The sequence below is a fragment of the Streptomyces sp. NBC_00690 genome, assembly GCF_036226685.1.
Classification (GTDB): domain Bacteria; phylum Actinomycetota; class Actinomycetes; order Streptomycetales; family Streptomycetaceae; genus Streptomyces.
Genome location: NZ_CP109009.1, coordinates 8,324,318 through 8,381,988, shown reverse-complemented (window position 1 = coordinate 8,381,988; position 57,671 = coordinate 8,324,318). Strand labels below are relative to the sequence as shown.

Here is a 57,671-nt window from a genome sequence, read left to right as displayed (position 1 = left end):
TGCGCCCTTCGACGGGGCGGGGCGCCCGGGGGCGGCCGTTCGTGGCGGCGTGCTCGGTAGTGCGGCCTGGTCGCTGTGCAGGAGTGAGTCGACGGTGTGGTGGCCGAATCGGGGTGCGGTGCCCAGCGCGACGAGGGCTTGACGGTACTGCCAACTGGCACGGGAGGGGGCCGCCGTCGTCGGCCCTGCGGTGGCCCGCAGGGTGGCTGCCATGGTGTCGGGTGTGCCCCAGGCGAGGGCGAGCATCCGTTCCTCGGCGCGCAGCCGTGCCGCCCTGGGATCATCAGGAGCACAGGCGCGGGCTGCGGCCGAGCGCCACCGTAGGAGTGCGGGGTTGGCCATCTTTCGCGCCAGGAGGAGTCGACCGCACTCCAGCAGGTCGGTGAGGGCCGATTCGCGCTGCCCGGTTTCCAACTGGACACGTCCTCTGGCGTACAGCAGCAGGGCCCACGCCAGTCCGCCTTCGGCGGTGTTGGGCAGTTCGGACGTGAGGATCCGCTGAGCCGGGCCGTGTTCGCCGCGGCGGAGCAGGATCAACGTACGGAGTGCGAGCACCGCGGGGACGATCAGCGGATGCCAACAGTTGCGGGGCATCGTCTCCTCGCACCGGTCGAGCGTGCGGGATGCGAGAGCGTCCTTGCCGCGTTGCAGTTCGGCGAACGCACTAACGATAAGTGCGAGACCGACCACGGCGCGGGAGTTGCCGTGCTCTGCGCGAGCGATGACCTCGTCGAGTGCGCTGTGTGCTTCCTGTGCCCGCCCGGTGAGCAGGAGGGCGTGTGCGGCTGCCGTGCGGACCGTCAGCGGGACTTCCTCGTGCGCTGTCGGTGCGAGCGCCGCACGGGCCAGACGCCGTGCGAGGGCCGCATCCCGGCCGTGCAGTGCGGTGCGCCAGGCGGCGAGCCCCGCCTCGGCCGGTCGTTCGTGTCGTGGCGGGGGGTCGGGTGGCAGCGGGAGGTCGACGGGAGGCGGACCGAGATACCGACAGATCCCTTGGAGCGCGTACAGGGCGGCGCGTTCCGGCGTGTCAGCTCGCGCGTCCAGCACGGCTCGGTGGATCAGGGGGCCTGCGGTCACGACGTCTCCCCTGGCGATGAGGAGTTCCGCCGCATGCAGTCGCGCAGGACCGCTCTCGGCCGCGGGCACCAGCAGCGCGCGACGCAGGTGCCGACTGGCAACGTGCGGCGCATGGGGTAGTACGGCCTCGCTGAGGTCGGTGAGGAGTTGTACCCGTAGCGCGGGCGGTACGGGTTCGCCCAGTGCGCGTTCCAGCAGCCGGGCCGCTTCGATGGGACGGCCGGTGGCACGGCAGCGCGCGGCCCTTCGGTGGAGCACGTCGACCGCCCAGGCGGCGCCGATGGTGCGGGCGCCGAGCAGCATCCGGGCGACGGCCCGGTCGGGGAAGGCGGCGCGCTGGGCCCACTCTGCGGCTCGCGCGTATAACTCACGGCGGTGTCGGGTGGTGAGGGGGGCGAGCACCGCTTCGGCGGCGGCCTCGCTGCGAAACGCCGGCAGGGGCCCGGGGACCAGCAGGCCCGTGCCCGACAACAGCGCAAGCGCGCGGGCCACTCCGATGGTACGGGTCCCGGAGAGCGCGGCGATCATGTCGGGTGTGCAGTCGGGTCCTGCGACGGCGATGACGGCGAGCACGTCGAGGAGTTCACCGGGGAGTACGGCGAGAGTGCGCGCGGTGTGGTCGCGTACAGCGTCGGCCGTCTCGTCGCTCGGATCACCGCCCGGGACGAGTGCGGGTTGATCACGCAGGGCGTACCGGTTGGCGACCGCACGCAGGAGTGCTGGGTTGCCCTCGGTACACCGTGCGACCTGGGCCGCGAAGGCTTCCGGCGTGCGCCGGTTCTTGGCGACGACCTGTGCCGCGATGTCGTCGGGGAGAGGGGCGAGGAACAGGGTGTGCTGGGCCACGGTGCGTGCGTCGGCCAGTGGGCACGGCTCGATCAGGTCGTACGGGGCACAGGGCACGGCGGTGTTGCGGGAGGTGAGCACCATCAGGGGGGCACCCTGCAACCGTCGTGCCAGTGCCTGGAGGCCGCGCAGTGAGGGGCGATCGGCCCATTGGACGTCGTCGACGACGAGGAGGAGCGGTTGGACACGGGCGGCGGCGAAGAGTGCGTGAGCCAGTGTCGCCGCCCGTATCGACGGGGGGTGTTTGGCCGGGCGGGTCGGGGCGGCCGGGTTTCGATGGGTGGCTGCGAGAGCCGAGTGGAGTTGGGTGGCGATCCCATGGGGCAGGTCGATCTCCTCGCGTGACGCATGGGCGGCGACGACCCGTACGCCGTAGGAGTCGGCGAGTGTGATCACATGGTCGAGCAGCGCACTGCGGCCGATACCTGGAGGTCCGTGCACATCGACGAGGGCCGGGCGTCCGAGTTGGAGTCCGTGCAGGAGTTTTCGCAGCAGCAGGTCTTCCCGCTCTCGGCCCGGTGGGGGTTCGGGGGTGACGTGGGTGGGACGGGCGGTGCCCGAGGGCGGGCGGTGGGCCATGGCGGGCTGGTCCTGTCAGCGGTGGCTGGGTGCGGGCATACCGTCGCCCTGGTGCCGGGCGGGGGTCCGGCCAGTGGTGGTGGTCAAGCCCTGGGGAAGTGCGGCCCGCCCGCGTACGCCGAGCTTTCGGTAGACGTTGGTCAGATGCATTTCGACAGTGCGAGGGGTGATGAAGAGCGTTTCAGCGATCTTCTTGTTGCTGGCGCCTCGCTGGGCCAGGGCTGCCACCCGGCGCTCGCTCTGGGTGAGGGAGTCGAGTGGGGCGGTGGCGAGTTGTGGCATGCGACCACCCGCCGTGACCAGCAGGGTGCGGGCGCGGGCGCCGAGCACGGGGCAGCCGCAGCGGGTGGCGAGTTCGATGGCCCGGCGCAGATGGCGGCGGGCGCCGGGGGCGTCGTCGCGGCCGAGGAGTTCGCGGCCGAGTCGGTACTCGGCGGCGGCGCGCTGGAGACGGGCCGGTGAGGCGTCGAGCAGGTCGAGGGCTTCGGTGAGGAGGTCGATGCGTGCGGTCCCCTCCGCCACGTTCGCGGCGGCGACCTTCGCCAGGCCCAGTGCGCGGGCGGTGCCCCAGCGTTGTGCTCGGTCGTGGGCCTGTTCGGCGATGCCCTTCGCTTCCGATCTTCGCCCGAGGCGGGCCAGGGTGGTCGTGGCCGACAGCCACCAGGTGGTCACCAGGGGGTTGGTGACGTCGATCTCGGCCAGGCTCCGCCCGCAGCGCTGCCACAGTTCGAGGGCGCCTTCGGCGTCGCCGAGGTCCCGAAGGACCCGGCCCTTCGCATGTAAGTAGTGCGACCATTCCCAGACCCGCTGGTCGAGTGTGGGAACGGCGTTCGCCAATTGGTCGAGCACCTTGCCCGCCTGTCGGGTCTCGCCCTGCGAGAGCAGTACGTCGGCGAGGGCGATATGGGCGAGCGGAGGGGCGGTGGCAGTGGTCGCCAGGGCGGCCCGTGCGTCCAGGGCGGCCCCGGGCACATCGCCGATGCCGTGCAGCAGCAAGGACCGGCCGGCAAGCGCGAACAACGAGGGCCAGGGCGTGCGATGCGGTGGGGACGGGGAGAGCATCCGGTCGAGCGCCTCCAGTGCCTCGTCGATCGAGTCCGCGAGCGTCAGGACGGTGGCGGAGCAGGGCACGGTCCAGTCCGCGGAGCCTGGTTCTTCGACCCGTAGGGCGCGTCTGGCCAGTGCTGCGGCCCTGTCGGCGGGGCCCGAGTCGAGCGCCGTGAAAGCGCTCAGTACGGCCAGGAGTTGACGCTCTGCCGGGCTGTGTCCGCTCGGTGGCGTGAGTGTGGCGGCACGCGCACGGGCGCCGGGCAGGGCGGAGCGGTCGTTGACGGCAGTGATCAGCAGGGCGGATTCGACGGTGATGCGCAGTTCACGGTCGGCGGCCCCCCGGGCGCTGCCTCTGGTGCCTGTGGTGTCGGTGATATCTGTGGGTTCGGGCAGAGCGTCGAGGACCTGACCGAGGATCTGTACGGCCTCCGGGGTGCGGTTGGTCCCGAGTGCGGTCCTGCCGTACTGCACGGCGATGGAAGCCTGTTCACGCAGGTCATCGGTGGCCGCGAGGGCTTGCCGTAGGTGCCAGAGCGCGGGTGCTGCCGCGTCCCGGGCCGTGGCGGCTGCGAGCTCGACGTGGACATCCTTGCGCTCGGTGTCGGTGAGCGGGTGGGCCTCGTCGCGCAGGACACGGCCGGTGGCACGGACGGTCGCCTGGTTCGGTTCCTCCGCAACGGCGTCCCGTAGCACTGCCAGCATCCACGGTCGGTCGATGCGCTCCAACAACGCCAACTGGGCCGCCACTTCGGTGGCGGGTCGGCCCGCATCGCTGAGCACACGGGCGGCGCGTGCCCTGAGTTCCTGGAGCCCGGGCTCCGACAGCGGTGCGAGGACGGCTTCCCTCAGGCCGTTGCGCATCTCGGCAGGCGCCCCCGGCAGGACGATCTCACTGCGCCGCAACACATCGAGCGCGCCCTCAACCCGTCGTGAGTCCACACCGGAGAGCGCGACGAGCGGGTCGGTGGCGGCCCGGCCCACCAGTGCGAGGGCGGTGGCCACATGACGCACGGAGGGCGGCCAGACGGCGAGGAAGTCCGGTATCAGCGAGGTGAGAACGCTCTCGTGGAGCGTGCCGAGTCGGTGTGTCCCCTCCGTGTCCGGCCGCACTCCCCTCGCGTTGAGGGCGGCCAGGAGCCGGCCGAGGAGCAGCGGGTTGCCCCCGGAGATCTCCACGCAGTGCCGGACGAACGAACCCTCCACTGGACCGCCGAGGAAGTGGGCGGTCATCAGAGCCGTCTCCGACTCCCCGAGAGGTCCCGGTTCGACCAGGGAGCAGCGGTCCTGAGCGAGGAGTTCGGCGAGCGGGGAGACACCTGGCCCTTCCACGTCGGTGCGCTGGGCGAGCAGGAGGAAGAAGGGGAGCCCCGCCGCTCTGCGGAGGATGAAGTCCAGGCAGCGCAGCGAGGTTTCGTCGCTCCACTGGGCGTCGTCGATGACCAGCGCCAGCGGGCCTTCGGCGAGCAGTTGCAGGGCGCTGATCTGCCGTCTGCGCCAGTCGTCGTGGGTGCCTTGGTGCGTGCCCGGGGTGCGATGGGTCTCGGTTTTGGGCACGGGTGCCGGAGCGAGGAGCGCGTCCACGGCACGGGCTGCGGTCGGGGCGTCGGGTTTGGCGGCAACGGTGCGCACGGTCACGCCGGTGGATCTCAACCGCTGGCACGCGGTGGACAACAGATGGCTACGGCCGATTCCCGCGGGCCCCCGGACGAGGACTGCTCGCGCCCCGCCGGACCGGGCGGCGGCGGCGTGCCGTAGGACGGTGTCGAGTGGTGTGTTGTGGTTGCCCGATCTCCGGACAGGGTCTTCGATCGGTTGTTCGGTGCCCACCACAGTTTTCCTCTTCCGTGAAGCTCACTCCGACTCTTGGCAGTCGCACCCAAAAGCCGCCCCCTGCAAGATCAGAATGATGACGACGGTAACATTCGCCCCCATCGGTCCCGGTCATCTTTCAGTCAGAACGCATCGGATTCACGCAGAAAAAGAAGCCCTTTCGCCATGCCCGGTTGGATACCTTTCGGCCTTTCTGCTTTAAAATTCAAGCCAGCCGAGGACAAGCGAGTGATGTAGCTCACTCACCGCCGAGGGATCCCGTGCACCCGACCTTCACCCCGACCGCACATGGCAACACGAACAGCCCGCGCGACACCCGGCCAGCACATGGAGCAACCCACTGATGGGCAGGTGAGAAGCAGTTGAGGCCATAGCAGTCGGAGTTGCACGAGAGACATGAACCCGCGACACCCGCATGGCGCCTTGACGCGGGCGAGAGCGAGACCCCGACCGACCGCAGAGGGAAATTCGTCCGGAGACCACACCGCCCTCTTGACCAAACCGTGACGATGCGTTATTTCGCGCCCGACCCTCACCGCACACACGCTAAATCGTGTCACCATATACAGATGGCTATGCCATGGATGTGAGTCGGTCAGACAATGGCAGGCAAGTGCAAGGTTGCGTCGGGAATACCCTTCCTGAATTCTCTCCTTCAGCTGGGAGGGGAAAAGGATATCTTCTGTTCCCCTGCCGTTCTCTCCTCTGGACGAACGGGGTAACAGAAGCCGAGCGCGCCCAGTCGGTGTCCGCCCCTCCCCGGCCCGGCGGTTTCGAGGGAGTGATCACCGACAGCCCGATCGACCCACGACCGGCCCGTCATCGCCTGGCAAATCCCAGGGGGTTGGCTCCACCCGGGCATCGCTCACCCGTTCCGGCGAATGGTCGCTCCACGATCGCACTCCGGGGAATTGCCGCCAACGGGAGCGGGCATCGTCGCGAAATTCCCTCCCGCGCCTCCCAACAGCAGCGCTTCGAACCCTCTCGGGGATGCGTTCGACGCCGACTCAGGAAGAACGCATCAGCGGCTGAACACAAGGTGCCAACGCGACGCATGAGAGTCGGCGGCCCCGGGCGCCTTCTCCCGTTCCCGTTCGCGCAAGCGAAGGGCGAGTGGGGACGCCAACGCTGTGTCGAGTGGGCAGCGACCGGAGGGACGGGGGTGGCTCACTGCCAACGGCGCATGTGTAGGGGAGGGCTGCCGTTCGGGTCAGAGCGCGGAACGCACGGTACCGCGGCCCGGAACGGCCGAAAGCCGGATCACGACTGCGGCGTCTCCCGCTGCAAGAGGGGAAGGTGCTCCTGGACGGCCTTCTTCCAGTCGCCTTCTCTGGTCATCTTGTCCAGTGCCGCCTGAACGGCGGATTTACGATGACTGTCCTTCGGCAGACCGATTCCATACTCCTCGTTGCTCAACCGGAACCCACCGAGCCGGTACTTTCCCGGATTCTGCGCGGCGTATCCGGCCAGGATCGCATCGTCGGTCGTGACCCCGTCCACCTCGTTGCTGGTCAGTGCGGTCAGGCATCGCTCGTAGCTGTCGTTCTCGACGATCTGGACCTGGGGAGCGACCTGATTCTGGAGGTACTTTCCGGGTGTGGACCCTCGGGTCGAGCAGATCTTCTTGCCGTTCAGGGAGGTGGCGGAACTGATGGAGGTCTCGTCCACACGCATCAGGACGTCCTGATGGCCCACGAGATAGGGGCCGACGAAGTCGACCTCCTTCTCCCGCTGGTCGCTCATCACGTACATCGCCACGACGAGGTCCACTTCCCTGCTCTTCAGCAGGCTTTCGCGCTCATCGCTGCGCACCGGCTTCCATGTGATGTCCTCGGGTCGGTGACCGAGTTCACCGGCGATATAGGTCGCAACGGCCACATCGAAGCCCTTGAACTCGCCCTCCACGGTTTTGAGACCGAGGCCGGGTTGATCGGACTTGACCCCGATGGTGATCCCACCGATGCCCTTGGGGTCATTGGCCGGCTCACCGCTCCCCTGGGTGAGGGAGCTGGGTGAAGGGGTGGAGCCGTCCTTGGCGGTTTTGGAACCCTCTCCGTCGCCTTGTAGTTGGAGCCAGAGGAGTACCCCACCGAGTGGCACGGCGACGAGGGCCGCCGCGGCGTACGCCCGGGTGCGCCGCTGGTTCCAGGACTGCGATCGTGAGCGGGCAGGCGCTACCGCGGGTATGGGCGGGGTGCCTGCGGGCGGAGCGTCGCCGGACGAGGCCGCGGCAGGTGCGGGCAGGGGGTCGGCAGGCAGAGCGTCAGCGGGCGGGGCCGCGGGAGGTGCAAGGGGGTACGACGTCGGAGCGGTGACCCCATCCGATGCCGACTCCGCTGCCTCCAGCAGTCGATCGAGCGTCTGCGCGTCCGGGCGTCCGGCCGGGTCCCGGACCAGGACAGCCGTAAGCGCCTCGGTCAACGCACCGGCCCGGCGTGGTGGTGGGACATCCTCGCTGAGCACCGCAGCAAGGGTGGCCAGGGTGTTGGCGCGGCGCAGTGGATGGTGCCCCTCTACGGCGACGTACAACATCAGGGCGAGCGACCAGAGGTCGGCGGCCGGGCCGCCGTCCTGCCCACTGACCCTTTCTGGGGCCATGTAGTCAGGCGTGCCGATGAAGGAACCGGTGGCGGTGAGGGCAGTGGACCCCTGGACCGCGGCGATCCCGAAGTCGGTGAGGACGGGGCGCCCGTCCGGTCGCAACAGGACGTTGGCGGGTTTGATGTCCCGGTGTTGGATGCCGACCGCGTGCGCGGCCCGCAGCCCGGCCAACACACCGCGCCCCAATCTCGCCGCCTCCTCGGGCGTGAGGGTGCCCCTGCGACCGAGGTGCTCCTGGAACGAGCCACCGGGGACCAGCTCCATGACGAGCCATGGATAGGTGTCCTCGCCGCCGTCGACGATGTGGTAGATGGTGACGACATTGGGGTGGTCGGTGCGAGCCAGCGCCCTGGCTTCCCGCAGTACGCGGGCGCGCAGTGCCCTGACGCCTGTGGGGTCGTGCTCGGCCAGTCCCGCGTCCGGTGGACGCACTTCTTTGAGTGCGACATCACGGTGGAGCATCAGATCGCGCGCTCGCCACACCAGCCCCATGCCACCGCCGCCGAGTCGTGCCAACAACTCGAAGCGACCGTCGATCACTTGCGCCACTCAGTCCCCCTCAACACCCCGGCCCAAGGCGCCGGTAACGGCCGCCCACGAGTCCCCCCGGACTCCACGGACCGATGTTCCGAGGTGACTCTGCCACACCGGTGAGCGAGACCGACAGTCGGACGGTCCCGGTCGCTCGATGTCGGCCGACGGAGAGGGACGCAGCCGTCGACCGACGGTGCGGGGACGGCTTCGAGCGTCCGGATCACGGGGTGTGGCCGGGCCAGGGAACGTCCGTGGTGACCGGGGCGGTGTAGTCGATGCCCGGCACGGAGAATCCGTACAGGCGTTGGACTTCGGCACGGAACCAGGCGAGGTCGGCGAGACGCGCGATGGTGTCGGTGGTGGCAGTCTCCCACCGTTCGGCGACGGCCTTCTGGACATCGTCAGTGAGTTCCCAGGTGTCCAGGCGGATCCGGTCCTCGTCGTCCAGCACGAGCGGGGCCGCACCGGTGAGCTGGTCCCAGAGGGCGGCGAGTTGGCGCACCGGCGGGACCACATCCTCGCCGAGGACGCCGCGCAGCAGGCCGGTGTACAGGGCGATGCCGGGGATCGCGGTGGAGGACTGGGTGACGGCGGCACCGTTGACACAGGTCACGGCCCGTCCTCCCACCGACTTCCCGAGCCGCTCGCTCAGGGCACGGGCGGTGGCCTCCAGATGGGACTTGGCCACACCGATCGTGCCCTGTCGATAGATCGCCGCTGTCAGGGGCGATCCGATGTACGACAGCGCGGCGGTGGTGAAGCCCTCGGCGAGCAGGCCCCGACCGGTGAGGTGGTCGATCCAGCGTTCCCAGTCCGCGCCGCCCATCACGGCCACGGTCTGCTCGACGTCATCCCCCTCGGCCGGCCCGGTCTCGACCTCGCGGACCTCGGGAACGCCCTGGCCGTCGAAGAGAAGTGTCTTGGTGCGGTTCGCCCGACCGATCGGCTTGAGGACGGAGGCGTACGTCGTGCCCGTGTCGGGGTCGGTACGCCGGGGAGCGGCCACCGAGTAGATCAGATAGTCCAGCCTGCCGCCGAAACGCTGCTCGATGAGATCGGCGACCTGGTCCTTCATCGTGTCGGAGAACGCGTCCCCGTTGAGGAAGACCAGATCCCGCCCGGTGCCGCGGGCGAGATCCGCGGTGGCGGCGGTGCGATACCAACCCGCCGTAGCGGTACGCCGTTCTGTGGGGGCCTTCTCGAAGGAGACCATAACCCCGCGGATACCGGCACGCTTGAGCCCGGCGAGTGTGGCCGCGAGGCCGTATCCGGCCGAGGAGCCGATGATCAGGGCCACGGGTCCGGCGCCCTCGGGCACATCGGCGGGGGCGGGGCACGCCTGCCAGATGTCGGTCACCGTCTGCGCACAGCCCGCCGGATGGGAGTCAAGGAAGAGGAATCCTCGGTTACGGGGGATGAGGACACGTTCGCTCACGATGGGAGTCCTTGGGTCGACGTGGACGTGGACGCGGCGCCTGTCGAGCCGCCGCGTCCTGCAAGTCTGAAACAGGGCGGCCCCGAAAGGTGGCCTCGCCGAGGACAACGATCACGAGCCGGTCTTGGAGTGTTCCGACCACTCCCCGCAGCGGAGGACTCCGTGTCGACCAGGCCACGTATCACCGTGCAGGTCCTGTTCAGCGGCGCCCAGACTGTTCGTACGCCGACCGAACGTGGCGCTGCCGGGCAGGTGTCGCACGGGCTGATGGCATGCGGCTGTCCCTCAGCCGTCCTCTGTGGTCCTCGATGCTTGTTCCTCAGCCGCCCTCTGTGGTGCTAGATCGTTGGTGGACCGTTGCGGTGAGACGTCGAAGTGAGGCGTGGGCGGGTGGGCCCCAGGTGGGCTTGCCTCCGGGGCGACCGTGGACGCCGGCGTCCCCGATGAGAATGCCGCTGAGAGCACGCAGCACTGCCCAGCCACGGGCGCGGCGCAGGGTCGCGGCGTCCGGGCTCGGCCGGTAGGTCTCGTGGAAGAGGTCGGCGACGCCGTCCGGCAGGAGGATCCAGACGGCGGCGAGGTCGCTGGCGGGATCGCCGGCGCAGAGGTCACCGAAGTCGATCACGCCGGAAAAGGTGCCGTTCGTGGTCAGGATGTTGGCTGGATGCAGATCTCCGTGGAGCCAGAGGCTCGGGCCTGCCCAGTCGGGTGCGGCGACGGCGTCCTCCCAGACCGCGCGGACGGCGTCCGGGTCGGGAATGAGCCCCAGTTCGCTAGCCGAGACGAGCGATTGGGTGAAGTGCTCGGCGGTGTCGGCGAGCACGCCGCCGCGTCCTCGTCCGGTGGGTGCCCCGTCGGGGGCGGGCTGGTGCAGCGCGGTGAGGAAGGTGGCCAAAGTGACGGCCGCATCCGCGGCACGCGTCACGGGCGCGCGGTCGGCGGGCTCGCCCGGCACCCAGGTGGTGACGATCCAGGGCCGGGGAAAGCGCTCGGAGGGCTCACCGAGGCGCTGCGGAACGGGGATCTCCAGTGGAAGGTGCGGGGCTAGACCGGGGAGCCAGGTGTGTTCCTTGCGCAGCAGCGCGTCCGCGGACTCCGTCGCCCAGGGCAATCGGACGGCCAGGTCCTCGCCCAGCCGCCACAGCTGGTTGTCCCACCCGCGCGCCCCGAGCTTCACTGGTTGATCCGCCAGGTCGGGGTGCTGCTCGCGCAGCAACTCCCGGATCAGTTCTTCGGTGATGTCCGTCGCGGTGGCTGTCATGTGGACCAACGGTAGTTGAGGTCCGGCCGGCGCAGCTTCAGCCGAGTACACGTCGAGCTCCGGTCGGAAGTGGTCGGCGGAGTCGAAGGGGCGGCGGCCCGTCCGCGCGCCCAGGGGCGTTCGGAGACCTGCGTGCCCATGCCCGGCTCACCCACGGTCGCACCGGAACCGTCCCGGGTCGATCGACAAACGCGGGGAACCGCCCCCACGGCTACCCGCCCGTCATGAGCGACGGCTTGGGCCGGTAGGGCGTTCCGTGCGCGCCACCGATCAGGAGTGCACACCCCTCACCGTCGACCTGGATAGACGGCCGGCCTGGCGCCGACTTCCGTAGCGATGTTCCTCAACTCCCTTGACCTATAAGGGTGTTAGCGATAAGTGATAACCCACCAGCTTTGGTATAGACCAAAGCTGGTCATGTAGGCGCACGGACCGTCCCGATCTCAAGGAGCAGCTCATGCGAAGACGAAGAGCGTCATCGGTCCTCTCCATCGCCACCATCATCGGAGCGCTCGCCCTGTTGTTCGCACCGCCGGCCAGTGCACGGGCACCGATCCCCGCCGTGGCCGACTTCCGGCAGACCACTTCGTGGGAAAGCGGCTATCAGGGCGCCTTCACGATCACCAACATCAGCAGTTTCACACTCACCAGTTGGGCGGTCTCGTTCGTCCTGCCCGCCGACACCACCGTCAGCGCCCATTGGGATGCGACGCTCACCCGCGACGGGAACTGGTACTCCTTCCGCAACCAGGGCTACAACGGCGCCATCGCACCCGGCGCGTCGGTGACCTTCGGCTGGGTGGCGCAGGGCGCAGGACAACCTCGCAGCTGCACCCTGAACCAGGGCATCTGCACCTTGCCCGATACCACCGCACCGACCGTGCCACATCGCCTGAGCATCACCGAGTTCACCGGAACCTCGCTGCTGCTGTCCTGGAGCGCGTCATCGGACGACCGGGACACGCCCCTGACGTACGAGGTCTCCCGGGACGGTCTGCCGGCGGGCAGCACCGTGGGAGTCCACTCACTGCGGGTGACGGGGCTCCAACCATGGACCCCGCATGCGTTCCGGGTCCGCGCCAAGGATCTGGCCGGGAACACCTCGGCGTACAGCGAACCCATCATCGTTACGATCCCAGGGTGACGGTGACATCTGACTGAGGTGCCCGCCCGGTCTCCACACCGTCCGGGCGGGCACGGTGTTCCGCATCCCACCCGGTCATCGCGAGGCCGCGCATAAGCGAGTGTGGCCCCGTGACCATGAGCAGTCACACCGGGCTGTTCACTGCGACACTTGCAACACTGAAGCACATATATGACAGTGCGTCACCAGTAGAGGGTACTCGGCGGCATACCGCCCGAGCAGCCACGGCGCAGCAGGTGTGCGGGATTTGGCCGGTCACCGTGCCCAACGAGGGATCGTCCTCGCCGCGGCGCCGGGACCGGGGGTCCGATCTCCGTTGTGCAGAGTTCATCCCCTGTGTGAGCGGCGCAGTGTGCGCCTGTGCCGTGCCCCGGGTCAGGGTTCGATGCGCGGCAGTGGGTGCCCCTCCCTCGCCTTGGCGTAGAGGGCGATCTTGCGGTGGCGGACCTGGACTTCACCCAGACAGGTGGCGTCGTTGTTCTCGATCATCCTGCGGGAGGCCGCGTTCACCGCGTCGGGCTCGTAGACGACGGCGTTGCACAGCGGGTCGCGCAGGAAGAACTCATCGGTGACCTCTCCGATGATCCTGCTGCCGAGGCCGCGGCCGGTGTCCACGAGGTCGGCGATGGCCAGGTGCATGCTCAGATCGTGCGCGGCGGCCCGGTAGTGGTGCCCAACGACGTCCTGTGCCATGCGGTAGAACTCCATATAGGCGATGGGTCGCCCCTCGCTCTCCACGATGATGGGGCGCGAGTAGTCGGAGGCGAACTGGGCGTCGATGTGCGCCTGCCAACGTGCCAGGGGCCAGTCGTACTCCCAACCCTTCGCGGTGTGGGGCCGGTTCATCCACTCCCAGATCATCGGCACGTCGGAACCGTCCGCTCGTACCTGCCGGTACCGAAGGCCCCCACGGACGAAGTCGGTGGGCGGCGCGGGCACCTCAAGCCAGGCGGCGGGCAGCCCGTCCGTGACATAGCGGGGCAGGACCGGATAGGTCTCGGTTGGGTTCAACGTGACACTCCACGGTTGGTACGGCTGTGTCGGGTGGGGGATGGGACCGGGCGCCGGGCCGAGGCTCTCACAGGTCCGCGTCGGGGTGGGGCCACGACGGCATGACCCGCGCGGTGCGGGCGGGTGCAGCGCCGAACGCGGGGTGAGCTCCGGTCGACGAGGCTCACACTCCCCCGGGATTGTTCCAGGTGGGCGACGGTGTCGACAAGGAGATCACCATCACTCCGCCGACGGCGACCTTACGTCAACTCGTCACAGGGTTGAGCGAGTTGTTAGTGACGCCCGTCACGTCGGGATGTCAATGATGAGTGATCTATGTGTAATATTGGAGATCAACTTAGGTAAGCCTTGCCGAACTTTCAGGACATGGATAGCGTCTGGCCAGTCGGCTTGACGGACTGGAGCCGATGCCGAACAGGACGCCACACTCCGGCGCACCCCAACACCACAACACATCGCGGGCCCCGTGCTGTCTCGGGGTGACCGGACCACGGCGCCCGCCGGCAGCGGGCCTTGGGGTACGCCGTGGAAGAGGCATGTCCGCGGCACTTGACCAGTGCGGGAGCGAGGGCAACCACGCCTGTGCCCGCAACACGATTCGGAAAGGTGATGTCAGTCTTGAGATCACACATCCTGGGACGCATCGACCTGGACGAAACACTCCTGTCCAGGGACCTCGAATACCTCAGCTCTCTGCCCCGCGGTGAAGAGGGCTACGACGAGTTCAGCAACGGCTACTGGAAGAACTTGCCGCTGTGGAACAGCACCGGTGACTCCGGGGACGATCTCTACCGCGACACCGACTCCCCCGCCCAACTGACCGAACACGGCAAGAACTGCTCCTACTTGCGTGACGTGGTGGAAAGCACCTTCAACACCGACCACATCACGATGGTGCGCACCCGCAACCTCGTGGACGCGGTCGTCATTCCGCACCGGGACTTCGTGGAGTTGGACAAGGACGCGGACCAGTACTTCCGCGTACTGATGTTCCTGGAGGAGAACGCAGCCGCCCTGCACTCCAATGACGACACCGTCATCAACATGCGCCCGGGGGAGATCTGGTTCCTCGACGCGGGATCGGTGCACGCGGCGGCCAATTTCTCCCCTGACAGTCGGCAGATGCTGTGCGTGGACTTCGCCTTCGACGGCGAGTACCAGGAGTCGGACGTCTTCCGGGACGCCTCCCGCTACCGGCCGTCGACCGATGCCCAGATCATCGAGCGGCCACCCCTGCCAGCAGCCCGACTCGACGCCATCAAGGGGTTGGGGCAGGTCGTCGACCGCTCGAACTTCAAGGAGTTCCTCTTCCTCCTCTCCAAAGTCCACTTCCGCTACGACGTGCCCGCGGAAGCGACCTACGAATGGCTGGCTGACATCGCTGTCACCTCGGGCGATGAACTCCTCGTCGGAAAGGCAAACGAACTGCGCGAATACGCCATCGGTGCCCGCGCACTGAGCGAGCGCTTCACCGTGAACTCCTGGGGATGAGCTCCGGCCACGAGCACGAACCGCCACGGCACCGAACGATCGCGCAACGGCGCGGGCGGGCCGAGCGGCGGGCTCGTGGCGATCACGGTGAACGAAGGCCCGAGCGGGCCGCGGGGAACGGGCGGCATCCCGAGCGTGCCGGTGCGGTGGGGCGCACCGTGCGGTTCGGTGCCGGCCCGGACATGGACCGAGGACTGTCGGCCACAACGGTCGGTCAGTGACATGGGGAGGGCATGTGGGCATGCGCAACACGGCCAGGAACAAAGCCGATCACGAACGGCGGCTCGCAGCGCTGCGCAAACGCATCGCCGCGAGTGGACTGGTCGACCAGGACAGTGGGAATGAACCCCACACGGTTGTGTCCGCCGTGGAGGGGGCGGCGGACACCGGCGCGCCGTCGGGAACGAGCACGGCTCAGCAGCGTCTGTGGTTGCAGCACGCGAGCGACCCCACCGGTGCCGCACTGAATGTGGGCACCGCCCTGCGCCTCGACGGGCCGCTCGATCTCACCGCCCTGGCCACCGCGCTGCGTACCGTCGTCGCCCACCACGAGGTCCTGCGCACCCGGTACGCGCTCACCGAAGCAGGCGAGCTGCTGGCGATCCCCGATCTGTCCGACGCCTTGGAGCTGACCGAGGTCGACGCCCGCGACGCGGACGTCGACGCCCTGGTCCGTACCGACCTGCGTACACCCTTCGACCTGGAGTCCGGCCACCCCCTGCGGGTCACCGTGTACGTCCAGGGCCCCGACCGACACACCCTGTTGCTGGTGGTGCACCACATCGCCTGGGACGACGCCTGTTGGCAGGTCTTCTTCGAGGATCTGGCCGCCGTCTACCAGGGAGGGCACCCCGCGCCGACGACCCCGTACCACCGGGCGTCCCTCGCCGTGGAAGGGGAGGTCAAGAGCGCACTGCCCGCCCTGCGTCGGCACTGGGCGAAGACCCTGACGCGCGCCTCGGGGTCCGCGGGGCTCGACCGACGGACCGCGGCCGATCAGCAGACTGCTGAGGCCGGGGCTGAGGAAGTGCGTTTGGACGCGGTGCAGTCCGCCTCCCTGGACGCCCTCGCGCGCTCCGCGGGGACCACCGCGTTCACCGTCCTGCTCACCTCCTTCGCCGCCGCGTTGCGCCGGCACACGGGGAGCGAGCGATCCCTGATCAGCACCCCCGTACTTCGGCGGGACAGCGGGCACACCACCCGTACCCTCGGCTACTTCGGCAATGTGCTCCTCCTCGTTCTCGACACCGATCCGCGTGGCAGCTTCCATGACGCGTTGCGTTCGGTGGGCCGGGTCGTCGTGGATGCGCTGGACCATCAGGACCTTGAGTACGACGAGGCGATCCGGTTGCTCGGTGCTTCGGGCAGGGTGCAGCCGGTGGAGGTCAGCTTCGGCATCGAAGGCGCCGAGGTGCCGCTGAGGCTGCCGGGGATCGATGTGCGCCCCCTCCCGGCCCGTACGGGCATCGCCCAGGCACCACTGTCAGTGATGGCCCGCCAGGAGCCCGACGGTCGCTGGGTGATCCGCTTCGAGTACATACCCGAGGCCGTGGGCGAGCAGACCGTGCGGTCGCTGGTCGAGTCGACCCGGCGCACCCTGCTCGCTGGCCTGGGCTCCCCCGACGTCGCCCTCGGTGACCAGAGCCTGGTCACCGAGGAGGAGTACGCGATCGTCCTCGCCCACGGCACGGCTCCGACCCTCGATGCGCCCGCACCCGGTGTGGTGGAGCGCTTCGAGCGGCAGGCGGCGCAGCGGGCCGAATCGGTGGCCCTGCGCGGCGCCGAAGGAACCATGACGTACCGGGAGCTCAACGACCGGGCCAATGCGGTGGCCCGGTGGGTCGCTGCACAGGGCATCGGCCCGGAAGACGTGGTGGCCTGTGCGCTGGAGCGCTCGTTCGCCACGGTGAGCATCGCCCTCGGCGTACTGAAGTCGGGCGCGGTTCTCTTCCCCCTGGACGTCGCCCACCCCGAGGAGCGGTTGACCCGGCTGCTGGCGGACGCCGGTCCGCGTCATCTGTTCACCTCGGCCACGACCGACACGGCGATACCGTCGAGCACGGTGCCGCGCACGGTGGTGACCTCATCCGCCTTCGACGCCCAGGTCTCCGCGCTGGCCGGGGAGGGCGACCTCACCGACCGCGACCGGGTGCGCCCGCTGCGCCGGGACAATCTCGCGTACATCATCTACACCTCGGGTTCCACCGGGCGCCCGAAGGGTGTCGGAACCAGCCATGCGGCCCTCGGGGACCATCTCGAATGGTTGCTGTCCCACTTCGCCGCCACGCACGACCGGCTGGAGGACGTGCGCTGGCTCCAACTCGCCTCGCCCGCGTTCGACGTCTCCATGGGTGAGCTCTTTGGGCCCCTGGCAGCCGGCGGTGAGGTCCTGGTGGCCCGCCCCGACGCCGAACGGGACCTCGACGCCCTCTTCGTCGAGCTGGCCGAACTCGACGCGACCGTGGTCCATGCGGTACCGAGTTTCCTCCACTACCTGGCCGCCGCCGCACCCGATGCGCGACTGCCGCTGCTGCGCTGGCTACCGGTGGGCGGCGAGGCCCTCCCCGGTGAGCTCGCCGACCGGGTGCGGGAGCGCTTCAGCGCCCACAGCGAGGTGACCCTCGCCAACTTCTACGGCCCCACCGAAACCACCCAGTCCGTGACGGGCTACCCCGTCGTCGCCCCGCAGGGCCATCGGATCGTGCCCATCGGCACCCCCAAGTGGGGCAATGTGGCACTCGTTCTCGACGCCGATCTGCGGATCGCTCCCCTCGGCGAGGTGGGCGAGCTCTACATCGAGGGCAGTTCGCTGGCCCGCGGCTATCTGGGGCGTGCCGCCCTGACCGCCGAGCGGTTCGTACCGAGCCCGCTGACCCCCGGTGCACGGCTCTACCGCACGGGAGACCTGGCGCGCTTCACCAACGACGGCGAGTTGGAGTTCATCGGACGCGTCGACGACCAGGTCAAGATCCGCGGATTCCGGGTGGAGCCCGGTGAGATCGAGGCCGTGCTGCGCGCCGATGAACAGGTCGGCCAAGCCGTGGTGGTGGCCCGCGAGGACGCGCACACCGGCAGCCGACTGGTCGCCTATCTCACCGCCGCCGACGACGGTGAACTCGACGCCGAAGGGGTGAAGGCACGGCTGACAGCCGCGCTGCCCGCGCACATGGTGCCCAGCGCCTTCGTCGTCCTCGACGAGTTGCCGCTGACCCCGGCCGGCAAGACCGACCGCCGTGCGCTGCCCGACGCCCCCGCGGCCGAGTCCACCTCGTTCCGGCCGGTGCGTGAGGGCGCCGAGCGGCAGATCGCCCAACTGTTCGCCGAGCTCCTCGGTCGGAGCGCCGACCCGTCCGCACCCGACACCCAGAAGACACCGACCACGGCGCAGGAGCCGCCTTCGATCGGGGCCCGCCGCATCGGCGCGGACACCTCCTTCTTCGAACTGGGTGGCCACTCCCTGCTGCTGACCCGGTTGATCTCGCGCATCCGCCGCGATCTGGGCGTGCACATCGGGGTTCGCGATGCATTCACCCAGGCCACCCCGGCGGCTCTCGCCCGGCTGGTCGGAGCGGGCGAACCCGCCCCTCAACAACGTGCGCTGACCTTCGGCCCGCGTCCCGCCGAACCACCGCTGTCCCCGGCCCAGCAGCGCATCTGGTTCGTCGACCGCATCGAGGAGTCCAGCACCACGTACAACGTTCCCATTGCGCTGGGGATCGACGGGCCGTTGGATTCGCCGCTGCTGCAACGGGCACTGGAGGAGGTCCTGCGGCGGCACGAGGCCCTGCGGACGGTCTTTCCCGACCGGGACGGCGTCAGCCACCAGCGCGTCCTTCCCGACCACCGGGTCGAACTGCCCGTGCTGTCGGTGACCGAGGACGAGGTGGCGGGCGCGCTCGCCCGGGCCGCGGAACACCCCTTCGACCTGGCCAGCGAGCGACCGTTCCGGGCTGCTCTGCTGCGCATCGGCGCCGAGCGGCATGTGCTGTCGCTGCTGGTCCACCACATCATCTGCGACGAGGTGTCCGCGGGTGTGCTGGTGGCGGACGTGACCCGGGCGTACGAGGCGCTGCGAGGCGGCGCCGGAACGGACGGTGCACCGGTACTGACGCCGCTGCCCGTGGGGTACGCGGACTACGCCGTGTGGCAGGGCGGGCGTCTCGCCGGCACCGATCCGGCGAACGCCGGTGGACAGAAGGACCCGGAGGCGCTCCGCACGTTCTGGCGCACCTATCTGGCGGACCTGCCCCAGGACACGTCCGTCCTGCTCGGCAGGGCCCGCCCGGCGCAGCCCGACAGCGCGGGCGGCATCGCCCACTTCACCTTCGACCGACACATACGTGCCGGCGTGGAGCGACTGGCCGAGCGCACCGGCGCCACGCCGTTCATCGTGCTCCAGAGCGCCGTCGCCGTACTCCTCGGCCTCTGGGGAGCGGGAGAGGACGTTCCGCTCGGCACCCCGGTCGCCAATCGACCGGACGAGTCCCTGGACGAGGTGGTGGGGCTCTTCGTCAATCTCCTCGTGGTGCGCAACGACCTCTCGGGCGACCCCACCGTCGAGGAGGTCGTCACCCGGGCCAAGCAGCGTGCGGTGGACGCCTACGAGCACGCGGAGTTGCCGTTCGAACAGGTCGTGGACGCGGTCGGCGTGGAGCGCTCGCTGAGCGTCAATCCGCTCTTCCAGGTGCTGGTCCAGTTGCGCGACGAAGAGGCGGTGCAACACCGCACCGAGGGCCTCGACTGGCGGCTTGTGCAGCAGTACACCGCAACCGCGAAGTATGACCTGTCGGTGAACTTCGAGCCCGATTCGGCCACCGGTGGCTGGGGCGGGGAAATGATCTACCGGCGCGACCTCTACGAGGAGGACGCGGTGGCCCGCTTGGTCGAGGGCCTCCATCTGGTGCTGCGGGCCGTCGTCGACGATCCGGGCATCCGACTGCACGAGTTGGACCTAGTCCCCGCGCGGGAGCGGCAGTCGGTGCTCGACGAGTGGAGCCACGGCCCGCGAGCCGTGCCCGAGCGGGCCGAAACCCTCTCGGAGCTCATCGAGCGAAGCCGGAGCCTGTTCCAGGAGCCGGGCGCCGCCGCACGGACCGCGGTGGACTGCGCGGGCGAGACCATCGACTACGGCCGGTTGCACGAGCGCAGCGACCGGTTGGCCAGGCTGCTCATCGAGCGCGGCGCGGGCCCGGAGCAGTTCGTGGCCATCGCCGTACCGCGGTCGGTGGACATGGTCGTGGCACTGCTGGCGGTGGTGAAGACGGGGGCGGCCTATCTGCCCCTGGACATGCGGCTGCCGTCGGACCGGCTCGACTTCATGATCTCGGACGCGGCCCCGGTGGCGGTGGTGACCCGGTCGGACGCCCCGGTGGAACTGCCGGACTCGGCCGCCTCGCCCCGGCTGGTGCTGGACTCGCCGGAGGTGATCGCGGCGCTCGCGCAGCAGCCCGCCGAGCGGCTGCCGGCGGAGGTGGCGCGGCGGGCCCGCGGGGAGAACATCGCGTACTTCCTGTACACGTCGGGCTCGACGGGAGTGCCCAAGGGCGTCATCGGCACCCATCGCGCGTATGCGGCACGGTTGACCTGGCAGCCGGTGCGCTATCCCATCGCCACGCCCGACGTCCGGCTGTGCCAGGGCTGGCTCAGCTTCCACGACGGCGGGTGCGAGATCCTCGCGGGTCTGATCGCTGGGGCGGAACTCCTCCTCGCCGACGAGCACGAGGCCAGGGACGTGGGCAGTCTGGTGCGGCTGATCGAGGGCAACCCGATCGGCCAGGTCACCGCCGTACCCACGGCGATCAACGCCCTGCTGGGCGTGTCGCCCGATGCGGTGCGCTCGGTACCGCGCTGGGTGACCAGCGGCGAGCCCATCACGGGCGTGTTGTTGGAACGACTGCGCGCCGCCGCACCGAACAGCGAGATCATCAACAACTACGGTGCCACCGAACTGAGCGGCGGTGTGGTGCGCGGCCGGTTGCACGAGGAGGGGCTACACCTCGGCACCCCCGTCGACGGCTCCCGGGTACTGGTGCTCGACGCACGGCTCAACCCCTGCCCGGTGGGCGTACCCGGCGAGGTGTACGCGGCGGGCCACCAGGTGGCGCGCGGCTACTGGCGCCAGCCGGGGCTGACCGCGGCACGCTTCTTGCCCAACCCGTACGCGACGCGCCCCGGGGAGCTCCTCTACCGCACCGGAGACCGGGCGATGTGGAGTGCCGATGGGCGGTTGGTGTTCGGTGGGCGCACCGACCACCAGGTGAAGTTGCGGGGCATCCGTGTCGAACTCGGCGAGATCGAGTCGGCGTTGCGTTCGGTGCCCGAGGTGGCATCGGCGGCTGCCCGTACGCACGAGGTGCACGGGTCGACCACCCTCGCCGGATACATCACCCTCGTCGATCCGACGGCCGACCGGGACGCCGTGGTGGCATCGGTGCGCGAACGCCTGGCGCAGGAATTGCCGTCGTATCTGCATCCCGCGGTGATCACAGTGCTGGACGCGATGCCGCTGACGGGCTCGGGGAAGCTGAACCGACCGGCGCTGCCGGAGCCGCAGGTGCGTACCGAAGGCGTGCACGAAGCCCTGCGCACCGAGACCGAAGAGACGGTCGCGGCGCTGTTCGAGGACGTGCTGGACGCCAAGGACGTGGGCCGGTCCGACGGGTTCTTCGCCCTCGGCGGCGACAGCATCATCTCGGTGCAACTCGCGAGCCGGGCCAGGTCCCGGGGGTTGCTGTTGACCGCGCAGATGGTGTTCGAGCACCCGACGGTGGGCGAGTTGGCCGCGGCCTGTGGCCGGGCGGCGGCAGATGCGGCCCGCGCCGAGGCCCGACCGGCGGACCCGTCCGTGTCGGCGACCGACGCATCCGGGCTCGACAAGGAAACCCTTCAGGCGCTGCTGGGCAGTTGGGGGCGTGACTGACGTGCGTGTCGTACGCCCCCTTCAGGCGCTGCTGGGCAGTTGGGGGCGTGACTGACGTGCGTGTCGTACGCAGGCCGTCCGCCCGGCCCAACGCCTCGGTGCGATCCACCGCGCCCACCCCCCACCCCACTCGAAGCACCCCCGATAGAAAGCTGGAGCACTGAGTCGATGGAGCCGCTCTCCCTGGAGGAAGCCCGACGTCGTTTCGGCACCGGCAACCGCGACCCGCACGGGCTGCTCGGTGTCGTGGGGGCCGGACCGAAGGCACTGGCCACGGCCGCCAAGAGTCAGGTCCTACGTGAACTGGGCATACCGGTTCCCCGCGTCGTGGTCGTCGAACCCCATGGCGTGGGAGCCAACTGGACGGCGGTGGGCGGGCGCACCAACGGTCGCCCCCGACTGTCCACCAGCCCCGAGAAGGACCTTGGGTTCCCCTATGCGTCCGATGTGTACGGTTCACTGACGACCGAGATCAACACCCGTATGCAGCAGTTCGGTTGGGCGGGCTATCTGGTCTCCCGGGGCGAGTACGCCACCTGGGTGGACACGGGTCGACCCAGTCCGCGCCACGCCACGTGGGCCGCCTATCTGCGGTGGGCGGCGGACCGGATGGACTTTCCGCTGGTGCGCGGACTGGTCTGCGGCCTGGAGATCTCCGACGGGCAGTGGGAAGTCACCGTCGAGGGAGTCGAGGGCGGTGAGGCCACGCTGTACCTGGACCAGATGATGATCAGCGGGCCCGGTCCCCACGACGGTCTGCTCGCCGGCGACGCCACCTGCAGTGTCGAGGAGTTCTGGCGGCTGGGCCTGGACACGGGCGTGGCCGAGCCGAGCGTCGCGGTGGTCGGCGGCGGCGAGACGGCCGCGGCGATCGTCGAGTACCTCATGCACCAGCACGCGGGGCCCACCACGGTGATCAGCCCACAGCCGGTGGTCTACAGCCGGGGCGAGGGCTACTTCGAGAACGCCCTCTACTCCAGCCCGGAGCGCTGGCGCGAACTGTCGGAACAGGACCGCAGGGACGTCATCGCGCGCACCGACCGCGGTGTGTTCTCCCCTCGGGCCATCGGGGCGATCACCACCGATGCGGGAGTGGAGCACCAGCAGGGCACAGTGGTTTCGTTGCACCGTGTCGACGGTCAGACCGAGTTGGTGCTGAGCAACCCCGGCCGCTCCGACCGCGCGTTGCGGTTCGACGTCGTCATCGATGCCACCGGGGCGCGCCCGGACTGGTTCCTGGACCTGTTCGGAACCGTGGCGCGCAAGGCGGTGTACCGGGCGATCGGCGATGCGACGAACGGCGTACGGGCATTGGAGCGCCGCATCGGCCCCGACCTCTCCCTGAGCGGTGTCAGCCCTCGGCTGTTGCTGCCGACGCTCGCCGGGTACGAGCAGGGCCCCGGGTTCGCCAACCTCAGCTCGCTCGGCCTGCTGTCCGACCGGGTGCTGGGGTCGGCGCACGGAGGGAAGGCGGTCGCGGCGGGTTCGGGGACTGCCGACCTGTTGGAGCCGGTCGCCGTCGACGGGCGGGGCCGGGCCGTCTCCGCAGCGGCGCACGGCGGCGGTGAGGCATGAGCGACCGCAGTGCGCGGGCCGACGACATCGCCGTCGTCGGGCTCGCCTGCCGGGTACCGGGCGCGCAGACGCCCGAGGAACTCTGGCAGTTGCTGCTGGAGGGCCGACGGGCCGACGGGAGGGCACCGGCCGGTCGTTTCGACCGGACCGCCATCCCGGCGGGTCTGCTGCACCAGTCCGAGCAGGGCTCGTACCTCGACGACGTGGCCCGGTTCGACGCCGAGGTGTTCGGTGTCACGGAGCGCGAGGCGACCGCGATGGACCCGCACCAGCGGTGGGCGCTGGAGCTCGGCTGGTCGGCCCTGGAGGATGCCGGCGAGGTGCCCGGAGCCCCGCGGGACGCGGAGTTCGGTGTGTTCGTCGGTTCGATGGGTGCGGACTGGGCGATGGAGCACGCTGCTGGTCGGCTGGCGCCGATCGGCCCGTCGTCCCTGGCGGGTTGGGCGCCCTCGGTCATGGCGAACCGGATCAGCCATGTGTTCGGGCTGTGCGGACCGAGCGTGGTCGTGGACTCGGGACAGTCGTCGTCGCTGGTCGCCGTGCACCAAGCCGTGCTCGCGCTGCGGTCGGGGGACTGTACGGCGGCGCTGGTGGTGGGCGTCAATCTGAACCTCTCCACCGAAGCCGCCACCGCGACCGCTTCGTTCGGCGGTCAGTCCCCGTCCGGCCTCGCCACCCTGTTCGAGGACGATGCGGACGGCTATGTCCGCGGTGAGGGCGGGGCCGCGGTCGTCCTGCGTCCCCTGGCGGACGCCGTACGGTCGGGCGATCGCATCCACGCCGTCATCCGGGGTTCCGCCGTCACCAACGACGGCGGCGGTGAGGGACTGGTGGTCCCCACCGCCGAGGGGCAGGCCCGGGCGATCCGCCGGGCGTGTGCCGCAGCGGCGCTGGAGCCGGACGAGCTCGGGTTCGTGGAGCTCCACGGCACCGGGACACCGGTCGGGGACTCAGTGGAGGCGGGTGCCCTGCTGAGGGTGTTCGGCCAGGGAGCGACAGGGCCGGTGCACGGCCCATCGCGCCGACGGCTCCTGGTGGGTTCGATCAAGACGACCACGGGTCATCTGGAAGGGGCGGCCGGCCTGCTCGGGCTGGTGAAGGCGGTGCTGGTCGCCCGGCACGGTGTCGTACCGGGAACCGCCGGGCATCTCGGCGGCGCGCTGGTGCGCCGACTGGCCGAGGCAGGCATCGCGGTTCCGGCAGAGGCGGTTCCGCTGCGCGACGGTGCGTCGGTGGGCGTCAGTTCGGTGGGCATGGGCGGCACCAACTGCCATGTGGTGCTGGCTGCGCACACCTCTGTCACATCGGCGCCGGAGCCGACCGGCCGGGCCTCGTCCACCACGGGCGCAAGCCGTACGAGCACGGCGAGGACGACCACAAGCACGGGCGACACCACCACGGCCGGTACAGGCGCCATGCCCGTACCGATACTACTGTCCGCCACCAGCACGGAGTCACTGCGGCTGGGGGCGGCGGCGCTGGCGGAGTGGGCAGCCGCACCGAACGCCTGCGAGGACACTGCCGGGCTGACCGCCGTGGCCCGGACGCTCGCCACCCGCCGCGCCACACTGCCGCAGCGCTGCGGCTTCACCGTCCGCGACGCCGACAAGTTGCGCGAGCGGCTGCGCACGATCGCCGACGGCGAGCGGGACCGCGCAATCCGGTACGGCGTCGGCACCGGGGCGCACACCGCGTTCCTCTTCCCCGGCCAGGGCAGTCAGCGCCCCGGCATGGGGTCGGAGCTGTACCGCCGACTTCCCTCCTTCGCACGGCACTTCGATGTGATCGCCGCCGTCGCCGACCCGCTGATGGAGGTGCCCCTGCACCGGGTGGTGTTCGGCCCCTCGCCCACGGGAGAGGGCGCCGACGCACTCGTGCACGCCACGCAGTACACGCAGATCGCGCTGTTCGCCGTGGGCGTGGCCCTCTTCCACAGCGTGTCCGATTCGGGTGTGGTGCCGGACGCCGTGGCCGGGCACTCCGTGGGAGAACTGGCCGCGGCCCACACGGCAGGCGTCCTGTCGCTGCCCGACGCGGTCCGACTGGTCCTCGCCCGCGGCACGGCGATGGCCAAGGCGGACCCCGACGGGGTCATGGTCGCCGTGGAGGCGTCCGAGGACGAGGTCCGCGCGGTCCTCGTCGACCACCCGGGGACGGGCATCGCCGCGGTCAACGGACCTGCGGGCACCGTGGTCTCCGGGGACCGGGAGGCGACCCTCGCCTGCGCCGGGGTGCTGCGCGACCGGGGTCACCGCACCCGGGTGCTGAAGGTCGCCCATGCCTTCCACTCCCACCACATGGACGCGGTACTGGACGAGTTCCGCGCCGTCGCCGCGGACATCGACTACGGCCTGCCGAACCTTCCGGTGGTGTCCAATGTGACCGGGGCACTCGCCACCGGCGACGAGCTTCGCACCGCGGACTACTGGGTGGACCACATCCGGCGCACCGTCCGCTTCGGGGACTGTCTGGACCGGTTGGCCGACGTCGGCACCTCCCTCTTCCTCGAACTGGGCCCCGGCGCGACCCTCACCGCCATGGTCCGCGGCACCGTGGTCCGGCCGCCCGTGGACCGACCCGAGGGAGCCGGCATCGCGGCGGGTTCACTGCTCGGGGACGGGTCCGACGAGTACGGGGCGTTCTTGGACGCGCTGGTGCTGGCGCACGTCCGGGGCCACGAGGTCGACTGGGCGGGGCTGCCCGGGCTCGGTCACGGTGACTGGGCCGCACTGCCGACGTACCGCTTCGCGGGCCGACGGTACTGGCCCGGCATGGCCCCCGTGCCTGCCGTGCCTGCCGTGCCTGCCGTGCCTGCCGTGCCTGCCGTGCCTGCCACAGTCTCCGCGGTGGCGCCCGCTGTCCCGACCACGCCCGGTGGCGATCTCCTCGGACTGGTCCTGGGCACGGTCGCCGAGGTGCTCGGGGTGCGCCCGGCGCACTCCGTCAACGCCCTGGACACCCTGGCCGACCTCGGAATGACATCGCTGCTCGGGCTGGAGCTCCGGGCGGAACTCGCCGCGCGCACCGGGCGGGAGCTGCCGACCTCGCTGGTCTACGACCATCCCACCCCCGCCGCGCTCGCTGCCCATCTGAGCGGTCCGAAAGCTCCGTCCGCCCCGCAGACCGTCGCCCCGCGCCGGCCCAAGGCATCGCCGGTGCCCATCCCCGGGATGTCTTCGACCGGCGTCGACGACGATCCGGTCGTGATCGCCGCCATGGCCTGCCGCTACCCCGGTGAGGTGACCTCGCCCCAGGAGCTGTGGGAGTTGGCCGTATCCGACCGGGAGGTGCTGAGCGACTTCCCCGAGGACCGTGGTCCTGCCTGGTCCGTGCCAGGACCGCACCCGCGGCACGGCGGGTTCCTCGCGGACGTCGCCGGCTTTGACGCGGCCCACTTCGGGATATCCCCGCGGGAGGCGCGCGCCATGGACCCGCAGCAGCGCATCGTCCTCGAACTGTGCTGGGAGGCGCTGGAACGGGCCGGATGCGACCCGCGTTCCCTGCACGGGCAGAACGTGGGCGTCTTCCTCGGCGCCATGGCCGGGGACTATGCGACGGCCGCCCGGGAATCCGGCGACGACCTCGGCGGACATGAGTTGACCGGCGCGTCGAACGCGGTCCTGTCCGGGCGAGTCTCCTACCAACTGGGGCTCACCGGACCGGCGCTCACGGTAGACACGGCCTGCTCCTCGTCCTTGGTCGCGGTCCATCTGGCCACGGGCTCACTGCTACGGGGTGAGTGCGATCTGGCACTGGCCGGCGGAGTGACGGTCATGTCGACGCCGAAGATGTTCCAGGAGTTCCAGCGGCTGGGAGGGCTGGCAGCTGACGGTCGCTGTCGTGCGTTCTCCGCCGCCGCGGACGGCACGGTGTGGAGCGAGGGCGCGGGTGTCGTCGTGGTGGCCCGCCGCTCCGAGGCGCGTCGCCGCGGGCTTCGGGTCCTGGCGACCGTCCGGGGCAGTGCCGTCAACCAGGACGGGTCGAGCAATGGACTAACCGCGCCCAACGGCAGCGCCCAGCGCCAGGTGATCGCCCGGGCGTTGGCCGACGCCGGGTTGCGCGTCGAAGACGTGGACGTGGTGGAGGCGCACGGCACCGGTACGGTCCTCGGCGACTCGGTGGAGGCCCAGGCCGTCATCGACACCTACGGGGTACGGGACGAAGCGGCGGCGCCGATCCTGCTGCGTTCGCTCAAGTCGGTCGTCGGCCACACCCAGGCAGCGGCCGGCGTGGGCGGTCTGATCGCAATGGTCACCGCCCTGCACGAGGAGCGGTTGCCGGCGACCCGGTACGCGGACACCCCGACCCCGAAGGTCGAGTGGCCGCAGAGCGTACGGCTGCTGGAGCGGTCGGTGGCATGGCCGCGTGGGCGTCGAACGCGCCGGGCGGCGATCTCCTCGTTCGGCATGAGCGGTACCAACGCCCATCTGGTGATCGAGGAGCCGGGCCCCGTCGGCGCTCCGATGGAGCACGAGGGCGAGCGGGCGGACCGCGGCACTCCGACGATCCTCCCGACAGCGGCACATCCCCCGATCCCACGGTCCACGAAGTCCGCCGGTCCGGTGGGCACGCCGTCCGGCAACACCTTCGGGGGGCCGATCGCCGATGACCGGGCACAGCCTCGGGAGACCAGCGCCTCGGCCCTACCGTTCATTGTGTCGGCCGGCGACCGCACCGCGTTGCGGACCCAGTTGGGTCGGTTGCGCACGGCCCTGGCGGACGGCGAGGGCCCGGTGGGTACCGCTGCCCTGTCGTCCACCGCGCTGACGCTGGCGACGCGCAGGGCCGCACTGCCGCACCGGGCGTCTCTCGTCGCCGGTGACCGAGCCGAACTGCTCACCGGCCTCGATGCCGCGCTGCGCGGGGAGGTCGGGGACCGGATGGCGTTCGGAGAGGCGCGCGGTGACTGCGCGGTGGCGTTCGTCTTCCCGGGGCAGGGTTCGCAGTGGACCGGCATGGCGCGCGGGCTGCTGCGCGAGTCGCGGGTGTTCGCGGACACTGTCGCCGCCTGTGCGGACGCGTTCGCCCCGTACGTCGACTTCTCCGTCCCGCACCTGTTGAGCGGTGCGGACGACACGGGACGCGCCGAGAGCCTCGAAGGCATCCAGGTGTCGTTGTTCGTGACGATGGCCGGACTGGTGGATCTCTGGCGTGCCGCGGGAGTGGTCCCGGACCTGGTACTGGGGCACTCCCAGGGCGAGGTCGCCGCCGCCTATGCGGCGGGCGCCCTCGATCTCCAAGACGCGGCCCGTGTGGTCGCGATCAGGGCCCGGCTGCTGTCCCGGCTGTCGGGGAGTGGAGCCATGGCGGTCATCGGCCTTGATGAGTCACGGGCCCGCGAAGAACTCGCAAAGTCGGCATCAGCGGGCGCTCCGGTGGAGGTCGCGGCCGTCAACGGCCCCGGCAGCACGGTGGTGTCGGGTCCTGTGGAGGCCGTCGGAACGCTCGTCGATCGTTTGGCCGCGGCCGGGGTGCGCACCGCGACGGTGGCCGTGGACTATGCGTCCCACTCCGCGATGGTCGAACCGGTCGAGGCCGAGTTGAAGGCCGCCCTGGCGGGGATCTCCCCGCGAAGGGCCCGTACCCCGTTCTTCTCCACCACTCGGGCGGCGTACTTGGACGGCACCGAACTGGACGCCGCGTACTGGTACGAGAACCTCCGGGGCGAGGTGCACTTCGCCCGGTCGGTGGCGGCAGTGGCTGGTTCACGGCGGACCGCGTTCATCGAGGTCAGTCCGCACGAGGTGCTGACCTCGCCGATCACGGCCACCTTGGACGGGTTGGAGGGCGGCGCGGACACCATCGTGTTGGGCAGTCTGCGGCGCGACCTGGGTTCGTATGGCGACTTCCTCTCCTCCCTCTCGTCGGCCTGGACGCGGGGTGTGCCGGTCGGTTGGACGGCGGACACCTTCGGCGGGCCCATCGACGAGCCGGTCGATCTGCCACCGACGCCGTTTGCGCACCGCCGGTTTTGGATCAAACCCTCCCCAGCAACGCCGGTGCAGCCCTCCCGCGGGACGGACCCGTCCGCCGCTGCGATCGAGGTCCCTGCCCGGGTCCATGCCCGGTCGGTCGACGAGGTTCCGGCACCGGCGGGCCTCCCACCGGGCACGACGGTGCTGACCGAGGTGGCGCGGGTGCTGCATCTGACCCCCGCCGACACCGAGGAGCGCAGTCACCACACCTTCACCGAGTTGGGGCTCGACTCGCTCACCACGGTCGATCTACGGCGACGGCTGCGGGACGCACTCGGCATCACGGTCCCGGTCCAGGTCTTCGGGACGCACAACACTCCCTCGTCACTGGCGCAGTGGGTACAGCAAATCCTCATGGGGGCGGCCTCTTCGTCCCCGACGAACACACCACACCACGGTGATCCAGCGAATCCCTCGACCACCGGGGTCGCAACGACGGTAGCCGCGAGCAGCAAGGAGTACGGCCATGGGTGAACAGGGTCGGCGCTGGAGCGCCTTCACCGAGGCCGATGCGGCCTTCACCAACACCCTGTTGCCGGGCCTGGTGACAGAACTCGACGGATACGGGCTGATGGAGCTGGAGGGCGAGGGCAGTCCGGTACTGGACCTGTTCCGCAAGGCGAAGGGCCCGGGGCTGCTGATTCCCGCGCGCCACGGCGGGCACGGGCTTAACTGCCGTGACGCCCTGCGGGTCCAGTCGGCGCTGGCGACGCTCTCACCGTCCCTGGGCGTGGGCACGATGATGCACCACCTCGCGGTGGTGTCTTTCGTGGAGTACCTGCGCGTCCATGTGGGCGACGACGCCCCCCAGTGGGCGCTGCTCGCCTCCGTGGCACGGCGCGACCATCTGCTCGCTTCGGCGTCGTCCGAGGCGCGTCGGGGTTCCGACGCACTGGTGCCCCGGACCACGGCCACCGTCCAGGAGGACGGCGGATATGTCCTCAACGGTGCGAAGAAGCCGTGCAGTCTGGCCCGGTCCATGGACATCCTGACCAGCAGTGTGTTGGTGAGGTCCGACGACGAGCGGGATGGAACGGTGGCCCTCGCGGTCATCCCGGCGGCGATCGAGGGCGTGGGGGTGCGTCCGTTCTGGCGTGCTCCGGTGCTGGTGGCGGCGGAGAGCGAAGAAGTCGTCCTCGACCAGGTGCACGTTCCCGCGGAGATGGTGGTGCCCGGTGGGCGGCCGGAGCGCGGCATGGACGAGTTGCAGGTCCGTGCGTGGACCTGGTTCGAGGTACTGGCCTGCGGCACCTATCTGGGTACGGCCCAGTCACTGTTCGACCGGGCGGCGCACGCACCGCGAGTGGAGCGGCGTGCGCTGGGCGAGCTCGCCGCCGAGTTGTTCGTGTGCCGCAGCGCCTGTGAGCGCGCGGCGGCCACGTTCGATGCGGGTGGTGCCGCGGAGGACGCCATGACGGAGGCCCTGTTGGCGCGGCTGTTCGTGGAAGAGCGGCTGCCGGATCTATGCGCCCGGCTGGCCCGGCTGCTCGGCGGCCTCGCCTTCGTCACCGGTCCGGAGGTGGCCTATCTGGTCTCCGCCGCTAGGGCGTTGGCCTTCCATCCACCACGGGGGGTGTCCAGCGCCGAGTCGCTCGGTGGGCGGTTCACCGGCGCCCCGCTCGATCTCTCGATCTTCTGAGGAGCACGTTCGTGTCACGTCATCGTACGGAGGCGGTCTGACCATGGGGACACCGATGGCACATGTCGTGCTGCGGGTGCGAGGCGCCGTGCCCGCACACCGGTGGGTGGATGCGGCCGGGCCGGACACTTCACCCGGCACAGCAGAGGTGGTGGACCTCTCCGATCGCGGGGAGGCCGCCGCGCTCGCCGCGTTCCGCGAGGTCCAGGCCGCGCAGTGGCACGGAGTCCTCGCCGGGGACGGCGATTGGACACTGCGCGTGGTCGTGCTGCCCGCGCCCGAGGACGGCCGGGGCGCGCTGCACCTCGTCTCGGTGGCGGCCCCGCGCGCCGAGGGCCGTACCTCGGTGCCGTACGAGGTCGCACGGGAGTTCTGTGCCCGGGTGGGGCTGCCGGACGGAGCCCTTGCCGATGTGCTTCCCTCCCCCGCGGTGCACGACCGCCATGAAGGGGTTGCCGCCCGCTATCCACGGCGGCGCGGCATTCGGGTCACACCGTCGGCGGGGGTGCCCCGCTCGGAGGTGGGGGCCTGGCTCAAGGAGTTGATGCCGGCGGTGAGCCCGGGCGAGGTGCGTACAGCGCTGGGCTCCGAGGTCGCGGTGACAGGGACCCCGGACGTGGTGGGGGGCTCCCTGCTGCTCGACCGCTCCTGGGTGTGGGGTCTACCGGTGGACGCCGCCGGGCCGCAGGTCGAGGTGCGGATCGTCGAACACAGCGAGGACCCGCGGCACGCCTATCCGCTCGCGGTCGAGTGGTGCCCGGACGGTCAGGTCGTGGTCGACCACGATGTGCGGTCGATCGCTCCCGCCGATGTCGAGCTGTTCGTGGACCGGCTGGTCCGGGGCGAGCGCGCGCCCGCGCCTGACACCGTCACCTTGCCGGAGCGCATCGCCCGGCAGTTCGTCCGCACCCCCGATGCTCCCGCGGTGCTCGTGGGGGAATCGGTGGTCGACTACCGGGCGCTGGACGAACGTTCGGCCGCGATCGCCCGGCTGCTGCGCAAGCACGGGTGCGGCCGGGGCAGCACGGTCGGCATCGCCCTGCCGCGTTCGCTCGACGCGATCGCGGCGATCGTCGCCGTGTTGCGGGTGGGCGGGGCCTATCTGCCGCTGGACGTGGCCTATCCGCGTCAGCGGCTGGCCTTCATGGCAGCGGATTCCGGTGTGGACACCGTGATCGGCAATGCGACGACCCTCACCCCGTACACGGATACGCAGCCCACCGAGGCGATCGACATCGCCAGTGCCGACGGGCTCTCGGCCGACCCGGACTGGGCCGGGACCTGCGCCGACGACGCCTTGTACGTCCTCTACACCTCCGGCTCCACGGGCACGCCCAAGGCGGTGGTGCACACGGTCGGTGCCATCGGCAACCTGGTGGACTGGCACACCCGCACCGCCACGGCGGAGGACGAGCCGCGGGTCCTCCAGTTCGCGAGCCTGAACTTCGATGTGGCGAGCCAGGAGATCCTGACCGCGTTGGCCGCAGGCAAGTGCCTGGTGCTGCCGCGCGACGAGGAGCGCACCGACCCCGAAGCACTCGTCGCACTGATGGCCCGCCGGAAGATCACCGAGTTCTTCTGTCCGCAAGTGATGCTCCAGGAAATGTGCCGAGCGGCCGGTGAGACGGGAACGGTGCTCCCGGCGCTGCGTCACGTCTACCAGTCGGGCGAGCCACTGGTGATGAACGACTGGATCGACCGCTTCCTCGAAGCACATCCGCGCACCACGCTGCACAACCACTACGGTCCGACCGAGACCCATGTCATCACGGCCTATCCGCTGCCCCAGCGCGGCCGTGGCCACGCCAAGGGTCCGGTCGCCCTCGGCCCGCTGCTGGACACCTGTCGTGCGTACGTCCTCGACCCTCAGATGCGTCCGGTCGAGCCCGGCACGATCGGCGAACTGTACGCGGCGGCACCGCAGTTGTCCCGTGGCTATCTGCGCCGACCGGGGCTGACCGCGGAACGGTTCGTTGCCGACCCCTTCGGTGCTCCCGGTGCCCGGATGTACCGGACGGGTGATCTGGTGCGGCTGCTGCCCGACGGCGCACTCGCGTATGTGACGCGCGCCGACGCCCAGACGAAGATCCGTGGCCATCGGGTCGAGCCGGACGAGGTCACCGCGCGCCTCCTGGACCAGGCGGAGGTGGCCAACGCGGCGACGGTCACCCGACGCGACCCGTCCGGCGCCAATGTCCTCGTGGCGTACGTCGTACCGCGCGGCACCGCCGAGGACGGTCTCACCGCCCGGTTGCGACAGCGGCTCGGCGAGAGCCTGCCCGACTACATGGTGCCGTCTTCGGTGGTCCTGCTCGCCGCCTTGCCGCTGACGCCCAGCGGCAAGGTGGACAAGGCCGCGCTCCCCGACCACACCGCGGTGTCCGAGGCAGCACCGGTCGATGACCGGGTTGGCGCCCAGGCCGAGTTGGCTGCCATCTGGGCGGAGGTGCTCGGCGTCGGCGAGGTGGCCGACGAGGATGACTTCTTCCAGGTCGGCGGGAGTTCCCTCACGGCGATCAAGGTCGTCTCCGCGGTGCGGCAACGGCTGGGCATCCGGCTGAACGTGCCCGATGTCGCCGAACACTCGCGCTTCGACGCACTCGCCGCACTGGTCGCCTCCCGGGTCGCGGTCCCCGCCGCCTCGGGCGAGGAACCGGCGCTACGACCCCGGCCGCAGGACCGGTACGAGCCGTTCGACCTCCTCGACCAGCAGCAGGCGTATCTGATCGGGCGCGGCGGCGACATCGAGGGCGGAGGTGTGGCCTGCCATCTGTACTTGGAGTACCAGGGCGTGGAGGCGGCTCCAGGCGCGGAGCTCGGCCCGGGCGCCGGTATCTCCGGCATCTCCATCGTCGCGGTACAGGACGCACTGCGGCAGTTGATCGCCCAGCACGACATGCTGCGGACGGTCTTCGACGAGCAGACCATGACCCAGCGCGTGCTGCCGGTCGAGGAGGTCCCGCCGTACGTCTGTGAGGTCATCGACGCGGTGGACGATCCGGGCGCCGCCGCCGCGGTCCGGGACCGGCTGTCCCACGAGAGCCGGCCACCGGGTCTCTTCCCCCTGTTCAGTGTGGTGTTCGTGCGGCTGCCGGGACGCGGGCTGCGGATGTGCGTCAGCATCGACGCGCTGTTGGCGGATGCCCGCGGCATTCAGGTCATCTTCGACGACTGGTCAGCCGCGCTGCGCGGCCGGTTGGCTCCCGTTCCTGACGCACCCACGTTCCGGGACTACGTGGCGGCGGTGGCGCGGCTGCGCGAGCAGCCTGAGTTCCGGCGTGCGGCCGAGTATTGGCGGAAGCGGGTCGAGACGCTGCCCGCAGGGCCCCGCTTGCCGATGGTTCGAGAGCCGGCAGGCGTGGCCGCACCGGTCTTCGTCAATCGACGCCACCTCATCGCCCCCGAGCGATGGGCGCGCATATGTGCGGATGCCGCCCATCGGGGGCTCACCCCGACCGCGGTCGTGCTCAGTGCCTATGCCTGGGCCCTCGCCCAGTGGGCGGACGAGCCCCGGTTCCTGCTCAACGTGCCGAGCATGAGCCGTCATCCGGTGCACCCCCGCATCGACGACATCGTCGGCGAGTTCGCTTCCTTCACCCTGCTGGAGGTCGACACCGGCGGGGTCGGGACCTTCGACGAGTTGGCGTCACGCGTCCAACGGCGTCTGCTCAGCGATCTTGAGCACCGCCACTTCAGCGGGATGGACGTCACCCGGGAGCTCATCCGCCGCAACGGCGGCGTCACGGAGGCCCTGGCACCCGTGGTGATGACGAGCGAGCTCGGCGTCGGCGACGGTGTGGACGCGATCTTCGACGGTCGCCTGCGGGAGACCTATGCGCTCAGTCAGACCCCCCAGGTGTGGATGGACCTGCTGCTGCGCGAGCGCGACGGGGCCCTGGTGCTCAACTGGGACGTGGTGGAGGAGTTGTTCCCGCCGACCGTGGTGAACGGGGTGTTCCGGCTGCTCGTGGGCCAGTTGGAGGCCCTTGGGGACTCGACGGCCTCCTGGTCCGACACCCCGGTGGCCGCGGTCACCGAGACCGTGGCCCGGGAGCGCGGCGAAGGCCCGGACCGTACGGCTCGGGGCGTGTGGCCGCACACAGTGATCCGGGAACACGCCCTGCGCGACGCGGACGCCCCCGCGCTGGTGGACGGCGACACCGCCCTGAACCGCGGTGAGCTAGCAGCGGCGAGCCGTACGGTCGCCCTGGCCGTGGCCGATGCGCTCGCCGGCAGCACCGGGACGAGCGATGAACCGGTGGCGGTCCTGGTGGAACGCGGTTGGCGGCAGTACGCGGCCTGCCTCGGTGTGCTGGAAGCGGGCCGGGCCTATCTGCCGATCGACGCGGAGTTGCCGCCCGAGCGGATCGCCACCGTGGTGCGGCAGGCAGGGGTCCGGGTCATGGTGACGGACTCCCAGACCCGTGCACTCGCCCCGGAAGGCGGCTGGCCGGGAGTGAGCTGCATCGACGTCTCACCCCTCGTGCCGGGCGCGCCCGGGCTCCCCTGGCGGGCACCCTGGCCCGATCAACCGCTCGACCGGGACGGCTCCTCCTGGGCGTACGTCCTGTTCACCTCGGGTTCCACCGGTGAACCCAAGGGCGTGCCGATCACCCTCGATGGGCTCGCCAACTGTGTGGAACACACCATCGAGCACTTCGGTCTCACCGAGGACGACACCTCGCTGGCGGTGGCCTCGCTCCATCACGACCTCTCGCTGTTCGATCTGTTCGTGGTGCTCGGTGCCGGTGGCACGGTCGTCCTGGCCGGACGCGGCTGCGCGGCGGATGCACAGGAGTGGGCGCGTACGGTCGAGCGCCACTCGGTCACCGCGGTGTGTGCGGCACCCGCGGTGGTGGAGATGCTGCTCGACGGCGTCGGTGGCGCCGGCGCAACCGGTCTGCCGTCCCTGCGGTGGGTCCTGACCGGCGGCGACTGGGTGCCGTTGCCGCTGCTGGACCGGTTGCGGGCGGCTGCGCCCTCGGTGCGACCGGTGAGCATCGGCGGTCCCACGGAGACCACCGGCTGGAACATCGCCCATGTGGTGGACGGCCCGGACTCCGTCGGCTCCGCCTGGACGACCGTGCCCTACGGCCGGCCGATCCCCCGGACGTACTACCGCGTCGTCGACGCCGACTTCCGGGACCGACCCGCCTGGGCGAGCGGGGAGTTGGTCGTCGCCGGAGTGGGTGTGACCCCCGGCTATCTCACCGCGGACGGGATCTCCAGGGATCGGCACCGGATCGATCCCCACACCGGTGAGGTCTTCTTCGGCACCGGTGACCTCGGACGCTTCCGTGACGGGCTCATCGAGTTCATCGGGCGCGCCGACGAGCAGGTGCAGATCCGTGGGCACCGGGTGGAGCCCGGTGAGGTGACCGCCTTCCTCAACGGCCTGGCCGGGGTGCGTCGTTCGGCGGTGCTTCCGGTGCCGGGAACCGTACCCGGCACCTTCCGCGCACTGGTCGCCTTCGTGGTGCTCGACGAGGGAGTCGATCCGCAGACGGTACGGGAGCAGACCATGACCGGGCTTGCGCCCGCGCTGCGACCCCATCGGTTGATCGTGGTCGACACCCTGCCCACCAGCCGCAACGGCAAAGTGGACCGCGCGGCGCTGCTCCGTGCGTACGAGAGCGAACACGATCAACCGGCGGGGACGGACAGCGAGGACGTCCAGCGGACGGACCAGGCCCAGAAGGCGCCCACCAGTGCGCTGGAGTGGCTGGTGTGCGATGTGTGGGGCCGTCATCTGGAAGTGGATCAGGTTCGGCCCGACGACAACTTCTTCCTCCTCGGCGGTGACTCGCTCATCGTGTCGCGCGTGGTGCTGGACCTGCGGGAGATCCTTCCCGGCGCCCGGATCAGACCCGGAGGTGTCTTCTCCACGCGCAGCGCCGGCGAGTTCGCGGCCCTGCTGCGCGGCACCGAGGCGGCGGGCGGACGGCTGGAGGAGATCGCCGGCCTCTACCGGGAGGTCGCCGAGTTGAGCGAGGACGAACTGGACGCCTATCTGGAGGGCGAGGGCGATGACGAACAGTGAACCGCCCACCACGTCACGGGGTGCGTATGTACGGGTTCCCGGATCGGGTGCCGAGCGGTACGCCGTGATCACCGGGGCGAGCTCCGGTCTGGGCGCCGCCTTCGCCGACCGGCTCGCCGGGCAGGGGTACTCCCTCGTCCTGGTCGCCCGGGACAAGGACCGGCTGTCCGCAGTCGCCGATGAGGTGACGGGTCGGTACGGCACCCGCTGCGAGGTGCTGCCGGCGGACCTGGCGTCCGCCGCCGATCGCCGGGTCGTCGCGGAACGCATCGAGGAGGGTGTCGACTTCCTGGTGAACGCGGCCGGGTTCGGGCTCTCGGGTTCCTTCTGGTCCGTGGACCGGGACGAGTTGGGCGACCAACTCGCGGTCAACGTGTGCAGTACCCAGGAGTTCACCCACGCCGCAGTCGCCGTGATGCTGGAGCGCAACGGCGGAACGGTCGTCAACCTCTCCTCCATCACCGGTCTGATACCGGGCCGGGGGTCGACCTACGCCGCTTCCAAGGCGTGGGTCCTGTACTTCTCACAGGGCTTGAGCCATGCCCTGCGGGGGACCAACACCCGGGTGATGGTCCTCGCCCCGGGGTTCGTCCGCACCGAGTTCCACGCACGGGCCGGTATCGACGTGCATTCGGTCGGCGACGGGTGGTGGCTCACGCCGCACACCGTGGTCGACCGGTGTCTCGCGGACATCGCGAGGGGAAAGACGTTCTCGCTTCCCGGGTTCCGCAACAAGGTGTTCATCGCCGCGGTGTCCCGGTTGCCGAGGGCGCTCGCGCAACAGGTGAACCGAATGCTCGGTAATGCCGGCGCGCGAGCGTAGGACAAAGAGAAGAAACAGCGAAAGAAGAAGAACCATGAGAAAGCGTCGTGTCCTTGTCGCAGCGGCCCTGGTGGCACCGCTGCTCCTCGGCGGCTGCGGAACGTCATCGGAGAAAGACAACGCGGAAGGCACCAAGGCCAAGAGTACGGTCGCGGCTGAGAAGAAGACCCGGACCATCACCCATGCCGTCGGCACCCTGTCCATACCGACCGCACCGAAGTCCGTGGTGGCGCTGGACGAGGTCGCCGGGCTCACCCTGGTGTCCCTCGGCATCAAGCCCAAGATCGTCTACAAGGCGAGCGCCCAGCCGCGCGGTCAGGAGATCCTGAAGGCCGAGGGCGTCGAACTGCGTGACGTGACGGTGGGAACGGTCCCCTCCATCGAGAAGCTCGCCGCGGACGCCCCCGATCTGCTGGTCGGTACCGGAGCGGCCGGGCCGACGGGTGTCGGCTACCAGAAGCTCACCAAGCTGGCGCCCACGGTCGTCCTCCCCATCGAGGGCACCTGGCGCGACATCGTCACCAAGACCGCGGGCTACTTCGGTCAGGAGGAGATCGGCAAGCGGCAGATCGCGGCGACCGAGGCGCTCCTGAAGAAGCCGGCGGACGCCAACAAGGCGGCCAAGGGCGACGAGACGCTGTCCCTGCTCGGCAACTCCTTCGGGCAGAACGACTTCACCATGCCTCCGCACGTACCCATCTCCACCCTCATCAAGGAGGCCGGATTCACCCGGCCGGCGTTCCAACAGCGCGAGGTCAAGGGCTACTCGGTGCCGCTGTCGTCGGAGTTCCTGCCCGAGCAGGACGCCAAGCTGATCGTGATCCCCAAGGGCGCCTACTACGACCCGGCGGCGCTCCAGAAGAAGCCGACCTTCGCCAAGCTCAAGGGGAAGGTCGTCATCCCGGACGCCGACATCTGGTACGGCATGTCCGGATTCGCCTTCTACGCCTCCGCGTACGACCTGAACAACCTCGCCTCCGGGCAGGGTGAGCTCACCTCGCAGGCGAACGTCCAGAAGGTCTGGCAGACCTATCTGTCGGAGACGAAGAAGTAGTCCTCGATCTCGTGGTGCCCCGGCGTGGGGCCGGGGCACCACGACCCGTCCGAGCAGTTCCCGCACAACCCATACCGGTCAGGAGAAGTGGTGGCAGAGGGGAAAGGAACCGCGGTGCCGCTATGGCTCATCGCGTTGTTCCTGTCGATATTCACGTTCTACACGGACGATCATGTGATCGCGGGGATACTCCCCGAGCTGGCAGCGGGGCTCTCGGTCTCCGAGGCAGTCGCCGGTCAGCTCGTCACGGTGTTCTCGCTGACGATCGCACTCGTCACACCCCTGGCCGGACTGTTGCTGTCCCATGTCGCGCGGCGCGCGGTGGTGCTGACCGCCCTGGCCGTGTTCACCGCCGCCAATCTGGCCGCGACCGCGGTCGACTCGTACGCGGTGATGGTGGGGTTGCGGATCGCAGCGGCCCTGGCCGCCGCGGCGGCGACCCCACTGATCTTCGCCAGCACCGCCGAGTTGGCTCCCCCGGAGCGCCGCGGCCGATATCTGTCGGTCCTGGCGATCGGAGTCACCGGCTCCATCGCCTTCGGAGTCCCGCTGGGCAGTTGGATCGGCACCAGCCTCAACTGGCAGGCCACCTTCGGCACGATGGCGGGCCTCGGCGCGGTGAGTCTGCTGCTCGTGGCCTTCTTCCTGCCCGCGACCGAGCCGTCGGTCCCGCTGCCGCTGAAGCAACAGCTCCGTGCGCTGTCAGCGCGGCCGATCCTGCTCGCCCTCACCGGCGGCGGGCTGGCCATCATGGGCTCGATCATGCTGCTGACCTATCTGGTCCCCTATCTCCAAGGAGTCCTCACCGCCGGTGACGGGGTGCGGAGCCTGGTCTTCTCCGTCCTCGGGATCGCCGGCACGGTGGGAGTCTTCGCCGGTGGGTACGCCACCGACCGGCTCGGCGCCGACCGCACCATCCGGCTCGGTCTCGGCCTGTTCATCGTCGTGGTGCTCGCCCTGGCCGCGCTGTGGTGGATCCGCCCGGTCTCCCTGGCGCTCTTCCTGCCCCTGGTCGCCCTGTGGGGTGCCCTGGCCTACCTCAGCTCGCCGGCCGTCCAAACCCGTCTGCACCAGGTGGCCGGTGATCTCACCGCCCAGGCGCTGGCCTTCAACACGAGCTTCGGCTACCTCGGGATCGCCCTCGGCGGGGCGCTCGGCGGGGTCATCGTCTCCCGGGTCGGCGCCGGCTGGCTCCCCGTCGCAACGGCCGTGACCTCCGTACTGGCGCTGGGGCTGATCACCCTCGCCTTCCGACAGCCGTCGTCCCCCACCGCCGTACCCCGTGGCGCCGACCACAAGCAAGGAGCGCCCCAGTGAGCCCGACGACCACCGGCGTGGACACCCCCGCCCCCGCATCCGAGACCCCGACCGCGGAATGCCCACCGACTGCCGCCCCGACCGCACCCGCCGACGCCCCGGCGACCCTCGGGGCACTCCTTCGCCCGGTGCGCGGACCGCTCACCACCAGCGCGGCCCTCGCCGCCGTCGCCGCCTTCGCGGGCGTCGTACCGCTGATCTGTCTGGTGGAGCTCGCCGGGGTGCTCCTGCCCAAGGTGACCGGCGGCACCGTGGACGAGGGCGCCGCATGGACCGCGGCGTGGATCGCCGCGGGTGCGCTCGCCCTGCGCCTGGTGCTGATGCTCGCCGCATCGACCGTCTCCCATCTGGCGGATGTACGCCTGGGTTCCTCGGTACGCAGGGCAGTGGTGCGCAGGCTCGGCCGGGTGCCGCTGGGCTGGTTCACCGAACGCAACTCCGGACTGGTGAAGAAGGCCGTACAGGATGATGTCGGGGCGCTCCACCACCTGGTGGCGCACTCGGTCACCGAACTGACCACGGCGATCGTCGTGCCCGCCACCATTCTCGGCTATCTGCTGCTGAGTGACCCGCTGATGACGGTCGTCACCCTGCTGCCGGTGTGTGCGGGAATGCTCGGACTCAAGATCGCCACCCGGGGCACCACGGAGAAGTTGGTGGAGTACGCGGGCTCGCTCGGCCGACTGGGCTCGGTGACCGTGGGGTTCGTCGACGGCATCACGGAGGTGAAGTCGTTCGGCACCATCGGGCGCGCCCATGAGGCGTATCGGGAGGCTGCCGACGACTTCGACGGCAGGCACTACGCATGGATGCGGTCGAGTTCCGCGGGCGCCACCTTCATGGAGATCGCCCTCTCCCCGATGACCCTGCTGCTGACGACGACAGCGGCCGGCGCCGCGCTACTGCGGGCCGGCTGGCTCGAAGGGCCGTTGGAGTTGCTGCCGTTCATTGTGCTGGGGCTGGCCATCCCAGCGCCCGTCCTCGCCGTGGGCTTCAACTATCACGCACTGCTGGCCGCCCGGGGCGCCGCTGACCGGGTCCGGCAGATCCTCGCCGAGCCCGAGTTGCCTTCGGTGCCGCACGGCCCGCGCCTGCCCGCCGAGGGATCGACCGTCCGCTTCGAGGCGGTGGACTTCTCCTACGGCGAGACCGCCGCGCTGCGCGGCATCGACCTCACGCTCGCACCCGGCACGATGACGGCGCTGGTCGGCCCGTCCGGCTCCGGCAAGTCGACACTGGCGAAGCTCCTGGCGCGCTTCCACGACCCGGTGTCCGGCCGGGTCACCGTCGACGGCACCGATCTGCGCCGACTGCCCTTCGCCGACCTGTACGGGCATGTCGGTTTCGTCTTCCAGGACACCACACCGCTCCGGGTGTCCCTGCGGGACAACATTCGGCTCGCCCGCCCCGACGCGAGCGACGAGGACGTGATGCGGGCGGCCCGCTCCGCACACATCGCGGACGTCATCGAACGGCTCCCCAAGGGGCTGGATTCCGTCGTCGGTACGGACGCCACCCTGTCGGGCGGCGAGTGCCAGCGCATCGCGATCGCCCGGGCGATCCTGGCCGACCGGCCCGTTCTCATCCTCGACGAGGCGACGTCGGCCGTCGACCCCGACAGCGAGGCCAGCATCCAGCAGGCGCTGAACGCACTCGCCGCCGACAAGACGGTGTTGGTGGTGGCACACCGGTTGCACACCGTGCGCCACGCCGACTCCATCGTCGTCCTCGACGGCGGTCGGATCGCGGCTCGGGGAACCCATGACGAACTCCTCGCGGGCGGCGGCCTCTACCCGGCGCTGTGGGCCGCCCACACCGGTGGCGAACCCGGCGGGTCGGACGCCTTGCCGGAGTCCTCGGCCACGACGCCCGACCCGAGCACCGGCCATGACGACCGCAGCGACAGCCGGGAAGGACCCGCACCACGATGATCCGCGATCTGCATACCCTCCTCGACGACACCGGGCGGCGCCAACTGCGCGCCCTGCTGCTGAGGATCACCGTTGCGGCCGTCCTGCAAGGACTGGCCGGCGCCACCCTCATCCCCCTGCTGGGCGCCGTCTTCACCGAGGACTGGGACCGCACCTGGACCTGGGCTGGCATCCTCGCCGCCCTGGTCATCGCCCATCATCTGCTGATCCTGCGCAACCATCTGCGCTCGGGCGAGTTGTCCAGCCGGTTGCTGCGGCTGCTGCACACCCGGTTGGGCGAGACGCTGACCACCATCCCCCTCGGCTGGTTCGGCGCCGGCCGCTCCGCCAACGTCAACCGGCTGGTCACCAAGACCGCCATCGACGTGGCCACCGCACCCGCGCATTTGATCGCCCCGGTCATCACGGCCTTCGCGACCCCGGCGACGATCATCGCGGTCACCCTCGTCGTGCGGTGGGAGATCGGTCTGGCCCTGCTGCTCGGCGCTCCGTTGCCGCTGCTCGCCTACCGGCTGTACCTGCGCGTGATCGAACGCGTCGAAAACGATTGGGAAACAGGCACCAACCGGGCGTCGGCTCAGGTCCTGGAGTACGCCACACAGCAGCCGGTGCTGCGCGCCTACGGCCGTACGCTGGACGAGAGCAGCCCCCTGGGTGCGGCCTTCGCCGAACAGGACGCGCAGGCCCGCCGCATGGTCCTCGGCAACTCCGCGGCGAGCGCACCCTTGTTCCTCGCCCTCCAGACGGTGCTGACGGTGGTGCTGGCCCTGGTGGTGCACCTGTCCCTCGCCCGGGACGCCGACATCGCGGTCCTGCTGGCGGTGATGGTCCTCGCGGTACGGTTCGTGGAGCCGCTCACGGCGGTGGCGGAGGTCGCCGGTGGGCTACGGATCGCGGCGGTCGGGATGCGCAGGTTCCAGGAGGTACTCTCCCTGGAACCGCTGCCGGAGCCGCAGACCCCCGCAGCGATGGGCGAACCGACGGTCGAGTTCCGTGAGGTGACCTTCGGCTATGAGCCCGAGCGGCCCGTACTGCGCTCGCTGTCGTTCAGCGCCGAACCGGGCACGCTGACCGCGCTGGTGGGGCCCTCCGGAGCGGGCAAGTCCACCGTCCTCTCGCTGATCGCCCGGTTTTACGACCTCGACCCCGGCGCGGGCACGGTGCTCGTGGGCGGTCGGGACATCCGGGAACTGGGCACCGAGGCGCTGATGCGGCAACTGTCCCTGGTGTCCCAGGATCCGTATCTGTTCGAGGACACCATCGAGAACAACATCCTGCTGGCGAAGCCGGGAGCCACCCGGGAGGAGTTGGAACGGGTGGCGCGGCTCGCACGGGTGGACGAGATCGTCCACCGGTTGCCCGACGGCTGGCAGACCAGGGTCGGCGAGGGCGGATCCACCCTGTCCGGGGGCGAGAAGCAGCGGGTGTCGATCGCCCGAGCCCTGCTCAAGGACGCTCCGATCGTCCTGCTCGACGAGGTGACCTCCTCGCTCGACGCGGAGAACGAGCGGCTGGTGCAGCAGGCCATCGCCCAACTCGCCGAGGACCGCACGGTCCTCGTGGTGGCCCATCGGCTCCAGACGGTCCGCAGCGCCGACCACATCATCGTCCTCGACGAGGGACGGGTGACCGAGTCGGGCACCCACACCCAACTGCTCGCGCACGACGGCACCTACCGCCGCTTCGTGGAGCTCCGCGAACAGGCCGACGCCTGGAAGCTCACGCCCCACTGACCCACCGCCCCACCCGACCCCACTGCCACCGTGCGGGGCCCACGAGCCGTGCCACGACTCACACCGCCCGCACTATTCACACTGCCCGCACTATTCACACCGCTCAGACCTCAGGGAGAGATCCAGATATGTCCACGAACCCCTTCGACGACGAGAACGGCCGTTTCTACGCGGTGGTCAACGAGGAGGAGCAGTACGCCCTGTGGCCCGCCTTCCGCGAGGTGCCGCCCGGCTGGCGGACCGTCTTCGGCGAGGCGTCCCGCGCCGAGGTGCTCCAGTACATCGAGGAGAACTGGACCGACATGCGTCCGCTGAGCCTGCGTGAGGCGATGGCCGCCGACGCCGCGCACTGAACCGTCCGGGCCGGCCGCGGCACGATCGCGGCCGGCCGTCGTCCGAGAACGCGCGCCTACCCATGAACGACCGATCGTCAGCGAGAGGTGAGGAACACCCGGTGGCCCCCAGCGGCAAGCAGGACATCGCCCAAGTCCTGGCACTCGGCCCCCTCCAACGGGGGCTGTACTCACTCAACAGGATGCTCCACAACGCTCCGGCGCGCCCTCCCGGCAACGCCGAGGGGCCGGATTCCGGCGGGGCGGCGGACATCTACTCCATCGCCGTACTGACCGACTTCCACGGGCCGTTGGACACCGCACGGCTGCGGCGCGCCCTCACCGCGGTACTGGCCCGCCATCCGCATCTGCTCGCACGGTTCTGGGACGAGGGGTTGCCGCATCCGGTGCAACTGGTGCCGGCGGTCGTCGACTTCCCCTGGCGGGAGGTGGAGATGACCGCCCAGGAGTTCCAGGCCCATGTCCACACCGCCCAGTACGAGCCCTTCGACCTGGTGGAGGGGCCGCCCCTGCGGGCCACCCTGGCCAGACTGGGCCCCGATCACCACCGGCTGTTGGTGGTCTTCCACCACATCGTGCTCGACGGCTGGTCCGTGCCGCTGTTCTGGCGGGAGCTCGCGGATCGCTACGAGGAGGGCGGTCGGGAGCCCGTGACGCCCTCCCCCGCGTATCCCGAGTACATCGGCTGGCTGCAACGGCAAGACCGACAGGGTTCGTTGCGCCGGTGGCGGGAGATGCTCTCCGGTGTGGACGAGCCGACGGTGGTCGCGAGTACGGCGCCTCCGGGTGTGGCTCCGCTGCCCCGGCTGACCATGCGCTCCCTGGAGGGGCCGGCGCTCGATGCACTGCTCGCCCGAGTGAGGTCCCTCAACCTCACGGTCAACACGGTCGCCCAGGTGGCCTGGGCGGTGCTGCTGCACCGGCTGACCGGCCGGGCGGACACGACCTTCGGGGTGACGGTCTCGGGCCGACCGGAAGAGGTGCCCGGCATCGAGTCATCCATCGGACTGTTCATCAACACGGTCCCCGCGCGCATCTCGCTCCGGCCGGACGAACCGCTCGACGCACTGTGCCGACGCGTCCAGAAGGACGCGGCGGAGCAACGCGCCCACGGTTATGTGGGTTTGAGCGAGATCCAGCGCGAAGCCGGCGCGGGCGACCTCTTCGACACCATGATGATCTTCCACAACACACCGAAGGGAACGGCACGGGACACCCTGGACCTCGGCGACGGTGTGAAGATGGCGCCAGTCCTGATGGACAGCTACACCCACTATCCGCTGACGGTGGTCCCCTTCCTCCTCGACGATCGGCTGTACGTCAACGTCGACCACGTCGACGCCCTGCTCGGCGGGCTGGACGCCGGACGTCTCGCGGAACGGTTCCTGCATCTGGTGCAGGAGATCGCTCGCGACCCAGGGCGTACGCACCGCGATCTGGACGTCCTGTTGCCCCAGGAGGCGTCGGAACTGAGGGCGCTCGCCGGCGGGCCCACCGCACCGCCCCAGCAGGATCGGCCGGCCGACCACGGCGTGCATCGCGCCTTCGAGCAGGCCGCTGATCGGCATCCCCGGCGTACGGCCGTCATCGATGCCACGGGGGAGCTCGACTACGGCACCTTGGACCGCTGGTCCAACGCCGTCGCACACCGATTGCGCGCCCTCGGCGTCGGGCCGGAGAGCCGGGTCGCGGTGGCGCTGCCGCGCACCAAGGAGTTCTTCGTCGCCCTCCTCGGGGTGCTGAAGGCCGGGGGCACCCTCGTACCCCTCGATCTCTCCGCTCCGCAGGACCGCAACACCACCATCGTCGAACTGGCGGGCACCCGCGTGCTCATCGCCGAGCCGGGTGCAGCGGACTGGTGGGCGGGCGAACGCTGCTCGACGGGGTCGTCGGCTCCCGCCGTCGGTGCACAGGGCACCGAACGGCTGATGGGCACCACGGCCGCCGACCAGGCGGTGCACACGGTGTTCACCTCGGGCTCCACCGGAGAGCCGAAGGGGGTCATCGCCACTCACGGAGGGCTGCTGGCGCTGCTGGCAGCGCATCGGGAGGAGATCTACGGGCCGGTCATCGGCGACACCGAACAGGTGCTGCGGGTGGGGCACGGCTGGTCGTTCGCCTTCGACGCGAGTTGGCAACCACAACTCGCCCTGCTCAGCGGCCACACCGTGGTCCTCTTCGACGAGGAGGACCAGCGCGATCCAAACCGGCTGGTGGGCAAGATCCACGAACACCGGGTGGACATGCTGGACACCTCGCCGTCGATGCTGGGCCGGCTGGCCGAGGCAGGTTTGATCGAGGGTGATCGATGCCCGCTGGCCATCCTGGCACTGGGCGGCGAGGACATCCCGCGCAGCGTCTGGGATGTGCTGGCCGGGCTCCAGGGCACCAGGGTGCACAACTTCTACGGTCCGACCGAGATCACCGTGGAGGCGGTCAACGCGTTCGTCGTCGCCGGTGAGGAGCCACAGATCGGCAGCGCCGCACCGGGGTCATCGGCCCAGGTACTCGGCCCGGATCTGCGGCCGGTGCCGCTCGGAGTGCGCGGGGAGTTGTACCTCGGCGGCCTACAGGTGGCGCGCGGCTACCAGGCCCGGTCGGCGCTCACCGCGGAGCGCTTCGTACCAGACCCGGTCACCGGGGAGCGTCTCTACCGCACCGGGGACGTGGTCCGACGCAATGCGGCGGGCCGGTTGGTGTTCCTCGGCCGGGCGGATGACCAGGTGAAGATCCGCGGCTATCGGATCGAGCTCGCGGAGATCGTCGCCGCACTGGAGACTCGGCCCGATGTGTCCCGGGCGGTGGTCGTGGCGCAGTCGGGAGCCCAGGGTCGCGTCCTGGTCGCGTATGTGGTGGCGACCGAGGAGGTACGGGCCACGGGCGTGCGTTTGGATCAGGTGGACCTTCGGGAGGACCTGGCCCGGCGCATTCCGCACTACATGGTGCCGGCCCGCTGGGTGGAGTTGGACGCGATCCCGCTGACGGTCAACAGCAAGGTGGACCTGAGGGCCCTGCCGCGGCCGTCGGGGGGCGGGGAGTCCTCTGACGCCTCCCGGCCACCGGCGAGCGATGCAGAGCGTACGGTGCTCACGGCGGCGCGGGCCCTGCTCGACGAGCCACATCTGGGTGTCGACGACGACATGTTCCACCGTGGGATGGACAGCATCGCCACCATCACGCTCGTGGGCGAACTGCGGCGGGCCGGGCTGAACTGCACCCCGCGGCAGATCGCGGTGCACCGCACCGCGGCCGAACTGGCGCGGGCGGTGACCGCCGCCCGGGAGCCGGAAGCAGTCGCAGCCGCGGCCGGCAAAGACACGGAGCCCGCCCGGGTGCGCACTCCGGCACTGGATTGGATGCAAGGGCTGGGCTCCTACCGTCGTTTCGCCCAGTCCCAGTTGATCTCCCTGCCCGGGGGGATCACCGCGGACGAGCTCACGCGTGTGCTGGAGCGGCTGCGCGCGGCGCATCCACAACTGTCGGCGCGGACCGTACGGGAGGCGGACGGGCGGCTCGCCCTGCTCGCCACGGCACCCGGCGCCGTGCCCGAAGTACTGGTGGTGGAGGAGCATCCACGACTGACTCCGCAGACCGTCCTGGAGAGCGCGCACCGCGTCTGGGAGCGGCTCGATCCCGCCAACGGCGCGATGATGGTGGGCGCGTTCCTACGGGAGACGGAGACCGGGGTGGGGCGGTTGTTCCTCGCCGTTCACCATGCGGTGGTGGACATCGTGTCCTGGCACGTCCTGCTGGAGGACCTTGCGGCCTGCCACGGCTCCGACCAGGGCACGCTGCTCACGGAGCACACGACCATGGTGGAGTGGTCCCGGGCGCTGGCCGCTCGGGCAGCCGGGGCCGAGCTACGCGACCAACTGCCGCACTGGGAAGGCGTGGCACGGGAGTACGAGCGGGCACCGAGGCTTGCGCGTCGGGTCGCCGATCCGGGCGTGCACACCCGCGGGCGGTTGGTGTCCCACCGGGTGACGGTGGACGCGACCACGACGGCGGCACTGTTGCGTTCGGCGTTGACCACTCCTGAGGGGGCGCTGCTCTCGGCGGTGGCACTCGCGGAGGCAGGTTGGCGGGAACGCCACGGGCATCCTGTGGACAGTGGACTGACCGTGGTGCGGGAGGGACACGGACGGCGGGACGACCTGGTCGGTCCCTTCGTGGACGGCACCGTCGACAGCTCTCGGACGGTGGGTTGGTTCAATGTGTTCCACCCCGTCGTGCTGGACGCAGGCGTAGACGGGCGGCTGACGCCCGAGGGTGCGCGGGCGGATCGCGAAGCCGCGCTCGCGTTGTTGCGGAAGGTGGCGCAGGAGTTGGCAGCCGTACCCCATGGCGGGTTCGACCACGGTCTGCTCGGTGCGGAGGTGGCGGTACCGGCCGAGGTGTTCTTCAGCTATCTCGGCCGTTTGGACCAGGTCGTCGCGGTTGATGATGACCGCCCGTGGACGCTGGTGGTCGACGACGCACTGCGGGAGGTCTTCCCGCAGGACAGCGAGCCGGATGCGGCCCAACCGTATCCGCTGGAGCTCATCTGCGCCGTCCATCCGGGGCCGGACGGCCCGGTGGTGGAGGCGTTGTGGCGGTACGACCCCGGCATCTGTGACGCAGGGGACATCCATGATCTGGCCGCGCTGTGGCGGGGGGCGCTCGATGCGCTGGCCGTCGCCGTCGCGGAGAATGAGAGGACGGGCGCATGACGCAGACCATCGACCTCGGTGGAATCACCCTGGCGTACGAGGAGTTCGGCAGCGGGGAACCCGTCGTGCTGGTCATGGGGGCGGGTTCGCCGGGGCGGGTGTGGCGTGCCCATCAGGTGCCCGCGCTGGTGGCCGCGGGGTTGCGGGTGATCGTCTTCGATGCCCGTGGGGTGGGTGGCAGCTCTGCCGGCCCGGAGGGGTTCACCCTGGACGACCTGAGGGACGATCTCGCGGGCCTGGTGGAGAAGGTGGCCGGGGGTCCGGCCCATGTGGTGGGGACATCCCTGGGTGCACGGGTGGCCCAACATCTGGCGCTGACCCGGCCCGACCTGGTGAGACGACTGGCCGTGCTGGCAACCCGTGGACGCACAGACGCGGCGCTCTCAGCGTTCTCGCTGGCCCAGATCGCCCTGCACGACCATGGCGTGGTCCTCCCCGCGGAGGTGCGGGCGGCACTCGGCGCACTGGCGAACCTATCGCCGGCGAGCCTGCGGGAGGAGATCGAGGCGGAGGACTGGCTCGCCATCCTGGGCATGGCACCGGCTACGCCTTCGGCGGGGGTCCGAGCGCAGTTCGCCGCGGCGCTCACGGGGTTCCCGCCGAGTGTGAGCGCATTCGCCGCCATCACCGCACCGACCTTGGTGGTCTCGTTCGCGGATGACAGGCTGTCCCCGCCGTACCTGGGTGAGGAGATGGCGCAGGTCATTCCCGGCGCCCGGCTGGAAGTGGTGGCCGACGCCGGTCACTTCGGGTACCTGGAGCGACCCGCCGAGGTGAATCGACTGCTCGTGGAGTTCTTGACGGCACCGTGAGGGCTGTGGGGCGCGATCGCTCGGGCGGAACTTTTCCAGGTGCGCCCGAGCGATCGCTTTCCCCCCTCGGGTGACGCCTTGATCCGATGCGGCCTGCGGGTGCTTCGGTGCTCTGCACCAAAGCGCCTGCGGGTGGCATCGAGGTGTCGGACCGGGGAGCTGACGGGATCCGGCCCGGTGGCCTGGCTTCACCCGGAGTCGATCGGTTGGCGCCTTCCATCGGGTGCGGTTCCCGAACCTGCGGCTCATCAGGTCCGGGAACCGGGCGGCGAGTTGTCAGCTGGAGCACCTGACCGTGCCGCTTCTCCCTGGAGGGATGTGGGTTTCGGGTGGCGTGGACGAAGGGCGTCCAACGCCACCCGGGACCTGCGTCAGCGCACGTCGACGTCGACGCAGTTGTAGAAGGCCATCGGGGTGTCGGCGATGTTCCACACCGCGAGCACCTTCTGCTTGCCGCTCAGCGAGCCGAAGTTCACCTGGTGGGTGACCGACGCGCCGGGCCGTGCACCGCCGTCGTTGAACTCCGCGATCTTCCGACCGCCGACGTAGTACTGCCAGGTGCTGGTGGCGTGGCGCGCCGTCAGCCGCCAGGTGAAGCTGGTCGACTTGCCGACGGGCGAGACCTTCCATCCCTTGCCGTCGTTGTCGAGCTCGGAGAATCCGGCGTTCCCACCGCTACAGCTGGTGAGCCCCTTGGGTCCTTCCACGCTCTGGGGCTCGTACTTGATGGCACCGCAGGGGACGGTGTTCGCGGCACACTGGGCCTGCCGGCTGGCAGGTGAGTTGATGTAGCCGTGCGCGCCCGCATTGCTGGCGGGCAGGCTGAGAGCGAGGAGTGGGGCGATTCCCGCACCGATGGCCACGGCCATCTTCCTCTTTCCGTTCATGTCGGCTCCTTCTGTGGGGGGCCTGCACGTGTGCAGGGCACGGAGGGGACAGGGCAGCGGCGTTGGAGCGCGTCCGTCCGAGCCGGTGACGGACCGTGGGGGGTCTGTCATCCGTACTCGCGACGTAGGCTCGATCCCGTCGTTGCTTGGTCTAGACCGTAGCGTTTGACGGCTCACGGTCAAGAGCAATCCTTGGGCACACCCTCGACCCAAGCCGTTTCTTGAGCCCCACGCCCCCCAGGGTCAACTGACGAACCGGTAATAGAACATTGAAGGACCGAGCCTGGTTGACCTGGGCAAACATCCGAATCTCCTTGCACTAGCCCGGAATCCTCAACTCCGGCCTCGCGTCCCCACATCTGGCCGAAATTCAACCTTCGAACATTTACTTCGAGTCGCAGCAGGTTTCACCACAGAAGATCACGATGCGGTCCATCACGTACGTCAGCCCGTCGGAGCGGCCCACCCACAGGAAGGTCGAACCCGGCCTTGCCGGCACCACCCGGAACGAGACCTCGAAGACCAGACCTAGGCAGAGATCTCCCCTGCGAGGAGGCCACTGAGCAGCACCGTCGCGCACTGCTCGGCGAGCTCCTCGGCATGGAGGGGCAGCGGCTCCCCGGCCCTGAGGTGACGACGGACCAGTGAGAGCGGCAGATCGACTAGGGCGAGCGCGACGCACTCGACCGCGCCGGGACCCTTGGCGCCCAGGGTCACCGCGAGGGCGGCGAGGGCGGTACGCACGCGCCGATTGCCGCGGTCCGCGCGATCTCCGTGCTCTTCGGACCAGTCGGCCCGCCCGAAGTCCTCCGCGCCGTAGAGAAGGAGGGCGGCCTCCTCGGGATGCGCCCGACTCCAGGCGACGACATGACGGGCCGCGGCACGCCCTGCACGCCGAGGGTCGTCATCTGCTTCCAGGGCCTTGAGGTATCCCTCCTGGAAGCCCTCCACCGTTCGTAGCCACACCTCGGCGAGCAGCGCGGACCGCCCGGGGAAGCGGTGATAGACCGAACCGCTCGGCGCGCCCACGTCCTTGGCGACGGCCGACATGGTCACCCCTGCCGGACCTGCCGCCGCGGCCCTTCGGACGGCGGCGTCGAGCAACTGGTCAACGTCGAAACGGGGTGGCCTGGCCATGGTCGAGAGGCTACCCTCCACCATATTAGAGAGCAGTCTCTAATAATGCCTCGGGAGGACGAATGGGCGTCTACAACGTGCACGAACGACTGCTGTCCGCCAAGGAGGAGGACGTGGGCGCGCTGATCGACGCCCTGGCGAGCGACGACGATCGGCTCTGGCCGCACGGATCGTGGCCGCGCATGACGCTCGACGGTCCACTGACGACCGGGGCTGTCGGGGGCCACGGACCGATCCGATACACGGTCGCAGCCCATGTGCCCGCGCTCTGGGTGCGGTTCGCTTTCAGCGGGCCGCGCGGCTTCGACGGATTCCATGAGTTCACGGTTCTGCCTGTCGACGACGGGAACACCCTGCTGCGACACACGCTCGCCATGCGGACCCACGGCCCGGCCCGGCTGACGTGGCCGGCCCTGTGGCGGCCCCTACACGACGCACTGCTTGAGGACAGCCTCGACCGCGCCGAACTGGCCTGTACGGGCACGGTGGCGCGCCCGGCCCGATGGAATGCGTACGTTCGTCTGCTGCGGCGCCTCGGCCGGGTCCGAACCCGATGAGCTGGCCGCTACCCCGGTAACCCCGATCCTGACAGGCTCAGCTCCCGGCCGAAGGGGGCGCTTCGGGGCCGTGGACGACGGTCAGGTCGGCGAGTCCGGAGAACGTCAGTACGGGATCCAGCAACGGGCCTGAGATGAGTTCCAGTCGGTGGGCGTGCGCGAACAGGACGCTCAAGCCTGCGCTGTCGAGGTACTCGACCTCGGTGAGATCGACGACCACCCGGTCCGGAATGGCGTCGAGCGCGGCGGCGAAGGCGTCGGTGTTGCTCATGTCGATCTCGCCGACAGCCTTGAGGACCGCCGTTCCGTCCGGCCGATGTCCGGAGGCGAGGGTGAGCGGTGTGGTCATCAGCTGATCCTCGTATACATGTCGACGATGGTGCCGCTCGGGCCGGGGGTGATGGTGACCTGCTGCATCATCGCGCGCATCAGGGTGACGCCCCGACCGCGGTGAGCGTTGAGTTCGGGCTGCGGCGTCTTCCAGTGCCCGCTGTCGGCGACGGACAGCCGCAGATCGTTGACGAGCGCTTCAGCCCGCAACCGGACCGTCTTCCCCGGACTGTTGCGGTGACCGTGCTCAATGGCGTTGGCGCACGCCTCACCGGCGGCGACCAGGACGTTCTGCACGGTCTGGGGCGGCAGGTCGCACTGGTCCAGCCAACTGCGCAGGGCCCTGCGCACGGGCGCCAGTTGGCCGGACTCCGCGCGGAAGGTCATTTCGAGCGGAGCGGGGTGACGGTACAGCAGGAGGGCGACGTCGTCGTCGTAGCCACCGGCCGGGGCGAGCCGCTCCATGACCTGGGTGGCCAGATCCTCGACGGCGGCATCGCGTCCGTCCTGGACCGCTTCACCGGCCTGGTCGATGCCCACGGTCAGTGGCCTGCGTCGGCGTTCGACCAGCCCGTCGGTGTAGAGCAACAGGGTGGCACGGGCGGGCACGGTGCACTCCGCCTCGGGCCGTTCGATGCCCGGCCTGACGGCGAGCGGCGCAAAGCGACCGCCGTCCAGGAGCCTGGTGGTGCCGTCGGAGTGCGCGAGGATGCCCGGCGGGTGCCCTGCGCTGGAGTAGGTCAGCCGTCCCGACTCGGGATCGAGCACGCCACAGAACACGGTCGTGCACAGTGCACCAGGGACCCCTGCGGCAAAGTGGTCCAGAGCCATCAGGGTCCGGGCGGGACTGGCGTCCTGGAGGAGCAGGGCGCGGCAGGCACTGCGCAACTGCCCCATGACCGCGGCTGCCGCCAGTCCGCGTCCGACGCAGTCGCCGACGATGATGCCGATGCGGCCGTCGGGCAGTGACACCGTGTCGTACCAGTCACCGCCGACCTCCAGCGGTCGGGTCGCGGGCTCGTAGCGGACGGCGAAGCCGTCGGGAAGGTTGGACGGGCCAAGGATGGCGCGCTGGAGTGCGAGGGCGGTCTCGCGCTGCTGGTCGATCTGGTGCGCGCGGTGCAGGCCCTGCGCCAGATGGCCTGCCAGCAGGGACAGGAGCAGTTGGTCCTCGCTGGTGAACGGCCGGTGCTCGCCGAGGTCCACCCAGAGCGCCAACGGGCCGTCGGGGTGCTCCAGGAGGATGCCGGCCCCGGTGTGGTCGGCGATCTGGGTGAGCAGGGGCCGCTGGCTCAGTTCATGGAGCGTACGGCGGCGCTCGTCGGACAGTTGCTGCCAACCGACCGCCGGATCGGTGGCGGTGAGGGTGGGTCGGTCCCCTCGGTCAAAAACGGCGGCCACGACATGGCGGGCACGCCACAGCCCCTTCAGTTCGGTCAGTGCCCCACCGAGCGCATCGGGAAGGTTGGTGGCCCGGGACAGGAGCGTGCTCAGGGAGGCGAGGGCGCTCTCGCGCTGGATGGCGTAGTGCTCGGCGGTGACGTCCCGGAAGGTGCCCACGGTCGCGCGGCGCCCGGTGTCGGGGTCCTGTGCCTCGTTGAACGTGGCGCTGATCCACAGCCGGTGGCCGTCGCGGTGGGTGACGGGGATGGTGTAGCTGCCCTGGGTCTGGCCGAGCAGTCCGGCGAAGGCATCGGTGACCTGCCGATGGGCCTGTGGATCGCGGGCCGCGTCAGGCCACCACGGGTGGATCGGCGCGTAGGGCAGACCCTCCGGTCCATAGCCGAGGATGTCGGCGAAGGCGGTGTTGACCTCGATGACCGTGCCGTCCTCGTCACAGACGAAGAACGCCTCCTGGAGCGAATCCACCAGTGCGGTCCGCCAGCGGACGTGGTGGCTGCGCAGGCGCGACAGTTCCACGTTCGCCCGGACCCGCGCCAACAGTTCGGCGGCGGCGAACGGCTTCACCAGATAGTCGTCGGCCCCGGCCTGCAAGCCCTCGATGGAAGCTTCCTGACCGGCACGCGCGGAAAGCAGCAGGACCGGTACGGACGCGGTGCGGGGGTCGGTGCGCAACGCCGCCACCAGGGCCAGCCCATCGAGCCTGGGCATCATCACATCGCTGACGACCAGATCGGGGGCCTGGCGGCGGATGGCGTCCAGCGCGTCCTGACCGTCGTTGACGGCGCGGACCTCGTAGCCGGCTCCGGACAGCAGCCGTACGAGGTACTCCCGCATGTCGGCGTTGTCGTCCGCGATGAGCAGCGTCGCAGGAACGGCCCGCGTGGAGGGAGGTGCCGTCGGGTCGGAGTCCGTGTCCCGGATGTCCCGGGGAGCCACGTCCGACCGGTCAGCGGGTAGCCAGCGCAGGGCTTCCTGAATGTAGGGGTGCGCCGTCGACGATGCGCCAGGCGTATCACCGACGGGTGCGAGGGCGTCGGACGGCAGATGCTCGGAGCCGAACGGCAACCGGATGGTGAAACAGGTGCCCTCGCCCTCGGTGCTGTCGGCGGTGATGGTGCCGCCGTGCAGACCGATGAGCTCCCGCACCAGCGCAAGTCCGATTCCGCTGCCCTCGTTGGAGCGGGAGCGGGCGTTCTCGATGCGGTGGAACCGCTCGAACAGTCGGGGTATCTCCTGGGCCGGGACACCGATACCGGTGTCCGTGACCGTCAGCACCGCTTCCCCGTCCGCTGCCCGCAGGGCCACATCGATCGAACCGACGAACGTGAACTTGAGGGCGTTGCTCAGCAGGTTGAGCACCACCTTCTCCCACATCTCGGCGTCGATGTAGACCGGCTGGTCCAGGGGCAGGCAGTCGACCTTGAAGTCGAGTCCGGCCTGCTCGACCGCCGAACTGAAGACGCTGGCCAGTTCGATGGTGACGGCCGCCAGGTCCACGGGTTCGTACCTGGCCTGCATCCGTCCGGCCTCGATGCGCGAGAAGTCGAGGAGGGTGTTGACGAGCTTGCCCAGGCGCAGCCCGTTGCGGTGCATCACGTCCAGCTCTTCGCGCACTTCGGGATCGGCGTCGGCCGACCGTCCGCGCAGCTGCTCCAGCGGGCCCATGATCAAGGTGAGCGGGGTGCGGAACTCATGGCTGACGTTGGAGAAGAAGGCGGTCTTCGCCCGGTCCAGCTCGGCCAGTTCCTCGGCCCGTCGCTGCTGGGCCTCGTAACTGCGGGCGCTCGCGACCCCTGCCGCGACATGGCCTGCGACCAGTTCGACGAACCCCCGGTACCCCTCGTCCAGGAGTCGATACCGGTTCAAGGCGGCCACGACGAAGCCGTACGGCCTGCCTCCCTGCTGCAACAGCGGCACGACCAGTGCCTGCGTGGGCGGTTGTGGCCAGTCACCGGTCGGCAGTTCGGCGAAGGAGGGGCTGTCGAGGGACATCAGCACGGACGCGCCCTCGGCCAGGGCCGCCGCCGGCCACATCCCGTCCGGGTCGTCGATCGACAGCACCGCCGGCGCCGCGGGGTGTCCGGCGGCCATTCCGGTGGCACCGGCGAGCCTCGCCGAGCCGCCCTCGTCGAAGAGGTAGGTCAGTGTGAAGGGCAGGTCCAGCGGATTGTGCCCGAGTTGCTGGCCGCAGAAGGCCAACACCTCCTGCTCGGTGCGTACGACGGTGGGGTCGGAGCCGAGGTCCCGCAGGGTCGCCATCCGTCGCTCGCCGATGACCCGCTCGGTGTCCTCGCTCACCACGCACAGCATGCCCACCACATGGCCCGCGTCATCGCGCAGGGGGCTGTAGGAGAACGTGTGGTAGCTCTCCTCCGTGAACCCGGACCGTTCCACGAAGAGCAGCAGCGCCTCGTCCCAGGTCGCCGTCCCCGTCGCCAGCACGGTGTCGATGCGCGGGCCGATGTCGCCCCAGATCTCGGCCCACACCTCGCTCGCGGGTCGACCCAACGCCCACGGGTACTTCTGGTCCAGCGTGTCGCGACGGTAGGAGGCGTTACAGAAGAACGTGAGCTCGGGTCCCCAGGCCATCCACATCGAGAACCGCGAGGAGAGCAGGATACTCACGGCCGTCCGAAGGCTCTGCGGCCATTGGGCGGGCGGCCCGAGCGGAGTGGCGTCCCAGTCGACCACGGCGAGGTGCCTGCCGACCTCCTCGTCCGCGGCGAACACGTCCGCTCCGTCTGTGGCCGGCAGCCCGCCCTCAGCGCCTTCGGAACCCGCCATGGGGAAACCCTTCGATCACGCCGACCAGCCCCCGGACGACTCGACTCCTCGGCCGCACCGGGAAACGGCGACTTCAACCCGTGCCGTGCGCGCTTTCGCACTGCTCGATCCCTCGCACCTCGTCTCGGCCACTGCCTCCACTGTCGGAATCGGGGTACGCGATCCGTAGGATATGGCAGCAGTCCGGCCAGCGGGTACGCGGGTACGGGACTCGGGACGGGCGGAGACAGCGGTGACAGTGATGGACGGTGCCCCTGGCCGGAACGCGGTGTCCCGGCCCTCGATCGAGGCACGGCGGTTGGCCGCGGTGCACCGCTACCAGATCCTGGACGCGCCGCCCGACGGCACGTTCGACAAGGTGGCCTTCCTCGCCGCCCGAATCTTCTCCGTGCCCTTCGCCGCCGTGGCCATCTACGATCCCGACCCCTGCGCCGCGCCGGCCGATCTCGACGGCGTCCTCAAGGGCGAGTACCAGGGCGACGACGGGCAGGCGGCCCATCTGGCGACCACCACCTGGCAGGATGCGGACAGCCTGCTGTCCGGCGTGCACAAGCTCCTCACCGATCTCGGTGCGGGCGTCCATGACGACACCGCACTGCTCGCTCTGTCCGTTCCCGTCCACCGCACCGACCCCGTACAGGAGACCTGGTGACCGACCGCACCCTGACCGTCACCGCTCGACCCCACCCCGTGGGCCCCCATCTGCTGACCGTGGCCGGCGAACTCGACCACCACACGGGACCCCGGCTACGAGCAGCCCTCGACGAGATCCCCTTCGGCTCCGGCGCCGGGTTGGTGATCGACCTCTCCGGCCTCACCTACTGCGACTCCAC

Annotated in this window: 28 protein-coding genes (2 of these 28 running past the window's edge); 18 read left to right on the top strand and 10 right to left on the bottom strand. The window is 70.1% G+C overall.

Going from position 1 to position 57,671, the window contains the following annotated elements; genetic code table 11:
- From OID54_RS35935 to OID54_RS35915, 5 genes are all read right to left on the bottom strand, one after another.
- Nucleotides 1–2,502: the 5' portion of an AAA family ATPase gene (locus tag OID54_RS35935; protein WP_329026624.1), read on the bottom strand. Its footprint begins 216 nt before the window's first position; the window shows 2,502 of its 2,718 coding nt (coding positions 1–2,502); it begins with the start codon at nt 2,500–2,502; its stop codon lies beyond the left edge, outside the window.
- 15 nt (nt 2,503–2,517) lie between these two features.
- Entirely contained in the window at nt 2,518–5,379 is a 2,862-nt protein-coding gene (locus tag OID54_RS35930) for a helix-turn-helix transcriptional regulator (RefSeq protein ID WP_329026623.1), read from the bottom strand.
- A gap of 1,263 nt (nt 5,380–6,642) precedes the next feature.
- Nucleotides 6,643–8,475: a bifunctional serine/threonine-protein kinase/glutamate ABC transporter substrate-binding protein gene (locus OID54_RS35925; RefSeq protein ID WP_443055823.1), complete on the bottom strand. Its 1,833-nt coding sequence runs from the start codon at nt 8,473–8,475 to the stop codon at nt 6,643–6,645.
- A gap of 262 nt (nt 8,476–8,737) precedes the next feature.
- Nucleotides 8,738–9,952 (bottom strand): enoyl-[acyl-carrier-protein] reductase FabV, encoded by a 1,215-nt coding sequence (gene fabV / locus OID54_RS35920; RefSeq protein ID WP_329026621.1) that lies wholly within the window; start codon nt 9,950–9,952, stop codon nt 8,738–8,740.
- A 319-nt stretch (nt 9,953–10,271) separates the two neighbouring features.
- Entirely contained in the window at nt 10,272–11,213 is a 942-nt protein-coding gene (locus tag OID54_RS35915; RefSeq protein ID WP_329026619.1) for an aminoglycoside phosphotransferase family protein, read from the bottom strand.
- A gap of 457 nt (nt 11,214–11,670) precedes the next feature.
- Between OID54_RS35915 and OID54_RS35910 the strand changes: the two genes are divergently transcribed.
- Nucleotides 11,671–12,357 (top strand): cellulose binding domain-containing protein, encoded by a 687-nt coding sequence (locus tag OID54_RS35910; protein WP_329026617.1) that lies wholly within the window; start codon nt 11,671–11,673, stop codon nt 12,355–12,357.
- A gap of 375 nt (nt 12,358–12,732) precedes the next feature.
- On the opposite strand, the gene OID54_RS35905 is transcribed toward OID54_RS35910, so the two are convergent.
- Nucleotides 12,733–13,368, bottom strand: coding sequence for a GNAT family N-acetyltransferase (locus OID54_RS35905; protein ID WP_329026615.1), 636 nt, complete (start codon nt 13,366–13,368; stop codon nt 12,733–12,735).
- Nucleotides 13,369–13,986: 618 nt separating this feature from the next.
- Between OID54_RS35905 and OID54_RS35900 the strand changes: the two genes are divergently transcribed.
- The 14 genes from OID54_RS35900 (at nt 13,987) to OID54_RS35835 (ending at nt 49,739) form a co-directional block, all read left to right on the top strand.
- Nucleotides 13,987–14,859 carry an aspartyl/asparaginyl beta-hydroxylase domain-containing protein gene (locus OID54_RS35900; protein WP_329026614.1) on the top strand — a complete coding sequence of 291 codons (873 nt, stop codon included), beginning with the start codon at nt 13,987–13,989 and terminating at the stop codon, nt 14,857–14,859.
- Nucleotides 14,860–15,100: 241 nt separating this feature from the next.
- The gene (locus OID54_RS35895) at nt 15,101–21,778 is read left to right on the top strand and encodes a non-ribosomal peptide synthetase (protein WP_329026612.1); all 6,678 of its coding nucleotides are present in this window, start codon (nt 15,101–15,103) and stop codon (nt 21,776–21,778) included.
- A gap of 168 nt (nt 21,779–21,946) precedes the next feature.
- Nucleotides 21,947–23,353, top strand: coding sequence for a SidA/IucD/PvdA family monooxygenase (locus OID54_RS35890; protein WP_329026610.1), 1,407 nt, complete (start codon nt 21,947–21,949; stop codon nt 23,351–23,353).
- Nucleotides 23,350–29,802, top strand: a complete 6,453-nt coding sequence (locus OID54_RS35885; RefSeq protein ID WP_329026608.1) for a type I polyketide synthase — start codon at nt 23,350–23,352, stop codon at nt 29,800–29,802. The genes OID54_RS35890 and OID54_RS35885 overlap by 4 nt, the downstream gene beginning before the upstream one ends.
- Complete coding sequence (locus tag OID54_RS35880) at nt 29,795–30,967, top strand: acyl-CoA dehydrogenase family protein (RefSeq protein WP_329026607.1); 1,173 nt, start codon at nt 29,795–29,797, stop codon at nt 30,965–30,967. The genes OID54_RS35885 and OID54_RS35880 overlap by 8 nt, the downstream gene beginning before the upstream one ends.
- A gap of 55 nt (nt 30,968–31,022) precedes the next feature.
- Nucleotides 31,023–37,007, top strand: a complete 5,985-nt coding sequence (locus OID54_RS35875) for a non-ribosomal peptide synthetase (protein ID WP_329026605.1) — start codon at nt 31,023–31,025, stop codon at nt 37,005–37,007.
- Nucleotides 36,994–37,830 carry an SDR family NAD(P)-dependent oxidoreductase gene (locus tag OID54_RS35870; protein WP_329026603.1) on the top strand — a complete coding sequence of 279 codons (837 nt, stop codon included), beginning with the start codon at nt 36,994–36,996 and terminating at the stop codon, nt 37,828–37,830. The genes OID54_RS35875 and OID54_RS35870 overlap by 14 nt, the downstream gene beginning before the upstream one ends.
- 34 nt (nt 37,831–37,864) lie before the next feature.
- Nucleotides 37,865–38,884, top strand: a complete 1,020-nt coding sequence (locus tag OID54_RS35865; RefSeq protein WP_329026602.1) for an ABC transporter substrate-binding protein — start codon at nt 37,865–37,867, stop codon at nt 38,882–38,884.
- Between the two features lie 90 nt (nt 38,885–38,974).
- The gene (locus OID54_RS35860) at nt 38,975–40,201 is read left to right on the top strand and encodes an MFS transporter (RefSeq protein ID WP_329026600.1); all 1,227 of its coding nucleotides are present in this window, start codon (nt 38,975–38,977) and stop codon (nt 40,199–40,201) included.
- Nucleotides 40,198–42,132 (top strand): ABC transporter ATP-binding protein, encoded by a 1,935-nt coding sequence (locus tag OID54_RS35855; RefSeq protein ID WP_329026599.1) that lies wholly within the window; start codon nt 40,198–40,200, stop codon nt 42,130–42,132. The genes OID54_RS35860 and OID54_RS35855 overlap by 4 nt, the downstream gene beginning before the upstream one ends.
- Nucleotides 42,129–43,865, top strand: coding sequence for an ABC transporter ATP-binding protein (locus OID54_RS35850; protein ID WP_329026598.1), 1,737 nt, complete (start codon nt 42,129–42,131; stop codon nt 43,863–43,865). The genes OID54_RS35855 and OID54_RS35850 overlap by 4 nt, the downstream gene beginning before the upstream one ends.
- 128 nt (nt 43,866–43,993) lie before the next feature.
- The gene (locus tag OID54_RS35845) at nt 43,994–44,218 is read left to right on the top strand and encodes an MbtH family protein (protein WP_329026596.1); all 225 of its coding nucleotides are present in this window, start codon (nt 43,994–43,996) and stop codon (nt 44,216–44,218) included.
- Between the two features lie 101 nt (nt 44,219–44,319).
- Nucleotides 44,320–48,927 carry a non-ribosomal peptide synthetase gene (locus tag OID54_RS35840; protein ID WP_329026595.1) on the top strand — a complete coding sequence of 1,536 codons (4,608 nt, stop codon included), beginning with the start codon at nt 44,320–44,322 and terminating at the stop codon, nt 48,925–48,927.
- On the top strand, nt 48,924–49,739 hold the full coding sequence (locus tag OID54_RS35835; protein WP_329026592.1) for an alpha/beta fold hydrolase: 816 nt from the start codon (nt 48,924–48,926) through the stop codon (nt 49,737–49,739). Before OID54_RS35840 ends, OID54_RS35835 begins: the two co-directional genes overlap by 4 nt.
- A 371-nt stretch (nt 49,740–50,110) precedes the next feature.
- Here OID54_RS35835 and OID54_RS35830 read toward each other — a convergent pair whose 3' ends face one another.
- Nucleotides 50,111–50,626, bottom strand: coding sequence for a lytic polysaccharide monooxygenase auxiliary activity family 9 protein (locus tag OID54_RS35830; protein WP_329026590.1), 516 nt, complete (start codon nt 50,624–50,626; stop codon nt 50,111–50,113).
- 528 nt (nt 50,627–51,154) lie between these two features.
- The gene (locus OID54_RS35825; protein ID WP_329026587.1) at nt 51,155–51,763 is read right to left on the bottom strand and encodes a TetR/AcrR family transcriptional regulator; all 609 of its coding nucleotides are present in this window, start codon (nt 51,761–51,763) and stop codon (nt 51,155–51,157) included.
- A 62-nt stretch (nt 51,764–51,825) separates the two neighbouring features.
- Here OID54_RS35825 and OID54_RS35820 point away from each other — a divergent pair, with 62 nt between their 5' ends.
- Entirely contained in the window at nt 51,826–52,320 is a 495-nt protein-coding gene (locus tag OID54_RS35820) for an SRPBCC family protein (RefSeq protein WP_329026585.1), read from the top strand.
- A gap of 37 nt (nt 52,321–52,357) precedes the next feature.
- Here the strand turns inward: OID54_RS35820 and OID54_RS35815 are convergent, their stop codons facing one another.
- Both OID54_RS35815 and OID54_RS35810 read right to left on the bottom strand, forming a co-directional pair.
- Nucleotides 52,358–52,669: an STAS domain-containing protein gene (locus tag OID54_RS35815; protein WP_329026583.1), complete on the bottom strand. Its 312-nt coding sequence runs from the start codon at nt 52,667–52,669 to the stop codon at nt 52,358–52,360.
- The gene (locus OID54_RS35810) at nt 52,669–56,838 is read right to left on the bottom strand and encodes a SpoIIE family protein phosphatase (RefSeq protein WP_329026581.1); all 4,170 of its coding nucleotides are present in this window, start codon (nt 56,836–56,838) and stop codon (nt 52,669–52,671) included. Before OID54_RS35810 ends, OID54_RS35815 begins: the two co-directional genes overlap by 1 nt.
- A gap of 241 nt (nt 56,839–57,079) precedes the next feature.
- Here OID54_RS35810 and OID54_RS35805 point away from each other — a divergent pair, with 241 nt between their 5' ends.
- A complete protein-coding gene (locus OID54_RS35805) occupies nt 57,080–57,490 on the top strand; it encodes a hypothetical protein (protein WP_329027983.1) in 411 nt (136 codons plus the stop codon).
- A protein-coding gene (locus tag OID54_RS35800; RefSeq protein ID WP_329026578.1) for an STAS domain-containing protein crosses the window boundary here: on the top strand, nt 57,487–57,671 show its 5' portion. 172 nt of this gene lie beyond the right edge of the window; only the first 185 of its 357 coding nucleotides appear in the window; it begins with the start codon at nt 57,487–57,489; the stop codon falls past the right edge of the window. The genes OID54_RS35805 and OID54_RS35800 overlap by 4 nt, the downstream gene beginning before the upstream one ends.

Bases quoted from the DNA above. Each gene is read 5' to 3' on its own strand.
- OID54_RS35925 (WP_443055823.1), bottom strand. From the start codon at position 8,475: ATGGGGCTGGTGTGGCGAGCGCGCGATCTGATGCTCCACCGTGATGTC.
- OID54_RS35915 (WP_329026619.1), bottom strand. From the start codon at position 11,213: ATGACAGCCACCGCGACGGACATCACCGAAGAACTGATCCGGGAGTTG.
- OID54_RS35910 (WP_329026617.1), top strand. From the start codon at position 11,671: ATGCGAAGACGAAGAGCGTCATCGGTCCTCTCCATCGCCACCATCATC.
- OID54_RS35895 (WP_329026612.1), top strand. From the start codon at position 15,101: ATGCGCAACACGGCCAGGAACAAAGCCGATCACGAACGGCGGCTCGCA.
- OID54_RS35890 (WP_329026610.1), top strand. From the start codon at position 21,947: ATGGAGCCGCTCTCCCTGGAGGAAGCCCGACGTCGTTTCGGCACCGGC.
- OID54_RS35885 (WP_329026608.1), top strand. From the start codon at position 23,350: ATGAGCGACCGCAGTGCGCGGGCCGACGACATCGCCGTCGTCGGGCTC.
- OID54_RS35880 (WP_329026607.1), top strand. From the start codon at position 29,795: ATGGGTGAACAGGGTCGGCGCTGGAGCGCCTTCACCGAGGCCGATGCG.
- OID54_RS35875 (WP_329026605.1), top strand. From the start codon at position 31,023: ATGGCACATGTCGTGCTGCGGGTGCGAGGCGCCGTGCCCGCACACCGG.
- OID54_RS35870 (WP_329026603.1), top strand. From the start codon at position 36,994: ATGACGAACAGTGAACCGCCCACCACGTCACGGGGTGCGTATGTACGG.
- OID54_RS35865 (WP_329026602.1), top strand. From the start codon at position 37,865: ATGAGAAAGCGTCGTGTCCTTGTCGCAGCGGCCCTGGTGGCACCGCTG.
- OID54_RS35850 (WP_329026598.1), top strand. From the start codon at position 42,129: ATGATCCGCGATCTGCATACCCTCCTCGACGACACCGGGCGGCGCCAA.
- OID54_RS35845 (WP_329026596.1), top strand. From the start codon at position 43,994: ATGTCCACGAACCCCTTCGACGACGAGAACGGCCGTTTCTACGCGGTG.
- OID54_RS35835 (WP_329026592.1), top strand. From the start codon at position 48,924: ATGACGCAGACCATCGACCTCGGTGGAATCACCCTGGCGTACGAGGAG.
- OID54_RS35830 (WP_329026590.1), bottom strand. From the start codon at position 50,626: ATGAACGGAAAGAGGAAGATGGCCGTGGCCATCGGTGCGGGAATCGCC.
- OID54_RS35825 (WP_329026587.1), bottom strand. From the start codon at position 51,763: ATGGCCAGGCCACCCCGTTTCGACGTTGACCAGTTGCTCGACGCCGCC.
- OID54_RS35820 (WP_329026585.1), top strand. From the start codon at position 51,826: ATGGGCGTCTACAACGTGCACGAACGACTGCTGTCCGCCAAGGAGGAG.
- OID54_RS35815 (WP_329026583.1), bottom strand. From the start codon at position 52,669: ATGACCACACCGCTCACCCTCGCCTCCGGACATCGGCCGGACGGAACG.
- OID54_RS35810 (WP_329026581.1), bottom strand. From the start codon at position 56,838: ATGGCGGGTTCCGAAGGCGCTGAGGGCGGGCTGCCGGCCACAGACGGA.
- OID54_RS35805 (WP_329027983.1), top strand. From the start codon at position 57,080: ATGGACGGTGCCCCTGGCCGGAACGCGGTGTCCCGGCCCTCGATCGAG.